The 41835-nt window shown below is 53.6% G+C and carries 36 protein-coding genes and 1 pseudogene (1 of these 37 cut by a window edge); 16 read left to right on the forward strand and 21 right to left on the reverse strand.

From position 1 onward, the window contains the following. A protein-coding gene (locus HFD97_RS18675; protein ID WP_167432321.1) for an SDR family oxidoreductase crosses the window boundary here: on the forward strand, positions 1-126 show its final stretch. It extends 738 nt beyond the left edge of the window; the window shows 126 of its 864 coding nt (coding positions 739-864); its start codon lies beyond the left edge, outside the window; it ends in the stop codon at positions 124-126. Positions 127-1352: 1226 nt separating this feature from the next. After that, positions 1353-2426, forward strand: a complete 1074-nt coding sequence (locus HFD97_RS18680) for a RepB family plasmid replication initiator protein (RefSeq protein ID WP_009093253.1) — start codon at positions 1353-1355, stop codon at positions 2424-2426. 1262 nt (positions 2427-3688) lie between these two features. Here HFD97_RS18680 and HFD97_RS18685 read toward each other — a convergent pair. The 3 genes from HFD97_RS18685 to HFD97_RS18695 form a co-directional block, all read right to left on the reverse strand. Beyond that, positions 3689-4876, reverse strand: a complete 1188-nt coding sequence (locus HFD97_RS18685; RefSeq protein WP_009093254.1) for a diguanylate phosphodiesterase — start codon at positions 4874-4876, stop codon at positions 3689-3691. A gap of 168 nt (positions 4877-5044) precedes the next feature. Continuing rightward, positions 5045-6829 carry an EAL domain-containing protein gene (locus tag HFD97_RS18690; protein WP_167432320.1) on the reverse strand — a complete coding sequence of 595 codons (1785 nt, stop codon included), beginning with the start codon at positions 6827-6829 and terminating at the stop codon, positions 5045-5047. Positions 6830-7347: 518 nt separating this feature from the next. Beyond that, positions 7348-7572 carry a DUF3606 domain-containing protein gene (locus HFD97_RS18695; RefSeq protein ID WP_009093256.1) on the reverse strand — a complete coding sequence of 75 codons (225 nt, stop codon included), beginning with the start codon at positions 7570-7572 and terminating at the stop codon, positions 7348-7350. 367 nt (positions 7573-7939) lie between these two features. Here HFD97_RS18695 and HFD97_RS18700 point away from each other — a divergent pair, with 367 nt between their 5' ends. Both HFD97_RS18700 and HFD97_RS18705 read left to right on the forward strand, forming a co-directional pair. Next, positions 7940-8179, forward strand: a complete 240-nt coding sequence (locus tag HFD97_RS18700) for a hypothetical protein (RefSeq protein WP_009093257.1) — start codon at positions 7940-7942, stop codon at positions 8177-8179. 171 nt (positions 8180-8350) lie between these two features. Next, positions 8351-8839 (forward strand): Hsp20 family protein, encoded by a 489-nt coding sequence (locus HFD97_RS18705; RefSeq protein WP_009093258.1) that lies wholly within the window; start codon positions 8351-8353, stop codon positions 8837-8839. A 72-nt stretch (positions 8840-8911) separates the two neighbouring features. Here HFD97_RS18705 and HFD97_RS18710 read toward each other — a convergent pair whose 3' ends face one another. From HFD97_RS18710 to HFD97_RS18720, 3 genes are all read right to left on the reverse strand, one after another. After that, the gene (locus HFD97_RS18710; protein ID WP_167432319.1) at positions 8912-9676 is read right to left on the reverse strand and encodes a MerR family transcriptional regulator; all 765 of its coding nucleotides are present in this window, start codon (positions 9674-9676) and stop codon (positions 8912-8914) included. A 187-nt stretch (positions 9677-9863) separates the two neighbouring features. Further along, positions 9864-10073, reverse strand: a complete 210-nt coding sequence (locus tag HFD97_RS18715) for a CsbD family protein (protein ID WP_009093260.1) — start codon at positions 10071-10073, stop codon at positions 9864-9866. Between the two features lie 169 nt (positions 10074-10242). Beyond that, positions 10243-11460, reverse strand: a complete 1218-nt coding sequence (locus HFD97_RS18720) for a diguanylate phosphodiesterase (RefSeq protein ID WP_167432318.1) — start codon at positions 11458-11460, stop codon at positions 10243-10245. 726 nt (positions 11461-12186) lie between these two features. Between HFD97_RS18720 and HFD97_RS18725 the strand changes: the two genes are divergently transcribed. After that, a complete protein-coding gene (locus tag HFD97_RS18725; RefSeq protein ID WP_009093263.1) occupies positions 12187-12420 on the forward strand; it encodes a hypothetical protein in 234 nt (77 codons plus the stop codon). A gap of 59 nt (positions 12421-12479) precedes the next feature. On the opposite strand, the gene HFD97_RS18730 is transcribed toward HFD97_RS18725, so the two are convergent. Continuing rightward, a complete protein-coding gene (locus HFD97_RS18730) occupies positions 12480-12809 on the reverse strand; it encodes a hypothetical protein (protein ID WP_046103071.1) in 330 nt (109 codons plus the stop codon). Positions 12810-13426: 617 nt separating this feature from the next. Here HFD97_RS18730 and HFD97_RS18735 point away from each other — a divergent pair. Next, entirely contained in the window at positions 13427-15091 is a 1665-nt protein-coding gene (locus tag HFD97_RS18735; protein ID WP_150030325.1) for a methyl-accepting chemotaxis protein, read from the forward strand. Between the two features lie 608 nt (positions 15092-15699). Further along, positions 15700-17625 carry a methyl-accepting chemotaxis protein gene (locus HFD97_RS18740; RefSeq protein WP_150030324.1) on the forward strand — a complete coding sequence of 642 codons (1926 nt, stop codon included), beginning with the start codon at positions 15700-15702 and terminating at the stop codon, positions 17623-17625. Between the two features lie 49 nt (positions 17626-17674). Here the strand turns inward: HFD97_RS18740 and HFD97_RS18745 are convergent, their stop codons facing one another. The 4 genes from HFD97_RS18745 to HFD97_RS18760 form a co-directional block, all read right to left on the reverse strand. Then, complete coding sequence (locus HFD97_RS18745) at positions 17675-18475, reverse strand: MBL fold metallo-hydrolase (protein ID WP_167432317.1); 801 nt, start codon at positions 18473-18475, stop codon at positions 17675-17677. Positions 18476-18531: 56 nt separating this feature from the next. Then, positions 18532-19647 (reverse strand): metallophosphoesterase, encoded by a 1116-nt coding sequence (locus tag HFD97_RS18750; RefSeq protein ID WP_167432316.1) that lies wholly within the window; start codon positions 19645-19647, stop codon positions 18532-18534. Between the two features lie 236 nt (positions 19648-19883). Beyond that, positions 19884-22211, reverse strand: a complete 2328-nt coding sequence (locus HFD97_RS18755; protein WP_167432315.1) for an FdhF/YdeP family oxidoreductase — start codon at positions 22209-22211, stop codon at positions 19884-19886. Positions 22212-22707: 496 nt separating this feature from the next. Beyond that, on the reverse strand, positions 22708-23046 hold the full coding sequence (locus HFD97_RS18760; RefSeq protein ID WP_167432314.1) for a cupin domain-containing protein: 339 nt from the start codon (positions 23044-23046) through the stop codon (positions 22708-22710). A 189-nt stretch (positions 23047-23235) separates the two neighbouring features. Between HFD97_RS18760 and HFD97_RS18765 the strand changes: the two genes are divergently transcribed. Then, complete coding sequence (locus tag HFD97_RS18765; protein ID WP_167432313.1) at positions 23236-23958, forward strand: 2-phosphosulfolactate phosphatase; 723 nt, start codon at positions 23236-23238, stop codon at positions 23956-23958. A 56-nt stretch (positions 23959-24014) separates the two neighbouring features. On the opposite strand, the gene yajD is transcribed toward HFD97_RS18765, so the two are convergent. The 3 genes from yajD to HFD97_RS18780 form a co-directional block, all read right to left on the reverse strand. Further along, positions 24015-24362: an HNH nuclease YajD gene (yajD, locus tag HFD97_RS18770; protein WP_009093119.1), complete on the reverse strand. Its 348-nt coding sequence runs from the start codon at positions 24360-24362 to the stop codon at positions 24015-24017. Between the two features lie 176 nt (positions 24363-24538). Beyond that, on the reverse strand, positions 24539-24706 hold the full coding sequence (locus HFD97_RS18775) for a hypothetical protein (RefSeq protein WP_162836542.1): 168 nt from the start codon (positions 24704-24706) through the stop codon (positions 24539-24541). A gap of 215 nt (positions 24707-24921) precedes the next feature. Then, positions 24922-25098 carry a general stress protein gene (locus tag HFD97_RS18780; RefSeq protein ID WP_009093122.1) on the reverse strand — a complete coding sequence of 59 codons (177 nt, stop codon included), beginning with the start codon at positions 25096-25098 and terminating at the stop codon, positions 24922-24924. A gap of 198 nt (positions 25099-25296) precedes the next feature. On the opposite strand from HFD97_RS18780, the gene HFD97_RS18785 reads away from it, so the two are divergent. From HFD97_RS18785 to HFD97_RS18795, 3 genes are all read left to right on the forward strand, one after another. After that, the gene (locus tag HFD97_RS18785; protein WP_167432312.1) at positions 25297-25593 is read left to right on the forward strand and encodes a hypothetical protein; all 297 of its coding nucleotides are present in this window, start codon (positions 25297-25299) and stop codon (positions 25591-25593) included. 349 nt (positions 25594-25942) lie between these two features. Next, positions 25943-27916, forward strand: coding sequence for a methyl-accepting chemotaxis protein (locus HFD97_RS18790; RefSeq protein ID WP_167432311.1), 1974 nt, complete (start codon positions 25943-25945; stop codon positions 27914-27916). Positions 27917-28020: 104 nt separating this feature from the next. Continuing rightward, entirely contained in the window at positions 28021-29037 is a 1017-nt protein-coding gene (locus tag HFD97_RS18795; RefSeq protein ID WP_009093125.1) for an NAD(P)-dependent alcohol dehydrogenase, read from the forward strand. Between the two features lie 52 nt (positions 29038-29089). Here the strand turns inward: HFD97_RS18795 and HFD97_RS18800 are convergent, their stop codons facing one another. Then, positions 29090-29545, reverse strand: coding sequence for a DUF2268 domain-containing putative Zn-dependent protease (locus HFD97_RS18800; protein ID WP_244319825.1), 456 nt, complete (start codon positions 29543-29545; stop codon positions 29090-29092). A 576-nt stretch (positions 29546-30121) separates the two neighbouring features. Next, entirely contained in the window at positions 30122-30523 is a 402-nt protein-coding gene (locus HFD97_RS18805; protein ID WP_140029906.1) for an H-NS family nucleoid-associated regulatory protein, read from the reverse strand. Positions 30524-30798: 275 nt separating this feature from the next. On the opposite strand from HFD97_RS18805, the gene HFD97_RS18810 reads away from it, so the two are divergent. Beyond that, positions 30799-32355: a sensor domain-containing diguanylate cyclase gene (locus HFD97_RS18810; protein ID WP_167432310.1), complete on the forward strand. Its 1557-nt coding sequence runs from the start codon at positions 30799-30801 to the stop codon at positions 32353-32355. Between the two features lie 153 nt (positions 32356-32508). Here the strand turns inward: HFD97_RS18810 and HFD97_RS18815 are convergent, their stop codons facing one another. Then, the gene (locus HFD97_RS18815) at positions 32509-32910 is read right to left on the reverse strand and encodes an H-NS family nucleoid-associated regulatory protein (RefSeq protein WP_009093130.1); all 402 of its coding nucleotides are present in this window, start codon (positions 32908-32910) and stop codon (positions 32509-32511) included. Positions 32911-34126: 1216 nt separating this feature from the next. Between HFD97_RS18815 and HFD97_RS18820 the strand changes: the two genes are divergently transcribed. After that, on the forward strand, positions 34127-34303 hold the full coding sequence (locus HFD97_RS18820; RefSeq protein WP_072215522.1) for a DUF2256 domain-containing protein: 177 nt from the start codon (positions 34127-34129) through the stop codon (positions 34301-34303). Positions 34304-34369: 66 nt separating this feature from the next. Here HFD97_RS18820 and HFD97_RS18825 read toward each other — a convergent pair whose 3' ends face one another. The 3 genes from HFD97_RS18825 to HFD97_RS18835 all read right to left on the reverse strand — a co-directional run bounded on the left by HFD97_RS18825 (position 34370) and on the right by HFD97_RS18835 (position 36460). After that, positions 34370-34675 (reverse strand): hypothetical protein, encoded by a 306-nt coding sequence (locus HFD97_RS18825; RefSeq protein WP_058958130.1) that lies wholly within the window; start codon positions 34673-34675, stop codon positions 34370-34372. A 353-nt stretch (positions 34676-35028) separates the two neighbouring features. Then, positions 35029-35265 (reverse strand): YgdI/YgdR family lipoprotein, encoded by a 237-nt coding sequence (locus HFD97_RS18830; protein ID WP_167432309.1) that lies wholly within the window; start codon positions 35263-35265, stop codon positions 35029-35031. Between the two features lie 913 nt (positions 35266-36178). Further along, positions 36179-36460, reverse strand: coding sequence for a hypothetical protein (locus tag HFD97_RS18835; protein WP_140029903.1), 282 nt, complete (start codon positions 36458-36460; stop codon positions 36179-36181). 354 nt (positions 36461-36814) lie between these two features. Here HFD97_RS18835 and HFD97_RS18840 point away from each other — a divergent pair. The 3 genes and pseudogenes from HFD97_RS18840 (at position 36815) to feoB (ending at position 40124) form a co-directional block, all read left to right on the forward strand. Further along, positions 36815-37407 (forward strand): annotated as a pseudogene (locus HFD97_RS18840) (Rpn family recombination-promoting nuclease/putative transposase). Between the two features lie 168 nt (positions 37408-37575). After that, positions 37576-37800: a FeoA domain-containing protein gene (locus HFD97_RS18845; RefSeq protein WP_058958133.1), complete on the forward strand. Its 225-nt coding sequence runs from the start codon at positions 37576-37578 to the stop codon at positions 37798-37800. Beyond that, positions 37800-40124 (forward strand): Fe(2+) transporter permease subunit FeoB, encoded by a 2325-nt coding sequence (gene feoB, locus HFD97_RS18850; RefSeq protein ID WP_167432308.1) that lies wholly within the window; start codon positions 37800-37802, stop codon positions 40122-40124. The genes HFD97_RS18845 and feoB overlap by 1 nt, the downstream gene beginning before the upstream one ends. A gap of 228 nt (positions 40125-40352) precedes the next feature. On the opposite strand, the gene HFD97_RS18855 is transcribed toward feoB, so the two are convergent. Next, positions 40353-41390, reverse strand: a complete 1038-nt coding sequence (locus tag HFD97_RS18855; protein ID WP_167432307.1) for a tyrosine-type recombinase/integrase — start codon at positions 41388-41390, stop codon at positions 40353-40355. Between the last annotated feature and the right edge of the window lie 445 nt (positions 41391-41835).

A 41835-nucleotide genomic window follows, 5' to 3' on the forward strand; every position in this document is an offset into this window, starting at 1 on the left:
ATTATGGCCGAACGTTACGTCAGCGACGGCATGATCCCTCAGGAGGGCGACCGCGAGCGTCTGGTTAAGATGCTAGGCCGTAATCTGCATTCTTACCGCGAAACGGCTTTGGCTCTGGCCGGATGAAAAGAGGGCGGAGTTTAACAGGAAGCCGGGATAAGTATCAGGGCGGTTAAAACCGCCCTCCTTAAGATCCCGGACTCCCCTTTATTCAGCTCTACATTTTCATTCGCAGATGATTACCAGATAAGTTCTCGCTTTCTCATCCAGATTCGAAAATTGACTACTGTGCTCTGAATCGGGTTCTTTTCTGGCAGGTCTGAATTTCTCTTCTTCTGCATATCACTCTGCTCTCGCATTCTGACTTTTGCTTTACTGGTGTGTAATTTTCCTTTACCGGCAAAAGTATTTCACTGGATGTCAGTTGAATATCGCAATGATTCACGGTGTTTTCATCATGAAAAATTCCAGATAAAAATATATAAATCAATTACTTAAGTTAACTTCCTTCAGGGTGAGTTTACGTTTTTTCTCTTCAGAAAAAGTTGATGGCTGATCTACAACTTAAGCGCAGTACTCACCCGGGAAACCCGCTGATGTTAATTTTTGTTTTTCAGTGAGCTTGTTTAAACCCTCCTGTGTCAGGCTTTGGATCTGGTCATGTTTGCTGAAACGGCTTAACGCTGAGTCACGGCAGAAAAGCAGTTTCATTTGAGACGGGAATAGCGTCTGGTTTGGGTCTTTTTATCCCCGTTATCCACAGGCCAGATCCAATTAGTCGATCCTCAATAGATCAAATTGAGATCCTAAACAGATCCCCGCAGCGGCCTGAGCCTTATGACACAAGGCCTGAGAGCGGATCAATAACCACTATAGCGAGAAAAACAACCACTGCGGAGAGTATAACAACCACTATGGCGAGAGAAGTAACCGCGCTGGTGAGTAGTGAACAACCACTGTAGCGAGTAGACGGCCCTGGTAACGGTGCATAAACAGCAGTGCTATCAGCTACAGCCTGTTTTCAGGCAGGCTCTGAAGATATGAGGCTGGTGGCTGGTCTGATTTTCTGAAAATGAACGTTTAACAGCCCGTTTTTACACGTTTATCCACCGATTCGATCCAGTAAGCGATCCTCATAAGATCATTAATAGTTCCTGAAAGATCCCTGTAGCAGGCCAGGCCCTGACAGCGCTGGCTTAAGGCCCTGTCAGCAACCACTGTAGCGAGTAAGATAACCACTGTGGTGAGAGAAATAACCACTGCGGTAAGTAGATTAACCGCTATAGTGAGTGATAGTATCCACTGTATCGAGTAACAGCGGCTGTTGCCTGTTCATAACACGGATCTGCCTGATGCCAAGAAAAGAACCCGATATCCTGAACATAGCGGATGCATTTAGCGAAACAGACAAACGCACTGGCGAGGTTGTTACTCTCACGCCTAACAGCAACAACACCGTTCAGCCGGTCGCGCTGATGCGACTTGGCTTGTTTGTTCCGACGCTGAAATCCACGGCGCGCAGTCAGAAAAACCAGATGAATGCCATGGATGTGACACAGGATCTTAAACAGTTATCCCTGGTCCGCTCGGAAGGGTATGACAACATCAAGATTCTGGGTGCCCGCCTGGATATGGACAACGATTTCAAAACCTGGGTAGGGATCATCCGTGCCTTCGCCACGCATGAGTGTCTGGGAGACACGGTAACGCTCTCTTTCGTTGAATTCGCCAAATTGTGTGGCATACCCTCTGTGCGTCTCTCCTCGAAGCTCAGAAGCCGTCTGGATGCTTCCCTGACCCGGATTGCCTCCAATACGCTGACATTTACCAGCAAGGGTGGCGAGAACTACACCACGCATCTGGTGCAGTCTGCCAAATACAGCATCAAAAAGGATACGGTCACCTTACAGGCCGATCCCAAAATCTTTGAGCTCTACCAGTTCGACAGGAAAGTCCTGCTGCAGCTGAAAGCCATCAATGAGCTGGCACGTAAAGAGTCGGCCCAGGCGCTCTACACCTTCATTGAGAGTCTTCCGCCTAAACCGGCGCCGATATCCATGGCCCGTCTGCGTGCCAGACTTAATCTGACTTCGCGTGTTATCACCCAGAACGCCACCGTCAGAAAGGCCATGGAGCAGCTGAAAGAGATTGGATACCTTGACTACACGGAAACCCGGCGCGGCTCATCGGTTTACTTCTGGGTCCATTACCGTCACCCCAAGCTGCGCCCGGCCGAGCTGCCGCTCAGCAAGTCTGGTCTGATCGATGACGAAATGGATGAGTTCGACGATCTCTATAACGATCCGACTGTTATTGATGTCGGCCAGCCTGAAGCCGTGATGGAAGAGGAGAGCAGCGAGCTGGTGATGGTGTCACGTGAGGAGAAAGAGCTGCTGAACAAAATCAGGAAGCAAAAAAAGCAATAACTTTCAGACGTTAGCACGCCTCGTTCCCTGTGATAGCCCTTTCCGCTCGCGGCCTGAGAGTAGGGATGTCAGGAAGGCCTGACCCAACCACTGTAGCGAGTTACGTTACTCTCTACAGTGGTTATCCACCCGCTGCCCGCTCAAAGATCCCGCTCAATCGCTGTGGCCTCCACCTAATCTGCCTTGTGTCGTTTTTAGCCGACGCAGCCAGTGTTAACTCGCTACAGTGGTTGCTCTTCTGTTAAAAGTGATGATGAGTACGGCTGACACAGAGATTTCTCTGCTTTACTCGCTACAGTGGTTATCCGGCTGAACGTCTTCCTGCCTCAGAAGAAGCGGGGCAGGGCAGGTATTTATCGCGCAGCGCGCGCTTCACTTACTCGCTATAGTGGTTACCCTTTCTGTTTTCGAAGCTAATCGTGCCATTCCCATGCTCTTCCTCTCCTGTGAGCTACTCGTTACAGTGGTTATCAGGTTGTTTTATCGCTAAAGCGGTGAGTTAATGATCAGATAATAGCGTTTTAAGGGGTAAACACACTCGCTACAGTGGTTGCCAAACGGAAACAGGCAGGTGAGGTTTACTCGCTATAGTGGTTGTTACTGTTTCTGACCGGCCACGCCTTAAGGGGGTTTACCTTATGTGTGAGTGCTTACTATTGTTATATCCCCTGTCAGATAAGACCTCAAGAAAAATACCAAGACGATGCTCTGCCTCAGTCATCACTCGCTATAGTGGTTCCCTTAAGACTGACCGCCACAGAACTGACCTGCATGACAGGCCCGATGCACCCGAAATGGCCTCAGAGAGTCCCTGCAACAGTAAACATGCCTCCTGCCAGACAAGTCTTCTCGCTATAGTGGTTGCTCGCCTGTTTCCCGTCGCTGAACCGCCTGAGCAGGGACTCTCACTGGCACCGATACTCGCTACAGTGGTTACTGACGCTGAGCTGAGCAGCGATTCACTCGCTATAGTGGATATGTGTCACATCACGTCTTTGCCGGTGTGTAAATATGCAACAAATTGCCTTTCCGCAGGCAGCAGGGAAGTAACATTACTCGCTATAGTGGTTATCCCTCATTCCTGTGCCTGTCTGGTCAGAAATACGCTGTCAAAACGGGAAGCTGTAAAAAGCTCATACAGCAGGTCAGGGGCAGGAGACGGGGCAGGGAAGTGAATCAGTGAACTGCGTGAGGATGGTCAGGAGTGAGGCAACAAAACGACCGGCGCGCCAGCCGCTCTGTTGCTGTTCAGGCAGGTTGCGTTACATCGCCTCCCGGTATTCCGGCCAGGCGACCGATTCAGCCTGGTAGCGGCCAGCGGCAGCAAACAGGGTGCCCTGGAAGTTGATCACACCAGCTGCCTCCAGCCACATCCACTCCTCGGCCTGAACGATACCGGCTGCGATTACGGTGATTTCCAGCGCAGAACAGCATTTGATAATTGCCTGAACCACCGCCTGTTTGGGGCCGCTGCGGTGAACGTCGCGGGTGATCCCGGCGTCGATACGAATACGGTCCGGCTGAATGTGGGTCAGCAGCGAAAGCCCGGCGGAGCCGTCTCCAAAATTGTCGATAGAGAGGCTGATCCCGGCGGCTTTCAACGCACGAACCGCTTCAGAGAAGGCGGCCAGCTGCGAGATAACTGCCGTTTCGCTCACGCCGATGACCACCTGCTCCGGCACCAGTCCCGCCTGCTGAATGGCGGCCACAATCTGCGTGACGGCATCGGGTATCACCACCAGCGTCATCGGCAGCAGGCTGACGTAGAGCGTCATGCCATCAGGGCAGACCTGACCTGCATGGGCGAAAGTCTTTTTCAGGGTCTCCAGATCGTCAGCGTGAAGCTGGGCGTCTGAGGCTGCATCGGAGGGCGCCGCTCTGACAATAGTGGCTTCAATCGCGGTGACTTTACGAGCCAGCGGATCGACGACCGGGCGGAAACTGACGCCTTCTGTTTCAGGGCGGGAATCCGGCACCTCGTTATGCTCTGAAATGAATTCCCAGTAACCGGGCGGAAGAACCTCGTAATAGTTCTCCTTCTCACGTGACTCAACAAAGGTCCGCAGGAATTGCAGTGCCCGATCATCATAGGTCAGTTGATATTTCGAGGTCCCTTTGTCCAGCACCGCCTGGAGCAGCGACGAGCGGTCATGTTCACGCAGGTCAAACAGCGACATACCCGCATTACCAAACCGGCGGGAAGGTGCGTAGTCGCGCATCAGCTCCACGACATTATGATGCCGGCGATCGGCACAGATGCGCTGATAGACTGCCTGAACGCCCGCTTCCGGCCCCTCAAGCAACTGAAAAAAGTGTGTGCCGTTGAATAACAGGATGCCTGTTACGTCGTGCGCAGTGTTGATTTCGCTGGCGTGATCGACCATCTCAGGCAGGGTTCTGACCGGAAAATCATCGGAAATATGGCTGCGATATATAATGGTAGTCAGCATGTGCAGCTCCGCTTTAGGTGAATATAGCGCACACGCTAACACTGTTTAAAAAATGTTTCATCTTTCCTTACTGACTGTAGCACGGCGTGCACACGGGCAGGCAGCACTAAGCGCAGCGGCTGTCGGGTGACGTTCCGGATCACAGCTCCGGTACGTGCAGACGGTCACTCAGCAGGGCTCTCCGCGCAGCTTCCAGTTGAGCCAGTGATCCAGTGCTTCTTCGTTCAGCGGTCTGGAATAGAAGTAGCCCTGTGCCTGGTCACAACCATACTCTGTCAGCGAGGTCACCGCATCGGGACACTCGACCCCCTCAGCCAGCACGGTGTAGTCCAGCTCTTTCAGCATGGCGATGATGCTGCGGGCAATGATGCGTGAGGCAGTATCGGAAGAGAGCTCGCTGATCAGGGAGCGATCCAGCTTGATAACATCCAGCGGCATCCGGCGCAGATAACTGATATTGCTGTAGCCGGAGCCAAAATCATCCAGTGAAATCGTAAATCCACACTCTCTGAGTCTCTCCAGCCCGCGCAGGGCATCAGGGCTTTCAAGGATACGTTCAGTTTCCAGACACTCAATGCCCAGCAGTGAGGTGGGGAGCTTAGCCCTGACCAGCTTGCTTTCCAGTGCAGAAGCAAAGCCTTCCTGCGAGAAGTCGTTCACGCTGACGTTAATCGTTAACGGCAGCTGGATGCAGCTATTCCTGAGCCGCCTCAGGCGGGCTACCGCCTGATCGATAATCCAGGCCGTCAGCACAGAGAGCAGTTCGGTCTGTTCAGCCTGCGGGATAAAGGCACCTGGCGAGAGTTCACCCCGGGTAGGATGCTGCCAGCGGATCAGCGCTTCCAGCCCCACCGGTCTGCCACTCTGCAGGCAGATTTTCGGCTGGTAAACCATATAGAGCCCGACGTTGTCGCGCAGCGCAGCTTTAAGATCGTTCATCAGCAGTAAATCGTCAGCATGCTGCGTCTGCGCCTCGGCGTCATAGCGCTGCGAGGGCAGCCCCAGTCCGACCGCATCGTTCAGGGCACTGACGGCGCGACGTAATACCTCAGGTGCCGACAGTTGACTGGCCACAAAGCCCGCTTCGCCGGTGTGCGGTGTCAGCGCGACTGACAGTCCATCATCCACATCTGCACTGATACCCTCCAGACGACCGGCCACCCAGGCGGCACTCAGGCGGCTGTCTGCCCGGGTCAGGATGGCAAACCGCCCGGTGGCCACGGTATAGAGCATTTCGCCCACCGCCGGACGCAGCCGCAGTGGCAGCAGGGTGGCCATATCTTTCAGCAGGCTTTCAACCGGCCCCATTCCCATCGTGCGGGCCAGTTCATAGGCTCGTGACATATCAATGCAATCAATCAGGACCAGGCGGCGGGGTGTGATATCGCCCGCCACAGCCAGATACTGCAAATCCCGGATCAGACGCTGGCGGTTAGGCAGTCCGGTTACGGGATCGACAAACCCGGCCGCATGCCAGGCTTCCAGAAAAGACATGACCAGCGTGGAGAGCAGGGTCAGCGTCATGACCTGATCGGAAGTGAAAATATGCGGCTCGGTGTCGGTCACACACAGCGTACCCAGAATAATGTTATCGCGCGTTTTCAGCGGCACGCCGGCATAGAAGCGGATAAAGGGTGCGCCGGTGATCAGGGGATGCCTGACAAAACGCGGGTCGTGCCAGGTGTCGGGCACGACCATAGGCGTGTTACTGTCGACCACGTGGCGACAGAGAGAATCCTCACGCGTGGAGCGCTGAAGATTGAATGTGTGTGAGGCCTGCACGGTCTGAAACTCATTATCCAGAACAGAGATAAAGCTGCCCGGAATGCCCAGTGCCTGACTCGCCAGACGGACAAATTTCCGCAGGACGTCATCGCGACTTTCATCAGGACTGCGCAACGCCTGTATAGCACGGCTTCTGCGTTCATCATCGCCGTTTAAATTCTTAAGCATGTGTGTATACCCCGCACCGGTTGATTACGGAGCGAAAAAGAAAACTGTCCGGTTTGAAATGTCGATCAGGCGGCAGTAAATATAGCGTGTTTTTTATTTTCCGCTGAATGATAGGTGACTCTGCGGCAGCTGTCTCTGAATATTTTCTTTAACGCATTAAAAGCGTGTTTACGATTCGAAAATTTAATCGAAGAGAGGCGTTAATATTTACATGTTGTTGTCATTTTCAGAAAACGTGTGATTTCAGACTTTTTAATATTTATTTCAGGGCAGCAGAACAATATGCATTCAGGCGCGTGAATGGTTTTGCTAAGTCAGTCTGAACCCTGCAGCCGCGACAGGCTGCGGAACCGCGTCGCTGAGCAGAGACGGGTGAGAAAGATAACCTGTTAATATAACTGGTAAAAGCAGAAAACCGGGTTACTCCGGCAGAGATAACCTGTCGCCATTGTGATGGCTGAGGCAGGCCAATCCGCCGCCGGGCTGCCACTGACGCAGCACGTCAGGCAGTAATCAGGTTAACGTTTGATGCCGTTGCGGGACTGTAACGGACGCCGGGGTGGCGGGTTTTGCTCCAGCCACGCACGCACCTGTTCGGTCAGCGATCCCTGTTCGCGAATCGCACGCGTCAGCCTCTCCTGAGTCGTCTTCAGCTCCTGGGTCCAGTAGGTGATTTGCCACTGTTCACGGATCTCTACACGTGACAGATCGTCGGGTGAGCGACGCTGGATAGGATTTTTCATTTATTATCCTCCTCGTATTTTTAATGGTGCCCGCTGAGCAGCAGCCTCAGGCTAAACAGCTATCGTGATGAAGAGTGAGGCATTGAGGTAGCGGATTAATCCCTGAATCGCGCTTAAGTCAAATATCAGGACTATTCCTGGCTGGCGCAATAAGGCACTCTAAAAAAATAGAAAAGTCGCCGGCGGGGCAGAATTATCCGTTTCGTTTACAAAGAAATCCTGCCGGAATGCAGAATCCGGAATTTGACATTTATTTAAAATGGTCAATTATTCTCAGGTCAATTCGCAGGGCCACTTCCGGGTCGCTTCGCTTTATACAGGCGAAGCGCTGCGCCTTTGCGGTTTCATCATGTTGAAGGAGTCCTTTTTGGTTAATCGTCCCCCTCAGCCGCCTGTGGCTGTACAGAGTAATGTGCGTGAACTTCGTCTGGCCGCCGGGCTGTCACAGCAGAGCGCCGCAGAGCGTTTCGACCTCAGTCTGCGCGTCTGGCAGACGAAAGAAGCTGCAGCCAATCCTGCGCTGCTGAGTCAGGGTGAATATGAGTTGCTGCTGCTGCTGGCCGGCCGTCATCCTCATTTCGTTCTTGCACCGCAGAATAAAAAATAGCGGCAGCCCGCTATCGTGATTTGATTCCCGGTGATAACAGGATCCGGGGAAGCGGAAAAAAATCTATTTCCCGGCTTGAAAATGTAGCGCTAATCCCTATTTTGAAGGTGATCGGGAATCTGAAACCGGTCAGATGAACTTTTGGATGAACCTGTTCAGGAGATTATCACGATGTCACTACAACCCTTTTCAGTTTTGCCTTCGCTGGCTGATTCCGTTTTTTCAGACCGCTTCAGCCGCATCGATAAATTGTTCAGTCAGCTGACGGGTGACAGCCCGGTCACCTCCGTTCCCGCTTATGATCTGCAGCGCGTGGAGGATAACCATTATGCGCTGACCGTCAGCACGCCTGGCTGGAAAGAGCATGAGCTGGAGATCGAGTTACGTGGCGGACGTCTTTCCATCGCCGGTCACAGGGAAAAAGCGTCGCAGGAATCGACAGGCGAGGCCCGGGAGGAGAGCGGCGGCTGGATCCATCGCGGGATAGCGCGCCACGACTTCCAGCTGAACTTTTCCATTCCGGAGCATATGAAGGTCACCGGAGCCAGTCTGGCTGAGGGATTACTTCGTATCGATCTGATTCAGGAGATACCGGAGAGCGAGAAACCGCGTCGTATTCCGATTGCTATCGGCGGTCCGCGTACGCTTGAGCATCACTGATAGCTGCAGGGCGGAAATGGCAAAGGCTGTTTCCGCCTTTTTGATGGCGGGCAGGTAAAAGAAGTCATGCAATCAGGCGCTGGCGGAGAGGGTGTTTTCAGGCAGTTTCACGCGGGTGTCTGTTCCGGTCAGCATGACGGGATCGCCTGCCTCAAGACTGGATTGAAAAATAGCCTTCCTGGATGGCGTAATTCCGTCGCCACACCACATCAGATGGTGCTCAAAGCGGTGATTCGCCACGGCAGGCACGCCTGACGCCTCGGCGGCCACTTCAACCCGGAATCCCTGTCCGTTGAGCCGTATCGCTTCCATCCAGATCTCTGTCTCATCCGTCACGCTGACCGCTTCAAGGAACAGCGGGATGGTGCTGCGTCGTCTGGCGGCCTGCGCCAGGCGTTCCCACTGACCCACCACGGCGGTGTGAAAACGCTCAAGACGCTGCGCTGCCCCTTCGCTGACGTCAGTACGCAGCCAGAGATTAAGCGGGCGCAGGTAGCAGTTCACATAATCATCGCCACAGTAGTCAATGTTCATCATCCGCAACTCGCGATGAATATCCTCGTCTGAGCTCTGAGAGAGCAGCTGCAGCATATCCTCTTCCCGGCAGGCCCAGCCGCCGGGCAGCGTAACACTGGGCCAGTTAAGCGCTGCATGGATATCGAAAAGCGTATGGCCGCCTGACGTCATATCCCGCACATAGAGGGCACGCGTAAGCTGATTATCTGAATAACCGCCAGCATCCGGTGGCGTAATCAACCCGGCGCGGCGCCAGCGTCTCAGCGTTTCAGGAAGAACACCGACAAGCGCACATATCGTGTCGGTAGAGTGTTGAGGCATGATTGGTATCCGTAAGGTTTTGGGCTCCCGTCACCAGGGAAGTCAGCGTAGTATGCGCGCCAGCGATGAATAAAGAAACAATCATTTCCATAATGTATCGGGTGTTGCACGGCGGGGCGGGGTCGTTAACATCCATGAAAGAAAAGGGCAGGCACCGGGCGCGTAAACGCCCGGCGGGAAAAGGGGATTACCAGTGATACTTGTTGGAATCTTCCCACTCTTTCACTTCCTGCTCGGCACGATCTTTCTCGTAGCCGTAACGTTCCTGAATTTTACCGACCAGCTGATCGCGCTTCCCTTCCACAACGGTCATATCGTCATCCGTGAGATCGCCCCATTTTTCCTTAACCTTACCTTTGAACTGCTTCCAGTTACCGCCAATGCGATCTTCGTTCATGGTGATTCTCCCAACTCGGTGATTATCCAGGGATCTGATGAATATCTGTTGGCCAGATGGCTGTCAGATGGATCAAGCATGGCACAGCTTTTGCTCTTTGCAGCGAAGCGGTGTGAGCCGCATCAAATTATGAGCAAAACGGCAGCGTGCAAGCGGAAGTCAGGCGGGATTACGCCAGACGTCGTGAGGGCCAGCTGACGGCAGGCAGGGCGTTGAGGGCAGGGCGCGCAAACAAAAAACCCTGGTAATAGCGAACCCCGGCACCTTCGAGCCAGAGCCACTCTTCGATTTTTTCAACGCCTTCTGCGATGACCGTAATTTCCAGCGCCTGACAGCATTTCAGGATGGCCAGCACAATCGCCTGACGCGGGCCGCTGCGGTGAATATCGGTGATCAGCTTGCGATCGATTTTAACTTTGTCGGGCTGAAAATCGGCTAACAGAGACAGACCAGCAAAACCGGCGCCAAAATCGTCGAGCGCCAGACTGATGCCGGCCGCTTTCAGCTGGCGCACCGCGGACTGAAAGGCGTCGAAGCGTGAGATGACCTCATCTTCAGTGACCTCAACCACGACCTGCTCCGGTCGCAATCCCTGCAGCCGGATTTGCTGAAGAAGATGATCGACCGCCCCCTCGATCATCACCAGTGACATCGGCAACAGGTTAACGGAGAGGGTCTGATCGCCCAGGCCAAGCTGTCCGGCCAGCCTGAAAGCATACGTCTTGGAGTGAAGATCGGCCTGATAACGCTGGCTTTCCGGTAGCTGAGAAAAATAGTCGGCGGGTGAAGCGCCATGCTGACCGCGGATCAGGGCTTCACAGGAAACAATCTGGCGATTTGTGGCATCCACAATCGGCTGCAGCGCAAACGCACAGCGCTGATCGGCGGCCGGCGGGCAGGAAAGCGGTACAGCGGAGGAGGAGGGAGTGGTCAGTGTCCACTGACTGGCTGGTTCAATCTCAATAAAGGTCTCTTTATCCCGTCCTTCAACAAACGAACGCAGGAATTTGACGACCCGATCATGCCGGATACGCTCCTCATTAAGCGTGACCCGGCCAAGCAGAGCCTCCACCACGGTATGCTTCTGATAGTCTCGCAAATCAAACAGGGCCATGCCGGCGTGACCAAATCGCCGTGCCGGGGCGTAGTCACGCATCAGCTCGATCAGGTTAAAATGCCGATCGTCCTGACTGATTCGCTGAAAAACCTTGTGGACATTCTCAACGCTCCCCTCCAGCACCTGAAAAAAGTGCTGCCCGTCATAAAGCAGGATCCCGGTGACCTCGGCCGCGGCGTTTTTAACACTGGCACGCTCCACCAGCGCCTGCAGTTTCTCCGGCGAGACAGAACCCGCAAGCTGGCTGCGGTAAATAAGGGTGGAGAGCATAAGCGGACTCGCATGGCAGTTGAGACTTATTAACCATATCACAGATATTTCGGGGGTTAAGGGCACAACTGAAATGATTATGCTGTTCTGCTTTCGGTATTAATATCGCTGTGAATCCCGCCCGGGGTTAAGAGGCATTAATCACCATTTTCCCGGGACAGCGATCAGGCAATTGTAATAAAGCAGAAAAGCCCCCCGTTAAAGCGGGGGCGAACAGAAGATATAGCGCATTATTATAACGACACAGCATCCCTGGTGAGGCGCTGGTTAATCGGATGTTCACAGGTTGCTTTCATCAGCCCTTTCATGCTGGCCGGTGAAACGTGATCTCTGCTGCTGCACTCTCTGAAAAAGTGCCCCCTGTTTAAGGGGGCAAGGGTAGGAGTCAGATCACTCTGTAAAGGAAGTGGATTTCGTTACAGAGCCATTTAAAGATAGGGCAAAAGCGGCCTGAATGCCGCTGCGGTTAACCGTTTTTTTAGTTTGATATCAGATGATTAGAATGATCACTTTAATGCATTTTTAGGTTAATCAATGTGTTAAACGCCAATGAAAACGTTTTCTAAGATTTGGATTAAAGTCCCGTTTCGCTGGCGGACACGGATAAAAATGGCAGGGCAGGGCGTCCTCCGCAGCCGAAAACCAGACAGGCTTGACCGACTCCGGGAATAATTATACTGTTTATATATACAGCTGATGGTAGTGAGACGTTACGGGGGCAATGCAATGCAACAGGATGATGCTGTCTGGATCGCATTCAGAGAGGCGATGAGGCGGGATAGCGAGGGGCTGTGTACGATCAGCACCCGGGACTTTGTCACGCAGCTGGACCTGCACAACACACCTCACACCATGCGAGCGGCGAATGTCTGGATAGAGATCCATATCACGACATTCCGTGATATCTCCACCGAACCGGGTGAGTGCCGGCTGTTTCAGGTTCCTGCGGCGCGCAATTAGCGCGCACCGCAGCACCATCAGGCACTCAGCCTGCCTGCAGAGACAGGCTGAGGCCGCAATCAGGCCCTGACGCTGCTTTGACGCAACCCGGCGCGGTCCTGGTAGTTAGGCCTGGCAGAATAGCTCTTCTCGCAGCCCGTGCGGGCCATATTCAGAGCCACTTTGCGTTTTTTCAGCTTAATTTTCGGTAACCACTCTTTAAACTGTGCCGTCAGCGAGGCCGCCTGCTGTTCGTTTGCAACGCGACAGATAAACAGCTTGCTCTTGGTCTGACGGGTGACATCAATGGCGTAGATCTCAACGCCACTGCTGCATGCTTCATATTCAACATCCGTAAACTGCATGTGTGGCCAAAGACCGGTTCTGGTTTCAAATGTGGCTAAATCCATGATGACTACCTTTTTTTATTGTAAGCGTTAGTGCTGTCCGGCAGGTTAAAACCTGGTCGGGCCAGTGAGCATAGACCAGAATCAGCATTCCGCCAGTCAATTCACTAATTTAATCTGGCCCTGCCACAAATGGCTAAAATCCGAGTTGCAGGTGCTCCCGCCACAACGAGGTTTGCCATGCCCTGAGGCTGCTGAGCGCGCTGACAGGGCAGGATTTCGCTGTCGCGTTCTGCCGCTGACAGCCGCCGTGTACCCTCTCCGGGAGAAGAGCAGGCTTAGCGTTGCCGATTACCTGAGCACTGCTGTTAAATCAGCCACGTTATTATCAGATCGCCACAAATGACATTCAGTGCTTATATCCGGCATTGTTGCTGCATATAACGATAAAGAGTTAAGGGAGGAAAGTGAGCATGGATGGCGGGATGTAAATAATATGTTAACTCTAAAAGAGAATAAGAATCAGCCTCTTTGCGTTGTTAGTTCACTCTGCGTCAGGCGCAAGAAAAAATAAAAAAATATATCTCCCGCGATCAAGTAAAGCCCCGCTGAAGAAAGCCGATAAGAACGATCCAGCATTAACATTTGTTCAAATTATTCTTTCGCCCCAGGGGTTCTTTATGACTATTACACAGCGTCTGGTAATGATTTTCTCACTGCTTGCAATGTCACTGATTGCACTGGTGATTATCTCGTTATCTGTGATTTCGGGTTTTCAGTCCCGTTTTGAATATGTGCAGGTGAACGCGATACCCAGTATTCGCGATCTGAATAAATCGATCAGCGTAACCAATCAGTTAGGCATTGCTCTTTATCGCTATCACAGCACCAGCGATGAGACAAAGTTCCCCGCTGCAGAAGAGCGCATTAATAATCTGCTGCAGCAGATTAAATCGCTGAACGATTATTACATGGCCAATGACATCTCCAGCGATGAAGACAAGGCGATGACAGAACAGGCCAACAGGAATCTGGATGCGGTGCGCAGTGCACTGCCGGCTTTCCTTGCCGCATCGCGCGCTCATGATGACGCAGTCACCCTGCCACTGTTGCAGAGTGAAAATGGTGTGGGCGCTGCAACCCGTAAAATGGAAGCGGACTTCACCCGTCAGATTCAGCTGAACATCGACATCGGCGAACAGCTGCGTGCTGAAAACAAACGCGTCTACACCCAGACCCTGTGGGCGATGTCAGTAGGATCATTACTGGTGATCCTGATTCTGGCTGCCTTCTCCGTTAAGGTGATCGTGGGCATCAAGAGAAGCCTCTCTGGCATCGTGAATACCATGACCCAGGTCAGCCACACGCTTGATCTGACGCATACTGCGGATGTCAGCCGTAAGGATGAGATTGGCCAGACGGCCATGGCGTTTAATCAGCTGCTGGCGCGCGTCTCTGGCACGCTGCTCTCGGTGAATCATGCTGCGCAATCAGTCAGTACGGGTTCAACGCAGATCGCAGCAGGTAACGAAGATCTCTCTGCCCGCACCGAGGAGCAGGCTGCTTCGCTGGAGCAGACCTCAGCGAGCATGGCCACGCTGAGTGAAACGGTGCGGCAGAACTCCGAAGGCGCGCATCAGGCCAGCAGTCTGGCGAATAACGCCAACCATATGTCGATCCAGAACGGAACGGCTGTGAAGCAGATGCTCACCACGATGGATGATATTCGCGCCAGCTCGGCCAAAATCTCGGAAATCACCGGGCTGATTGAAGGCATCGCCTTCCAGACGAATATTCTGGCGCTGAATGCGGCGGTGGAAGCAGCACGTGCCGGTGAACATGGTCGCGGTTTTGCCGTGGTTGCGTCGGAAGTGCGTAACCTGGCACAACGCTCCTCGTCGGCTGCCCGCGAAATCAAAGACCTTATTTCCACGTCCGTTTCGCAGGTTGAGCACGGCTTAGAGCAGGCCAACAGCGTCGGTTCAAACAGCGAAAACGTGCGTCACGCGATCCAGCAGGTCGCCGATCTGGTCAATGAGATTGCCGCGGCTACCTCTGAGCAGAGCAAAGGCATTGAGCAGGTTCATCAGGCGATTGGCCAGATGGACGAAGTGACGCAGCAGAACGCCGCGCTGGTGGAAGAAGCCTCTTCTGCCTCGAAATCACTTCAGGAACAGGCCGAAACGCTGTCGGCGCTGGTCTCGACCTTTACCGTTGAAAGCTCAGGCCGTGTTGCACCGCAGCTGCAGCCACAGACCGCTTCTGCCTTCCGTCCGGCTAAAAAGAGCCGTCAGCCTGAACCGCAGAGTGTTGACCTGAGCAAAGCAAACTGGGAAAGCTTTTAAGCTTTAAGCTGTTCCCGAAAAGCCTCCCCATTGTGGGGGCTTTTTTTTTGCCTTTATTTCATTTTTATTTCAACGCATCACGCTTCTTTAAATTAAATGAAAACGATTTCATTTATTATATTTTCAGGGCCTGCCCGGTAATAACGGTTTGAATATTAATTGCCCGGGAAGGATAAATTAATCTCTTATCCTTAATGATAATTATTCCTGAAAAAAGACGGCAGCTAGTATCGGCTGATTCCGGGCTAACTTTAATTTCTTTATTTTCCAGATGTTGATGCTGAAGTCTGGCTTAAGGCTTTACAGGTGATATTTATCAGGCAGCGTTCATAACATTGATATCTATCGTTATTTTGCAGTTTGGCTTAAGTGAAAGTGGCTGTAACTATCGTCTGTTTATTCACTGTAAAATAACCTGGTGCAATCTATACTCTCTCTTGCTGTTATCCAGCCCTTATTTAACTAAGTAAATTTCATTGCCTTCAGGCGGCTTCGTGCTACGCATAAACCGCTATGGGCTGCATATGAAAAATTCGTAAAAATAAAATTACATTACCCATTTTGGGTATGACATCACCTGTATGCTTAACACATCAGAGCGGAAAAGAATGAAAAAAGTACTCGACCGGATTAATTTGCCAGCAAAATTCCTTTTACTGGGAGCCTTTGCACTGGTGCTATTTGTTTTACCCACTTTTCTCTTTATTCAGACGGGCAATCAGCTCATTGACACAAAGAAAGTTGAACTCACCGGTATTCCGGTTGAGAAAAAAGTCCTGCAGCTGCTGAGCCTGCTGCAGCGTCATCGGGCAGAAAGCGCCATCGCCATTGGCCAGAACAGAATGGATAACCCACCGCGTCTGGCTTTAGTGACCCAGATCAACAGCGTATCTGAAAGCATTGCTGCCGATCTGCGTCAAAGCAGTGAGCAGGCGCAGCCATTAACGCGTCTGGACCAGGTTAATCAGGAGTGGCGTCAGCTGCAGGAGGATCTGGTGGGCGGACGACTGACGCTGGCGACCAGCCTGGCACGGCACACGCATCTGATCCAGGTTCTGCTGGAAACGAATCAGGATGTACTGGATTACTACCAGCTCTCACTGGATGCTGATTTGAATACCTACCAGCTGATAGTCAGTGTTTATAGCCGACTGCCGCTGCTGACCGAGACGCTGGGTCAGATCCGTGGCGGGGGGGCCTCACTGATCGCCAGCGGTAACATCTCTGATGCCGATCGCAGTCGCCTGGCCTTCCAGATCGATAATGGCAAAACGGCACTGTCACAGTTCAGCAGTAACATGGATAAGGTGTTCACTATTGAACCGGATCTCAAAGCGATGTTCGGCGAGCTGGCGCAGAATGCCAGACAGCAGGCTCTGAATGCCCTGCAGCAGGCTGAAGGGGCGATTGTGACCGGGAATGTCACTATTACGCCGGTTGAATATGTCCGCATCTTAACCGAAGCGATTAATCGCTATGGCATGCTGGGCAGTCAGAGCAGCAACCAGCTGCAGATACTCCTGCAGTCACAAATCGATGAGCGCCGACATGCACAATATCTGTTGCTGTCCGGCCTTCTGGCGATTGCCCTGCTGGCGATCCTGCTGGCCGTGATGATCACCCGTTCGGTCACCCGGCCGGTCAGAGAGGCCGTGGAAGTCGCCAGTCGCGTCGCCGCCGGTGATCTGACGGCAGAGCTGACCGTGTCCGGCAGCAACGAAATGGCTGAGCTGCTGAATGCCCTGATGCAGATGCAGCAGCGTCTTGCCCAGCTGGTCTCCGATATCAAAGGCAACGCCGCGACTATCGCCAGCTCGTCGGAAGAGATTGCCCGCGGCAATGGCGACCTCTCATCACGTACCGAAGAGCAGGCGGCGTCCCTGGCGGAAACGGCTGCCAGCATGGAGCAACTGGCGTCCATCATGCAGCAGAATGCCGAGAACACCCGCTTTGCCTCTGAACGCGCGGATTCTGCGACGCAGGCGGCCCTCTCCAGTGGCTCGGCCATGGATTCGGTGATGGAAACCATGCACAAAATCCGCGGCAGTTCGGGACAAATTGAAGAGATCACGTCGGTAATCGACAGCATTGCTTTCCAGACCAACATTCTGGCACTGAATGCGGCGGTTGAAGCGGCGCGTGCCGGAGAGCAGGGTAAAGGCTTTGCCGTTGTTGCCTCAGAGGTGCGGGCGCTGGCACAGCGTTCAGCGACAGCAGCCAAAGAGATCAAGAGTCTGATTGAGCAGTCGGTGCTTCATGCGCAGGAAGGGATCACGATGGCCCGGAACGCAGGCGACAGAGTGAAGCAGAGCGTCAGCGCGATTGAACAGACTTCTCAGCTGATGCGCGATATCTCCTCCTCTACGGAAGAGCAGACCAGCGGCATTTCGCAGGTCAATATTGCGGTCAATCAGATGGATCAGGTCACCCAGCAGAACGCCGTGCTGGTTGAAGAGTCCGCTTCTTCTGCGGATGAGCTTGCCGGGCGGGCCGTGCAGTTGCGTACCCTGGTCGCGCTGTTTAAAACGGCCTGATAAGACCGGAACAGCCGTCGCCTGAAGGGGCGGCTGTTCGGTTACTGTGTCACGCCTGATGATCCTGCAGACAGGCGAGATACTTCTCTCCCGATCGCATCACCTTCTCTTTCGCCTGCTGAAGAATATCCTGACCTTCAAAGGCGCCATAAAGCTGTCCGAATGTCACACCCGAGAGCCGCTGCAGAATGTCGCCAACCGTCGCCGCAGAGAGCGGCAGCATGTTCGGATAGCTCCACATAAACGACACGCCATGCGCACCCGGCGTAACCTGCAGAATATCACCCGCCAGAATGATCCCGTCGCCTTCGTCCCGGTGCAGCACGCAGCCACCCGGGAAATGCCCCCCCAGCCGTAACAGCGTCACACCCTGCATCAGCGTCAGCGAGTCGCCCTGCCAGAGCCGGATATGCGGGCTCTCCCGGACGATCCACTGCCGATCACGGGCATGCAGATGAATGGGCGCGTTAAACGCCTCTGCCCACTCCTGCATCGTGGTGTAGTAGTGCGGATGTGAAATCGCGATGGCATCAATGCCGCCCAGCGCCGCGATCAGCGTAAAGGTGGCATCATCAAGGTTGGCAAGGCAGTCCCACAGCACGTTGCCCTGCGGCGTCCGCAGCAGAAAAGCGCGCTGGCCGATGGCAAAAGCGGGCACGGTTTTAAAACTTAACAGCGCCTCACTGTGTGCCGTCCATTTATTGGCATGGCTGGCGCGCAGCTGGTCGAACGGGATCCAGCCCTGACCCGAAGCCGGGATATACTGACGTTCATCCTCACAGATTTTACAGTGCTGATGAGTGGCCGAAACAGGATAGGCGGTGCCACAGGCGGTACATAACAGGGTCATGATGTTCTCCTTTGTCTCGATCGGGATGATGCGCACCCGGCGGCGCCTTTATCGTCTCAGGGCTGACGGCGCAGGGTAATCCGGGTCAGCTCCGAGGGGCGGCCCAGTCTTATCGCCATGCCAGGCCAGAGCGCCGTGCCGTTGTTGACATAGAGCTGCATTCCGCCGACCTGATAAAGCCCGGAAACAAAACCGGCGTTGGGTTTTGCAAACAGGCGATCCAGCCCGATGATCAGACCTCCGTGCGTATGGCCGGAGAGCTGCACATCGACACCCTGTGCGGCGTTCTCGCGGGCATGACGTGGCTGGTGGTCCAGCAGAATAATCGGGGCGTTTTCGGGAACCTGCTCCAGCGCCCGGGCCAGATCGGGGCCGGTCGCCTTTCGGCGCGGCGCGGAGGCGTCGGGCAGACCCGCAATGACCAGGCTGGCTTCACCGCGCTGAATCACCGTATGGCTGTTAAGCAGCGGCTGCAGCCCCAGCGAAGCCAGATGCGCCGTCCAGATCGCCTGATGAAAGAAATATTCGTGATTGCCGGTGATGGCCCAGACGCCATCGGGCGCAGCCAGACCGCGCAGTGGCGCAACATCATGCCGCCGGTGTTCCAGGCTGCCATCGATCACATCCCCCGTCACCACAATAAGGTCGGGCCGGAGGGACATCGCCCGCTCCACCATGGCGCGGGTCCAGGCAGCATTAAACAGTCGCGTGATATGCAGGTCGGTCAGTTGCAGAAGCTGATAGCCATCAAACTCAGCAGGCAGATTCGGCAGGAACAGCGTCACCTCTTTGACGGGAGGCACCCGTATTGCCTGCTGAACCCCGAAAGCCGCCAGCCCCATTGCCAGCATGACGGTCAGATAGCGCGCACCGGGCGACAGCGGCAGCGGATGTCGCAGCAGCAGGGCAAGCAGCATGACAGCATCCAGCACGATCTGAAACACGGCCAGTAACAGCACGGTGCCGTAAGCCCAGTTAAACAGAATGATGATGGCGCGGGGCATCTCTGCTGAGAAGATCCCGCCGGATGTGAAGCGACTCACCAGCAGATATTGAGAGGCCAGCAGCGCCAGTGCAGAGAGCAGGATTTTTACGGACAGGGGCAGGGACAAAGGAATAATGACGCGAGCAATGACATACCAGCTGGGTAAGCTGAAAATCAGGTGAAACATGGCAATCTTCCGGTGAGGCGCTGACGGTCAGCGCAGGCAGTTAAGAGAGGATAGCGAATGAAACCGTTTTAGCACGGTAAGGTATAGGATGAGTTTGCCGGGTCTGCTTCACGGCAGGTGCTCTGGCCGTGTTCAATCCGGCGCAGCGGGCCGCCTGGCCGGGACAAAAAAACCCGCGTGACCGGCACGCCGGCCACGCGGGTAACATCAGGTCTCACCCTTTGCGACACACGGGATCAGCGCAGAACACCCGACGTTGTCTGCGTCTCATCCGTCACGCGCGTCATGGCGATCGGAATGCTTTTGTAAGCCGGAATGCCGCTCTGCGTGTCGTGGCTGTCGAGCGGCACCATCACGTTGGCTTCCGGATAGTAGGCCCCGACCGATCCGGGTGCCATATCGATAATCACAATCGTCAGGTTTTTCATCTGGCGGGAGGTAGGATTGCCCTCCGGGTCCAGCGCCATCAGATCGACACGGTCGCCCACCCGCAACTGGCGTTTCTCCGCCTCTTCGGCATTAATAAACAGCACATCACGACGGCCCGTGACGCCACGATAGCGGTCGTTCAGCCCATAAAGGGTCGTGTTGTACTGGTCGTGACTGCGCAGGGTGGTCAGCACCAGGTCATGGCATTTCAGCGAGCGGGGATCTTCATTGATGCCCTGCATCACTTTGAACTGCGCCTTACCGGAAGGCGTATGCCAGACGCGTTCTGATGCGGCGTTATAGAGCCGGAATCCACCCGGGTGCTTAATCCGCTCGTTGAAGTTTTCGAACGCCGGAAAGACCGCTTCGATGGCGTCACGGATGCGGCTGTAATCGGCTGCCATCGCGGACCAGTCCACCACGCTGTCTGGCAGGGTCGCTTTAGCCAGCGCGGCCACCAGTGCCGGTTCCGATTTGAGATGCGGCGATGCCGGATCGAGCGAGCCGCGCGAGGCATGCACCATGGACATCGAATCTTCCACCGTCACACTCTGCGCGCCCGTTGCCTGCACATCCGTCTCCGTGCGGCCCAGCACCGGCAGCAGATAGTTATGCCTGCCGAGCAGCAGGTGTGAGCGATTCAGCTTGGTCGCCATATGCACAACCAGATCGAGATTGCGCATCGCCGGGAAGGTGACCTGGGGATCGGAGATCGCTTCTGCCAGGTTACCACCCAGACAGAGCAGCGCTTTGGCTTTGCCATCGCGCATCGCCTTAATCGCCTCAACGGCACCATGACCATGCTTCTGCGGTGGCCGGAAGCCAAACACTTTCTCAATACTGTCCAGCAGCGATTGCGGTGGGATCTCCGTAATGCCCACCGTGCGGTCGCCCTGAACGTTGGAGTGACCGCGTAACGGACAGATACCTGCACCGGGTTTACCGATGTTGCCGCGCATCAGCAGCAGGTTGGCAATCTGCTGCACATTCTGGGTGCCGTACTGGTGCTGAGTGATCCCCATGCCGTAGCAGATAATCGTGCGTTCAGCGCTGGCATAGAGCCGGGCAACGTGCTGGATCTCTTCACGCGTCATCCCCGAGACCTTCAGGATATGATCCCAGTCGGTGCTCTCCAGGTCGGCTTTCAGCGCGTCGAAGCCTTCGGTGTGCTGAGTGATAAACGCCTCATCAATGACGCCCGGTTTGCCTTGACTCAGCGCTTCTTCATGCAGGGCCAGCAGGATTTTCATCACCCCTTTCAGCATCGCTGCATCGCCGCCCACCCGTACTTTGTAATAGGTTGAGGCCAGCTCAGTCGAGCTGAGCGACAGCATCTCTATCGGGCTTTGCGGTGAGGTAAAGCGCTCCAGACCGCGCTCCCGCAGGGGGTTGATCGCCACAATCGTGCCACCACGCTTGGCGACTTCGCGCAGCGTCCCCAGCATGCGTGGGTGATTCGTACCGGGATTGTGACCAATGCATAACACCAGGTCGCAGTGGTCGAAATCCTCCAGCTCCACGGTGCCTTTGCCGACGCCGATAGACTCCGGCAGCCCGACGCTGGTGGGTTCATGACACATGTTTGAGCAGTCGGGGAAATTATTGGTGCCATATTCGCGGGCGAAGAGCTGCCACAGAAACGCGGCTTCATTTGAGGCCCGGCCGGAGGTGTAAAACTCCACGCTGTCCGGGTCTTCGTAACTGCGCAGGTGTTCACCAATCTCACGAAACGCGGTCTCCCATTCGATGGGCTGATAGGTATCAGATGCGGCATCGTACTTCATCGGATGCGTCAGGCGGCCTTCGCCCTCAAGGTGCAGTGCGCTTCGCTCCCATAGCTCTGTCACCGTATGGGCGGCAAAGAAGGCGGGTGTGGTGCGTTTGCTGGTCGCTTCCCATGAAACGGCTTTTGCCCCGTTTTCGCAGAACTCAAAGGACGAGGCATGTTGCGGATCCGGCCAGGCACATCCCGGGCAGTCAAAGCCCTGCGGCTGGTTAACTTTGAACAGGGCGATAACATCCTGTTTTACCGACATCTGGCCGCGGATAGCATCGGCAACCGCCTTTAATGCACCCCAGCCACCGGCCGCGCCACCATAAGGGGCAATGCCATTTGTGCGATTTTGCTCTTTCATAATGCTCCACATTGTCTCTATTGTTATCGGCTAAGTCTGGTACAGAAAATCGTTAACCGCGTGGATTCTGGCTAATATGTCGCGAAATTCTTTCTCAAAATGTTTCGGTGGGTGCTGCGCCATCCTTTTCAGCGCGAAAATAAGCAGAGCGCCGCGCTGTTTTTGTCGGGAAATAAGCGAGGCGGACTGTCATGACTTAACAGGAATATCGTGCGTAATTTAAGCCTGGTAAGGGTTGATATCGCTTTTGAATTTTTAACTGACTGTTTTTATGTATTTTAATAAAAATGAATGGCGCGGAAAGTACCCGGAAATTAATTAGTTTCTGATGGGGAAAGTTGTGTCGATAAATTTCCTGACCTCTATTAAAGCGGCAATAATATTCACAGCCGCAGAAGGGCAATATCAACAGAGGGTGCAGCGTGCCTGTTCAGCGTAAATATGACGGCAGCGTATTCTTGTGTTGCGCGCCTGCCGTAATGACAGAGGCGGTTGCTCAGGCTATATCTTCACGATCCCCGCGCGTCGTGGGATGCGAAATAACCAGAAATTCGACCGCGCCATCACCGTTATTCTGCGCCTGATGTGCAGATTGCGGGGGGATTTCGATACCCTGTTGCGCGCTGATATCCTGCACGGTGCCGTCAAGCTCCATCGTCAGCACTCCGCTAAGGACAAAGAAAAACTGTCTGGACGCCGCATGATAGTGCCGTTTCTCACGTGTGCCGGGCGGCATTTTTTCATGAATGATTAACATATCCTGGCGGTTGACCAGGTACCAGCCGTCGCATCTGTCATCCCACTGATAATGTTCCGCATTCTCTTTTGAAATCATCGTTCTGCTCCGGCGTCGTCGCTCATCTTCTCTGGCTGACTATAGCTGGCCAGGAAAGTGATTCTCAAACATTTATTTCAGCCATCGTTTTCTTCCTGCGCAGCCTGATATTCTGACTGACGAGCGCCCGTTGGCAATCTGGCGCATGATCGCTGGCGATGAGTGGCAGGCTGCCACGGAGGATAAGAGATGCAGTGGTGTAATCAGGCGCAGTCTGACATCCGTCTTGAGTGGGGGCCCGCGGCCGTCGGTTACGTTGCTCAGGATGTGGACTGTATTGTCATCGTTGACGTCATGTCATTTTCCACCTGTGTCAGTCTGGCGGTCGACCAGGGCGCACAGGTTTATCCGTACCCCTGGAAAGATGCCTCTGCGTTGACGTATGCAGACAGCATTGGAGCAAGGGCAGCCAGCCCTGACAGGCTGAGTGGTTCAGGCGGTTTCAGTCTCTCTCCGGCGTCGATGCTAAAACTGGCCGCGGGCGAAAAACTGGTGCTTCCCTCTCCCAATGGTTCAGCGATTTCGTTCCTGGCGCGGGAGAGTGGCGTGACGGTATTCAGCGGCTGTTTCCGGAATCTCTCACTCACTGCCAGAGCCTGTCGTGACTTCCGGCGCGTCCTGGTTATCCCCTGCGGCGAGCGGTGGCCTGACGGCACGCTTCGCCCTGCGATCGAAGACTATCTGGCCGCAGGCGGCATTATTGCCGCTATCGGACGTGACCGCTGTTCCCCGGAAGCGCAGGGGGCGGTCGCTGCCTGGCAGCAGATGAATCCGTTATCCCTTCGCGAGTGCTCTTCAGCCCGGGAACTTCAGCAGCGCGGGTTTGGTGAGGATGTCGATCTCTGTCTGGAGGTGGACAGCGGGCAACAGGCGTGTCAGTTGCAGGGTGATTTTTATACCGCCCGGCAGTGAAGGATCTGAGCCTGTCAGTGCGCGTTCAGCGACCCGACAGGCGGGAAGGGCAGAGGTTACTTCTTCTTATTCATCATCGATTTCAGGTCAGCAAAAGGATTGTAGGTGGCTTCACCGACATCCTTTTGTGCATCCTCGCCTGCCACGACGCGGGTGCCGTACTGGTCAGCCTCGGTATACTTCGAGTGCTCATGGTCATGACAATAGAGACACAACAGTTCCCAGTTACTGCCATCTTCCGGATTGTTGGTGTGGTCATGGTCAATATGGTGAACCGTCAGTTCACGCAGGTTTGAATAAACAAACTCGCGCGAACAGCGACCACACACCCAGGGATAGAGTTTGAGTGCTTTTTCACGGTAGCCGCTTTCAAGCCGCGCATAGTTTTTAGGGATTAAAGCCATTGCCGAAAGTACCTGTTATGCAGAGAGGTTCACGAGAGTGCTGTCAATATATCCCACAATCGGACAGAAGAAGAGATCATCCTCTCCTGTTGTGAAGAAGTGGGTTAAAACAGCCATTTATTTCAATCGCATAGCCGGAATAAATGGCTGTTTCCCGCTTTGCTTACGGCGTTCCACTAAATGTAATGCAGAACACCATAAACGGCCCAGAAAATGGCGTTAGCACCAAGATAAGTCCAGCATCCCCAGTAGGCAATGGGTTCGCGGCGAGTGCGGAGTTTAGGCAGAAAGGCCAGTAAATAGAGTGCAGAGGCAATAAGCGAAACGAAATAGAAAAATTTCATCGTTCTCTCCTGATTAATATCCTTTATTTCAGGATAGTCAGGACTGACTATTTTGCGCGGTGCTTCATCACAGGCGTGCTTACCCCTCCCTCTGCCAGCCTGTATCAGTGACGTTCAGAAGGAAACAGAGCGAAAAGTCGGAGTGAGAACACCGGACGTTGTCGGCAGAGATGCCACTCCATGGCGTACAAATTCCTAAAGCGCTTTATTCAGAACTACTTAGAAGGACGGCGACTAATCTTGCCTCCTTTCCGACCCGCTTCCCTGGCTTTTTCATGATCATTTTTGAAATTGCCCCCACTGACCTTGCCTCCTGCACTGCCAGCTTCACTCGCGCGTTCTGGATCGTTGGCAAAATTACCGGCACCACCTCTGTATTTCTGTTGTGTCATAGAAAGACCTCCTATCAGTGTTCCGTGAGATAAAAAGGACTAGCTAGTCACAGCAGGAAGGATAGTCGTCCGCTTCGTTTAAGCAAAGGCTGACGATGAATTCCTTGATAAGCGGAGGGGTAATGAATGAATTTTTAGCCCCGGCAGGGTCATGGCAGTTGAACTACGCTTAAAAGCCTGACGAAAAAGGAGAACGCAATGCGTAATGACACCTTAATCGACACGCTGGAGCTGGGTTCCGGTGGACAGAAACAGAAATATGAAATTTATGGTGATGATGACCAGACGCCCACTTATGCCGTGATCTACCGGCAGCAGGGCGAGAGATGGCAGGCCCTGGAAGAGAAACTTACTTTCGCTGCGCAGGATGAACAGCAGGAGGCAACAGGATCAATGGGCTACGGCTCCGGCGATACATTGCCAGATTTGCGCGATCTGCCCGCTGAAGCGCGGGCGCGGTGCGAAGAACACTGGCAGGAGCAGAACGAAGGGTAGCGGGAAAGTGTGCCGCTCAGTTCCTGAAACCGTGCGGCCACGTAATTTATCCGGATGCGGCGGAAGAGAAGCCCACGCAGCTTTATATCTTCCTGGCCTGCCGCTGTCCGGGGTTACATTATGCTAATAAAATGTAACAAATTCATTGATTAAACCACCTGCAGCAATCGTTAAAGGTTTTCCCACTACGGGCGATAACCCATAGGCGTTGAGCCCGCCGATCATTGACGAAACCGGTACTCAGCGCCGAGTTCTGAACGCGAACGGACCTGCATTTAGCCCTCCTTTTACACACCAGTAAACGCAAAATTTTTGCGTAAGTTAATCTTATAAAAGCGAAAATAATAATATGTCGATCATCAAGACGATCAAAAGTCGCCTGCCTGCTGCGCGTCTCCGGCGTAGCAGCCAGCCAGCAAATGGCACTTACGATTGCCGTGCAATGCCTGATTCACTCTCTTCCATCGGCCTGAGCGCACGCGCGGGCGGGATCCTGATGACCTTTGTTCCGCCTGAGGCGGATTTCCGGCGCGTCAGTCAGGCCTGGCAACGCTTTACGTCTGCCGATCTGACGGTGCTGACACTCTCCTCGAATGGCGCGCTGAGCAGCAGCCGTCCACAGAGCACTTACTGTGAGGGGAATGGTCCGGAAGGGAGCTATCTCTGGCTGCCGGACACGCTGATCGCCCGTCATGAGACGCACATTGTCGATCTTCACGTCGCCGATACGCAGACCGCCAGCCAGCGCATCAGCGCCATTCAGCAGGAGCTGGCGCGGTTGCCGGTGCGGATGCCGCTCTCTGCCGACCGTACTTTCGCCATGATTTACTGTGACGGGCTTTCCGCATCAGAAGGTTTTCTGATGCAGGCCTGGTACAACAGCGGCCGCTTTCCCTGCCTGGCCATTGGCGGTTCAGCGGGCGGCCGGATTACCTTTGATGGCACCTGGATCGGTGTCGGTGGCAAGGTGCTGCAGGGCAAAGCGGTGATCGTTTTCTGCCAGATGGCGCCAGGAAAATCCTTTGCGCCGTTTAAAAGCCAGAACTTTACGCCACGCGATCAGAGCTGGCTGATTGCTGAAGCTGACCCGGTCGCGCGTACCGTCACCTCGGTATTTAACCGTCACGGTCAACAGCAGCCCTTTGTTCCGGCGCTGTGTGAGCACCTCAACTGCAGTGAAGCACAACTGGCCGAGCGGCTGAAAGGGTTAACCTTTGGCGTTAAAGTCGGGGATGAGTTTTTTATCCGCTCCATTGCCAAAATCGAATCCAGCGGCGTGCAGTTTTTCTGCGACCTGGAGTTTGGCGACCGGCTGTTCCTGATGCAGGAAAAAGATTTCCAGCAGACGACGCAGCAGGAGTGGCAGGCGTTTACCGCTCAGCATGGTAAACCGGCGGCGATTCTGATGAATGACTGTATCCTGCGCCGCGTCGGCAATGCCGACAAGCTGCACAATGCCCATTTCTTTAAAGGGATTGCCGCTGCCGGTTTTTCCAGCTTCGGCGAAATTCTGGGCGTGCCGATCAACCAGACGCTTTCGGCGCTGGTCTTCTTCAATCGCGATGTGAAAGCCATGAGCCAGTTCCCGGTGGAGTATGCCGGTTATGCCGCGCATTACGCGCAACGCGGTCTGCGTCGCTGGGAAGCGCTGAACAGCATCCAGACGCGGGTGCTTGATCGGGTCATCACCTATCAGCAGGCATTGACTCCGCTGATGGAAGCGCTGCCGGTTCTGGAACTGGCGACCCAGAGCCAGGGCGAAACCCTGAGCCTGGCGGAGAGCAGTATCCGTAACATCAGTAACATCGCGACGGAAAGTCAGCAGGCACAGGGCCGGCTGGATGAGGGGCTGGACGATCTGGAGAAAATTTCTAACGGCATCAACGACATTACGCACGGCATCAGCAACATTGCTTTCCAGACCAATATTCTGGCCCTGAATGCGGCAGTCGAAGCGGCGCGCGCAGGCGAGGCGGGACGCGGCTTTGCCGTGGTGGCGGGCGAGGTTCGTCGGCTGGCGCACTCGTCGAAAGAGCAGGCTGAAGCGACCGCGAGTAACATCAGTGAGGCCGTAAGCACCATCTCACGTATCCGGCTGGTGGCCAGTGATTCAGCGCAGACCGCCGCGCAGATGGCAGAGCGCAGCATCAGCGCAGCCGACACGCTGGCTGCCATGAATCAGCAGACGCGACATGAGCGCGCCGATATTGCGAAGCACCTCGGCAGCCTGCGTGAACTCACGCAGGGCATGGACGCGATGCAGGAGGCAGTAGCCCAGCTCAAGGTGCTGCAGACGCTCTCCGGCGCACAGGTTAAAGGCTGATTTATCTCGATAAAATGTAAGAAATTGCGATATAAGCGCATCGGCCAGGCAAGCCGCGCCCGCAGTTGTTACACTTGTCGGTGATTAACCACGCAGAGGTATAAATGAAAATCAAAAGTTATGCAGCCATGCAGGCTGGCCAGGCCCTGGAACTCTATGAGTACGATGCCGCCGAGCTGGCAGCCGAAGAAGTTGAAGTCGAGGTCGAGTATTGTGGCGTCTGCCACTCAGACCTGTCGATGATCGACAACGAATGGGGCATCTCTCAGTTTCCGGTGATCGCCGGACACGAAGTCATCGGCCGGGTCTCTGCCCTGGGTGATGCGGCTAAAAACAAAGGACTCTCTGTCGGTCAGCGAGTGGGCATTGGCTGGACGGCAAAAAGCTGTCAGCACTGTGATGCCTGTATCAACGGCGAACAGGTTAACTGCCAGCAGGGCAGTATCCCGACCATCATGAATAAAGGTGGTTTTGCCGAGAAGCTGCGCGCTGACTGGCAGTGGGTGATCCCGCTGCCGGAGAAGCTGGATGCAGCGACCGCGGGTCCCCTGCTGTGTGGCGGGATTACCGTCTTTAAACCGCTGCTGATGAGCAACATTACTGCCACCAGCCGCGTCGGCGTGATTGGTATCGGCGGTCTGGGCCACATTGCGATCAAGATCCTGCACGCGATGGGCGCCGAAGTTGTGGCCTTCAGTTCAACGCCGGATAAGAAGCAGTCAATCCTGGATATGGGTGCTGACGAAGTGGTTAACAGCCGCGACGCTGAAGCCCTGAAGAAACAGGCGGGTCGTTTTGATCTGATCCTGAGCACCGTCGCTGTCGACCTCGACTGGAAGCCCTATTTCGCTGCGCTGGCTCCTCAGGGCAAATTCCACACCGTGGGTGCTGTGATGAAGCCGATTGAAGTGAGTGCTTTCGAACTGATCATGGGTGACAAGGCGGTGACGGGGTCGTCCACCGGTTCGCCAGGCCAGCTGCGTTCCCTGCTGCGCCTCGCTTCCCGGGCTGACATTGCCCCTCAGGTTGAGTATTTCCCGATGTCTGACATCAATAAGGCGCTGGACCACGTTCGTGCCGGTAAAGCCAATTACCGTGTGGTACTGAAAGCCGATTTCTGATGGAAGCCTGAATAGTCATGCCGCAGCAGCCTGCTGCGGCATTTTTTTATCTTCACTGTGTGACTAATCCCTCTTCCAGAGCCGCGGCAATGACGTCATCTGCTGTGACGCCGAACCATTTTTCTGTCGGACATGCCCGATGACGACGATGCCAGGCGGCAACCATCTGATAGCCCAGCGTATACCCATACCAGCGACGATATGCACCGGTGCCGAAGAACCAGGCTGAATGGTCGTACCGGGCGCTTTGCAGCGTCGTCAGGGGGACCGGGTTAGCCTGTAATTCACTGCGCTCGATGGCACACTCCCAGGGTTCTGCCGCTGTTTCCAGCAGCCAGCAGACAAACTGACCGGCCAGGCCTTCGCTGACTAATGCTTCCCCCAGCGTCCAGCCATAACCGGGCCCGCGCATGCGCAGACAGTGATGGACCTCGTGCACGATCTGCCGCATCAGCCTGCCATTTTCCAGCTCCCGGGACAGGTTCGGGTTTGCCGGATCAATGGCCATGCCGAACAATGTCGAACTGTAAGCCCTGCCTGCAAAACCTGTTTCAGGTATCACAGCCTCGGGTACACACTGAATTAATATATCCAGAAGTGGAACGTCTGTTACGCACGAGAGATGGTGGAAGGCGGTTTCAGCGGCCCTGACGATAACCGATTCGTACTGCCTGACCTGACCTGATGCCTCCAGCCAGTGCAGTTTCCAAAGATGGTTCACAGGGAACTCCTTTCAGGGGGATAGTCATTTCTCTATCAGGCAGTCTGGCCTAATCCTGTCGAATCTGAAAACGATGCCTTTTATCACTGACAGGAGGGGCTGAAAACATCGACGGGTATCGCATCAGGTATCGACTGCTGTCCCGATATTCTCGCCAGCACGATGACATTGCCATCGTGCTGGCGCATGGTGGTGCCGACTTATGGGGAAGGTAGTCAGGCACAGTTTCTTGATTGACCGGTGTTTAATAACATACGCGGCGGGATGGGGCATGACCAGGGTAAGGATCAGGGCCTGGTCATGCCTGAATACCGCGATCGGCTGCAGCGGGCAACCAGCGTAACGGCAGTACGTTCACCCTGATCAGATCAGGAAATCATCCAGCGACTGACCCTTATCAATGGCTGTTTTGATCACGCTGGGCGTCCGGCCCTGACCTGTCCAGAAGTGAACCTGGCCCTGATCATCGCTGTAACGGTATTTCGCCGGACGCTTCGCCCGTTTCTTTTTACCGGGAGCCGGGGTCGGGGTGCTGTTGACCAGCTCCGCCGGATCAATGCCTTCTTCCTGCAACAGCTCCTGGTAGAAGGCCAGTTTCTCCGCCTTCTCACGCGCCTCTGCTGCCCGCGCATTTTCCTCTTCGCGACGCTCGTTCACCACGGCCTCTAATTTCTGATGTAACTCTTCCAGCGTGGCCACAGTCAGATGGCGTGCCTCGGCGCGAAGCGTGCGGATATTATTCAGGCTGTTCAGGTTCTTATTCATACAAAATTCTCAAATACTCAAGTTAATCAATAAAGTGCAAATTTTTCAGCGGGCAAGGGTAACACTGACCCGCATGCCATTTGAAGTCTCTCTGTAGATTTATGCACTGCTTTTCCGGTTTTGGGTGTGTTCCCTGAGTTGACCCGACGTAATATAAAAGCGAAATCTGCTGATAAAATAGCGATTATCGCTATCGAAAGGGGATTGCGGGATTTACATTTTTGCCGGGGGATAACTGTGCTTAAATCAGTCAACAGGTTTTATTAAGGACAGGCATGAAGTTTCGCCGTAAAAATGATGAGACAGCGTCAGGGATTTCCCCCCTTCTCAGAAGCATTACGCTGTCAGGCGTATTGCTTGCTGTCCTGGTGATTGGATCCGATCTCTGGACGTTGCGTGAAGACTGGAACAACACCGTCAGGAAAGTTGAAGATACGGCGGTCAACCTGTCGCTGTCGCAGGCGCGCCAGGCGGACGATACGTTTTTACAGACCGAACTCTCTTTGCGTGAATTACAGCGCGAGCTCGAAAAGCAGATTGCGACGAACGGGGTAGATGGCCGGGGGCTGAGCGAGACAATGCGCCTGCTGCAGAGCCGTCTGCCTCAGCTTCATGGCCTGTTTTACTATGATGCACACGGTAAGTGGATAGCAACTTCCATGAACCGTATCCCGCCTGATATCAATAACGCCGATCGCGAATATTTTGCTTATCACCGCTCCAGTCTGCGAAACACTCTGCATGTTGGCCCGGTATTGCGCAGTCGCACCACACATGAACTGGTGATTCCGGTGACGCTGCGCGTTAATGATGCCTATAACGGGTTTCGCGGCGTTTTACTGGCTACCATCAAGGTGGACTATTTCCGCCGTTTTTACAGCTACTACGAACTCAGTGAAGGGGATGTCCTGGTGCTGATGCTGGCAGACAGTACGGTGCTCTACGCCCGGCCAATGCCGGATAGCTACATCGGCAAAAACCTCTCAGTGAGTCCGCTTTTCCTGCAGATGCTGGCGAATGCCGACAAAGGCAGCGGTCAGTGGACTGCCGCGCTGGATGGTAAACAGCGCATCTTTGGTTTTGTCCGATCGCAGCGCTATCCGCTGGTGGTTGCCGCCGGGTATGACAAACGCGCCCTGTTTCAGCACTGGCTCAGAGGCTGGGTACAGGATCTGATACTGAGCCTCATCCTGCTGGCCGTTATCATCTTACTGGGTAACTTTGTACTGCGTCAGGCACGGCATACGCTGCGGTATCAGCGTGAGCTGACCCGACTGCGCGATGAGCTGACTGCTGCTAACCGCTCCCTGGAAAATCTGGCACACAGTGATGGCCTGACAGGCGTCGCCAACCGGCGCTATTTTGATCAAATGCTGATGCAGAGCCTGCAGAAGGCGGCGCTCAGCGGCGAGCCCGTATCACTGATTCTGTTTGATATCGACTATTTCAAACGTTACAACGATACCTATGGCCATGTGGCCGGTGATGACTGTCTGAAAAAAGTCGCTGCCGTGCTGGCAGAGAAGACGCGGCGCAAAAACGAACTCACGGCACGCTACGGCGGAGAAGAGTTTGCGATTATTCTGCCGGATCAGCCGCTGTCAGCCGCGCTCCATCTCGCTGAAACCCTCATCGAAGCCGTTAATCAGCTTGATATTCCGCACCTCAATTCTGAACTGCCGCAAAAGCATGTCACGCTGAGTGCTGGCTGTGCTGTAAGCCTGGCGGCTGACTCTCCGTCAGCGCCTCAGGCGTTGATAGCGCGCGCGGACGAGGCTCTGTATCGTGCAAAACGGGCAGGGCGAAACAAGGTCATGGGTGAAGAGCAGTAACGCGGAAGATCAGCCATTGAGGGAGCTAATGTGATGTCAGGAGGGTATGACAGACATGCATGACGGGGTTAGTTTCATCGCGTTTCGCTAAACAACAGGATGCAGAAAACCCGCCGGGCAACGCCTGGCGGGTTTTGATAAACGCCTGCCGGATTAAATCAGGAAATCGTCCAGCGATTTACCTTCATCAATGGCAGCTTTAATCGCAGAAGGGGTACGGCCCTGACCGGTCCACTGCTTAACTTCGCCATTTTCATCGGTGTACTGATATTTGGCAGGGCGGGGCGCACGCTTTTTCTTCTCTGTCGGCGCAGTCTGCATACCATTTAACAGCTCGTTAGGATCGATACCTTCCTGCAGCAGTAATTCGCGGTATTTTGCCAGTTTTTCTGCTTTTTCACGATTAGCCGCTTCTGAAGCCTGCGCTTCTTCACGACGCTCGCTAACGACAACGGAGAGTTTTTCCAGCATTTCTTCTAAAGCAGCAAGATCAAGTTCGCGAGCGTTAGCGCGAAGGGTACGGATATTATTCAAGCTATTGAGAGTGTCACTCATCAAAGTCACCATAGTCATGTTCAGATAATAAAATACAGAGCGGGTTCACGCTGATGCTTTTCGTCAGACCTGCTTTTTTAGGATGCTTGCCTTCGAAGAATCAAATACAGAACCTGGAGTTCAACACAGCCATATTAATCGCTTTCTGAGAGAGTTGAAACTCTATTTAGCGCATCAGCGTTAAACAAAAGTAAATTTATGCATTTTTACCCTTTTCTCACGTACGCTGTCAAAAAAAACCTGTCAGCCCTCATCGGATAATTCAGTCTGTTACCAGACTTGTTCGCCATTTTTCAAGCGAAGCCGTGTGCTCTCAGATTAGGTACATGAGCAGAAAAAGATAAAATTATTTACACCGGGCGTCAGATAAACGGCGAATGCTTATCCTGTCAGGAAGGGATAAGCTGTGAAAACCCTTATTAAATAACGCCAGAGCGGTTAATTCCAGGCCGACTGGTTAGCCCGGAATTATTTTTAACACACTGTATTTGATTGATTTTTATTTGGAGTGGCCTGGTGCTGTTAACATAATCAGGATGCGGATAGTTTACTAAACGTTGTGCCGTTTGGCTTTAATACGTTACGCGAATACGTGCTTAAACCGATGGACATAACTTAAGCGGAATCATGCGACGCTAATCCGTTCTTCAGAGAGTATTTACGGTTCTAATTACTCTGCGTACAGGCACAGACTGGACAACTAAGTGCATCAGGGGGCGCTAATGTCATCGTGCGTAATATTATCTGACGGTATTATTGCACAGGATGCATTAAACGTGGCACATCATTGCTGTCTGAGGTGGGTGAGGATCTTATGATCAGCATCGTAAAAACATTGCAAAGCGCACAGGTATCGACAGCCTGTTGCATGACACCCTGCAAAATAGCGCCCCTGACTATCCGCTAACCTTGGCGGGCATTAACAGAGTCCGATGGTTGCCTGATGTAATTAATTTGCCTTTAAGAAGCGTACAGTTTAACGCTGTATATAACAGCCAGAGTACAGATGTCGATACCGGCTCAGGCTTTGATATGCCCGTCTCGCCAGATAATATGGTCAGATTTTACACGGTTATAAACAGCTGAGACCGTTCTGAGCCTGAAAATGGCATCATGGATCAGGTGATCCGGAAAACGTTGCGCTGTCGGGTTGAGCTACACTCAGAGAACAGAGGGGTTAACAGCAGCGTCAGGATTGATTAGGCGGGGGAGTAACGTGTTTAAGGGGAATAAAAAGTCATTACCGGTTCGTTACTGTCAAATGTGCAAAAAACCGATGAGCTGGCGGAAAAAATGGGAAAGATGCTGGGAGGAAGTGAAATATTGTTCTGAACGCTGCCGACGCGCGGCGCATGCACAGCGCAGGGATCAGGCAGAGAACGATCCTCTGTAAAACGTTATAACGGTGAAACAGAACGGGCCAGAAGGCGTTCTCCCGGCCACGCCTGTCATCAGATCATCACTGCTGAACCTCAATCTGTTGCCAGCCCTGTCTGAACATACAATCTTTCACCAGGATTTCGCGCTGACTTTCGTTCGCGTCACTGGTGGAGTAGTCGGTATCCGTTGTTTTATGCTTGTCGTCGTGAGATGTGTATTTGCCACTGACAATGTTATCAGGCGGCAACTCACGCAGCGCCTGAGCCTGACACGCGGTTTCTGCCATCATCTCCTGCTGATCAGAGGCATCAGGTTTAACCCATTTGTACTGAACGCATCCGGTCAGACAGAGAGTGAAGAAAAGTAACAGGAAAGGTTTCATCATCTGTTTCTCAGCGATTATTAAAAAGTCATACCGCTAACGACATACGTGGTTTTAACGCCGGCGGCTATAATTACTGGCCCAGTCTCCAGGCTATAGCCCGTTCCTGTCTGAGCAACCTCAACGTCATCTATCGTCTTTTTATCCACTGACTGTCCGGATAGATACCGCTGGAGGAGTGGCCCGTCTCTGCCTCAAGGGTAGTGAAGTGTTTACCCTGTTCTGCGTTGAGGCCTGTCGCCATTGCAGAGGAAGAGGCACACAGTGCTAAGCCAGGACCGCTCAAACGACATTCCATCGAATCTGTTTTCCGCGAAGTCAGAGGATGAGGTAACTCTGCTCAGTGCAGAAAAGGCCTATTTTTGTACAATTTCCTTAACATCATGCTGCTGGAGCTGATGCATATTTCCATCTGTATCTTTATAGGCAATCATGCCGGTCTCTTTGTCTTTAGCCGGCTTGCCTTTGGTGGTAATCATGTGCCCATCCGTGGTTGAGATGATGTAACTCCCGGAGCAGGCAGCCAGTGACATGGCTGAGAGCATCATGGCAAGGATAATGGCACTTTTGTGGATAAAGGCAGAGGATTTCATAACCGTTCCCGTATATTCCTGTTTAAGACGATGCCGTATTATGTTTTCGCATTCTTAAACGACGTGATAACGGTAGGGCGTTCTAAAAATTTACGTGAATTAAATTGATCTGGATCATTTATAACAAGCTGAGCTCCCTCTCTTAACGGCAGCCTTATCCAGCCACTAAAAGCCGCTTTAACTTCTGGCAGAACAATGACGCCGAAGAGTACACACGCTTATCTTTGGCGGTATCCATAGATGTCGCATCGGGATAAAGCCTCAATGTAATTACAGGTTACTATTGGATTTCAAATTAACCCTACATTTGCCACTCATCTGAGTGGATCTTCTTTACATAAATCGCTGAGTCATTAAGGCGTTATAGCCGACGCCAGGGGAGGGTGTTTGCCGGATCAGGACGAATTGAATGATGTTACTTGCTTAACAGCCCGCGAGGAATTACGTTTTGAAAGACAATTCAGAGAGCAGGATATAGCATCCATAACAGCATCCTGGCACTTATACCGGATAATGGAAGCTACGACAGTCTGCGCCATAATGTGCAGGCGGAAAAGAAAGAGCAGATTATTTGTCATCAATCTTTATATTAGTTACAACAACCAATAAGAGCTGTCAGTATTATCCGAGCGAGCCTGTGCCCCGCTGCCCCTCTCTGGCAATTATCATCGAGCTGTTCTGAAACTCCGAGTGCCCTTTGACAAGCCGCCCCGCACGGCCCGGAGGGCCGTAACAGCTGTTTCTGTAGCATATGTATGATGTAACTAAACCCACGGTGGATGTCAGATCAGATATCGCGGCAGATCAGTTAACCCACTGCTTAACTTAAATAAAAGGCTCCTGAGGTATCAGAAACCTTTTCCGGTATCAGGCGGTCAGATAATGCAAAGATTCGCCTATTGCGCAGGCCGAATCAACTGACCTGAAAAGCAATAAAAAGACCGTTATTGAACCAGGTCACTTTCTCGCCCGCCTCGTTGAGCATCCATCCGGCTTCGCCCATAGACGAGTTGTTCCAGCTTTTGTATTCAGTCGCGCTGGCCAGACCGATAGCATTAATACTTTTAGCGGCACGATTATAATTGAAGCAGCAATCTGAATTCAGGCCAGCGTCATTCCACATCCCAAGTAACTCTGCGTAGCCGATATCAGCACCGCTGACGCTTTTCGCTTCTGATATATTTAATAAGCGCATATTAACTTCCTTTACATTTAAGATACATTAAATAGGTATTGCGGCGTCATTTTATCAAAAAGTCTTTTTTCACGCTGCTGGTCCAGCAGATTATCAGGCCAGAATAACGATTAATTTTTTTCAAAGAGAATAGCTAATCGAACTGCTTCGATTGACATTTTTGCAGGCACACAATACCCCTTTAAAAAAGGGAACCAGGTTTATTGCAGGTTAAAAAGGTGAACAGAACGTGAGTAATAAGAGCATGACGCGTTGAGCCTTGTGCCCTGTGTTTAAATAACGCCTGTTGTAACTCTGCATCGTTGCTCATGCGCCTGTGGTAGTGAACATGTCCCTATTTCGGAGTCAGGGCAGATGAAGACAAACTATACCCCTACACCTCATGACGCTATGTTCCGTCAATTTCTGACCCAGCCAGATGTTGCCCGTGATTTTATGGAAAACCATCTTCCGGCAGAGCTTCGTGAAATATGCGATCTCAGCACACTCACGCTGGAATCCGGTTCGTTTGTCGAGGATGACCTTCGGCAATATTTCAGCGACGTGCTTTACAGCCTTAAAACACGCGCTGGCGACGGTTACATTCATGTTCTGATTGAGCATCAGTCTACGTCCGACAAACATATGGCCTTCCGTCTGATGCGCTATGCGGTGGCGGCCATGCAGCGTCATCTGGAGGCGAAACATCCGACGCCCAATCCTTTGTTCGCGAACTGGCACAGCGTGTGCCGCAACACGGAGACGCACTCATGACCATCGCACAACAACTTGAGCAAAAAGGCATTGAGAAAGGGATTCAGATTGGCAGAGAGAAGGGCCATTCTGAAGGTGAACGCGACGCAACCCTGAAAATTGCGCGGACGATGCTGCAGAATGGCCTCGACCGCGATACCGTCATGAAGATGACCGGCCTGACCGACGAGGAACTGTCAAAAATCCGCCACTGAGTTCGCCTCATCCTCCCGTTGATCCCGCTGAATTATCCCTCTTAACAGCCTGTTGAACTGCCGTTGACCCTGACGGCCATTTTCCCCTGCCTGTCCGACGTCAGATCAAAAATCGAAACGCTTATCATTTGTAGAATAAGTGCTTCTTACTCAGAGGCAGAACAGGGTATGGCAATTAACACAGGCTGCTCCTACCGGATAGTGGGCTATCAGCCCTCGGTCAATTCCACCTGGCGTCAGAAATTACTGACGATGGGCATGCTGCCGGGCGCAGTGATTGAAATTATTCGTGTCGCCCCCCTGGGTGACCCGGTACAGATCTCAACCCGTCGTGTCACTCTGGCGGTGCGGCAGGGTGACCTGGACGCAATTATTCTGGAGGAAATCGTCTGATGAAAAAGATAACCATCGGGCTGATTGGTAATCCTAACACCGGCAAAACAACGCTGTTTAATCAGCTCACCGGCGCCCGTCAGCGGGTGGGGAACTGGGCGGGCGTCACAGTCGAGCGTAAAGAGGGACAGTTTTTCACCGCTCAGTCAGATGTCCGGCTCGTCGATTTACCGGGAACCCGCTCGCTGACAACGCTGTCCGCTGAAAGCTCCATCGATGAGAGCATCGCCTGCCAGTACCTTTATCAGGAACATGCCGATGTCGTAATCAACGTCGTGGATGCCTCCCGTCTTGAAAGCAATCTGTTCCTGACGCTTCAGCTGCTGGAACTCGGGCTACCCTGCATTATTGCCCTCAATATGCAGGATATCGCTGCCAGCCAGAATATCACTATCGATACCGGGGCGCTGTCGGCCCGCCTGGGCTGTCCGGTCGTTTCACTGACCTCAACCCGGGGTGACGGCATTGCACAGCTTAAAGCGTTAATCGATGAACCGCAGGTTTATCGCGCACCGGAGCAGGTGTGCTACCCGGCAGCGATTGAATCGGCCATCGGGCAGCTATGTCAGCAGATGTCCGCCACAACAGCGCCACAGAAACGCCGCTGGCTGGCCTTACAGTTGCTGGAGGGGGATATCAACAGTCTGAAGCTTTGTCCGGAACTAGAAGCCCACTTACCTGAAATCAGGCAGCAGGCGGGTGAAGAGGCGGGCGTACAGATTGCCGACTATCGTTATCGCGCCATTAATGCAATCTGTGCGGCCGTCATGCATAGCGATCAGGTTGCGCCCGCGAATCTGACCAGCCGGATTGATCAGGTTGTGCTGAACCGCTGGCTGGGCATTCCGATTTTTCTGGCGGTGATGTATGTGATGTTCGTGCTCTCTATCAATATCGGCGCCGCCTTGCAGCCGCTATTCGACAGCAGTTCGGTGGCGATATTCATTCATGGTGCACAATGGCTGGGTGCGGTCTGTCACTTCCCGGCCTGGCTGACGGTGTTTCTGGCGCAGGGGATCGGGGCTGGCATCAACACCGTGCTGCCGATTATTCCGCAGATTGGCCTGATGTTCCTGTTCCTCGCTTTTCTGGAAGACTCGGGCTATATGGCTCGCGCCGCCTTTGTGATGGATCGGTTGATGCAGTCACTGGGCCTGCCGGGCAAATCATTTGTGCCATTGATTGTCGGCTTTGGCTGTAACGTGCCGTCAGTGATGGGGACACGCGCGCTGGACACGCCGCGTGAGCGTCTGCTGACCGTGCTGATTGCACCCTTTATGTCGTGCGGTGCGCGGCTGGCGATCTTTGCGGTTTTCGCTGCGGCGTTTTTTCATGCGCACAGCTCCAGTCTGGTTTTTTCCCTCTATCTGCTGGGTATTGTCGTCGCGGTCGTGACCGGACTGATACTCAAGCATACCCTGCTGGGAGGTGAAGCCTCACCGTTTATCATGGAGCTGCCGGTCTATCACCGGCCCCATCTCAAAAGTCTGCTGCTGCAGACGTGGCAACGGCTGAAAATGTTTGTGGTGCGGGCCGGGCAGGTCATCATCCTGGTGAGCATGCTGATTGGCGTACTGAGCAGTTTTGCATTCAATGGCCAGCTGGTGAATGACATTAACCACTCCGCACTGGCTGCGACCAGTAAAGCGATTACGCCGGCGCTGCTACCGATAGGTGTCACACAGGATAACTGGCAGGCAACCGTGGGACTGGTGAGTGGCATTATGGCGAAAGAGGTGGTGGTGGGCACACTCAACAGTCTTTACACCACCGAGGCGATTCAGAGCAGCCCGTTCGATCCGCAGGCTTTTGACCTGGGAGGTGAGTTAAAAGAGGCGCTGACTGAAACCAGGACTGGCTTAAAGGCTGCGTTCAGGATCGATGCACTGGCGCATCCCATTGAAGCCAGTAAAGGTGATGGTGAGATGGCCTCCGGCCCGATGAGTGTAATGTCAGATAAATTTGGCAGCGGGTTTGCCGCCTATAGCTACCTGATTTTCGTCCTGCTCTACGTTCCCTGTGTCTCCGTCATGGGAGCGATTGCACGCGAAGCAGGCAAAAAATGGATGATGTTCTCCTTTTTCTGGGGACTGAACATCGCCTACACCACGGCGACGCTCTTTTATCAGGCGGTCACGTTTGCCCGTCATCCCGCATTCAGCGCGATCTGCATCTTATGTGTCGTGGTGCTGAATGTCATCATCCTGCTGGCACTGCGCAAAGCAGGGAACCGTGTGCAGAACATCCCCATCATGTTCAGGGAGGAGAGAGGGCGTTGTCAGGGCTGCCACGGCAATTGTGATAAGCAGGGCGGATATGCCTGACCCGATCACCCGGTGATAGCGTCAGTTAATGACCAGGGGCAAGGCCGGAGATCTGAATACAATGGCGGCGACGCGTCAGGAAACGGCGAAACCGCCTGTTAATCAGTGAGATGGTTCAGGAATAAAGCCCGAAAAGTGTTGTCCCGTACCGGTTTACTCACAGGCTGTCCACTTTTTCTGTGGATAACTTCATCCGCCGAAGACGCTGAGCGCGCTTTTATGTCAGCGTTAATCAGGCAATGCGCCGTCAGCATGCTGTTCCATAAACTCCACCATGGCCCCTTTATGGGCTTCGACATGACGAATATAGCGCATCAGCGTCTCCGGCTTTTTCCAGGTGCCTTCCTGCATGATTCTGGCTATGGGGTAGCCTTTGTCTGCCATATCCTGTGCTGCGCCAACCCTTGCGCTGTGACCACTCCAGCCGGTATAACGATTTTTATTGGCCTTCACGCCTCCGGTTTTTCCGGCGCAGCGCCAGGCGCGTTCGAAAATCTGCTCCAGAGCCCGGGTGCTCATAGGTTTTTCGGCTGGGAGGGAACGCCCCGAGCGGTGGACAGCGGTAAACAGATAGGCATCGGGCTGGCCGGAAAGCCCGGATGCCTCCAGCCACTCCTCCAGCCGCTGGGTGGAACGCGTACTGAGGGCTTTAATTAATCCACCGGTCTGTACGACGGTTTTGGTCCAGGCCACGTCCAGAATGATACGTCCATCACCGGCACGCATCACATCACGCACCCGTAACCGCGACAGTTCACTGATACGCAGCAGCGTTGCGTATGCGACGTGCAGAAAGGCCAGATCGCGGCGCGCCTGGAGGCTGTCAGCACCTGACCACTGCCTGTCCAGCGCCAGCAGATCGCTCAGCCTGAAGGGCACAGCCTGTCCCGCCCGCTCGCCACTCATCACCGCCACCCGGTTGATCTTCTTCATCGCACGAAAAACCTGCGGCGAGGTGTTGGGCACGGGCAGATCTGCGTTACGGTGTAACATCGAAATCAGAGCCGCATGTGATGTAACGGTGGAGGAAGCCCGCCCGCTTTCAGCCAGGAAAGTAAGATAGTCGCGCAAATCGTCAGCGCTCATCGGCAGGAAGCTGCGCTGATTTTCTTCCGACCACTGATTGCAGATCCGCATCACGCTCAGAAGCTGTCGCCACGTGTTAGGCGAAAAGGCCTCTTTGTCCTGCACAAATTGTCTGAGGCGTTCAGCGATATCCCCGCTCCGGTTCATCTGCAGTTCAGTTAACGGCACTAACTCTGTCATTTTTGCTCACTGATTGACCGAAAACGGCGTTGATCGCGCTACGTGAATTCTGAGAAAAAAGCAGGGGGTCAACCGGCCAGAATTTGCGTAGCGCTGCCATTTTATAAAGTGGTTTTGACTGTCTGTCATCATAACCCGGCGCATCCATACTGTCATGGCTTCGTATAAGAATAATTATACGAAGCCAGCCAGATGAGCCACTTTTTCATCAGGAGGCAACGACGGCCGCAAGGCATCCGCTAACGTTCGCGAAGATACCGACACCGGATGGAAAGTGACAGGAAAGAGGATCAGGAATGAAGGTCAGACATCACGCTACAGGATTATCCGAATTTAAGCGGGAAGGCAGCGAAGCTGATGGTTTATGTTTAACTGAGATCCGTCAATGTCCGGTCGTGAAGTAATTAGCCATCTGGCGCTGATTAAAAAACTGCGACGCTATATT

The sequence above is a fragment of the Pantoea sp. EKM103V genome (genome assembly GCF_011800365.1).
Lineage (GTDB): Bacteria > Pseudomonadota > Gammaproteobacteria > Enterobacterales > Enterobacteriaceae > Pantoea > Pantoea anthophila.

Bases quoted from the DNA above. Each gene is read 5' to 3' on its own strand.
- HFD97_RS18785 (WP_167432312.1), top strand. From the start codon at position 25,297: ATGCGTAATGACACCTTAATCGACACGCTGGAGCTGGGTTCCGGTGGA.
- HFD97_RS18690 (WP_167432320.1), bottom strand. From the start codon at position 6,829: ATGCTTAAGAATTTAAACGGCGATGATGAACGCAGAAGCCGTGCTATA.
- HFD97_RS18795 (WP_009093125.1), top strand. From the start codon at position 28,021: ATGAAAATCAAAAGTTATGCAGCCATGCAGGCTGGCCAGGCCCTGGAA.
- HFD97_RS18790 (WP_167432311.1), top strand. From the start codon at position 25,943: ATGTCGATCATCAAGACGATCAAAAGTCGCCTGCCTGCTGCGCGTCTC.
- HFD97_RS18695 (WP_009093256.1), bottom strand. From the start codon at position 7,572: ATGAAAAATCCTATCCAGCGTCGCTCACCCGACGATCTGTCACGTGTA.
- HFD97_RS18725 (WP_009093263.1), top strand. From the start codon at position 12,187: ATGCAACAGGATGATGCTGTCTGGATCGCATTCAGAGAGGCGATGAGG.
- HFD97_RS18740 (WP_150030324.1), top strand. From the start codon at position 15,700: ATGAAAAAAGTACTCGACCGGATTAATTTGCCAGCAAAATTCCTTTTA.
- HFD97_RS18805 (WP_140029906.1), bottom strand. From the start codon at position 30,523: ATGAATAAGAACCTGAACAGCCTGAATAATATCCGCACGCTTCGCGCC.
- HFD97_RS18680 (WP_009093253.1), top strand. From the start codon at position 1,353: ATGCCAAGAAAAGAACCCGATATCCTGAACATAGCGGATGCATTTAGC.
- feoB (WP_167432308.1), top strand. From the start codon at position 37,800: ATGAAAAAGATAACCATCGGGCTGATTGGTAATCCTAACACCGGCAAA.
- HFD97_RS18765 (WP_167432313.1), top strand. From the start codon at position 23,236: ATGCAGTGGTGTAATCAGGCGCAGTCTGACATCCGTCTTGAGTGGGGG.
- HFD97_RS18705 (WP_009093258.1), top strand. From the start codon at position 8,351: ATGTCACTACAACCCTTTTCAGTTTTGCCTTCGCTGGCTGATTCCGTT.
- HFD97_RS18760 (WP_167432314.1), bottom strand. From the start codon at position 23,046: ATGATTTCAAAAGAGAATGCGGAACATTATCAGTGGGATGACAGATGC.
- HFD97_RS18750 (WP_167432316.1), bottom strand. From the start codon at position 19,647: ATGTTTCACCTGATTTTCAGCTTACCCAGCTGGTATGTCATTGCTCGC.
- HFD97_RS18815 (WP_009093130.1), bottom strand. From the start codon at position 32,910: ATGAGTGACACTCTCAATAGCTTGAATAATATCCGTACCCTTCGCGCT.
- HFD97_RS18855 (WP_167432307.1), bottom strand. From the start codon at position 41,390: ATGACAGAGTTAGTGCCGTTAACTGAACTGCAGATGAACCGGAGCGGG.
- HFD97_RS18685 (WP_009093254.1), bottom strand. From the start codon at position 4,876: ATGCTGACTACCATTATATATCGCAGCCATATTTCCGATGATTTTCCG.
- HFD97_RS18720 (WP_167432318.1), bottom strand. From the start codon at position 11,460: ATGCTCTCCACCCTTATTTACCGCAGCCAGCTTGCGGGTTCTGTCTCG.
- HFD97_RS18780 (WP_009093122.1), bottom strand. From the start codon at position 25,098: ATGACACAACAGAAATACAGAGGTGGTGCCGGTAATTTTGCCAACGAT.
- HFD97_RS18835 (WP_140029903.1), bottom strand. From the start codon at position 36,460: ATGCGCTTATTAAATATATCAGAAGCGAAAAGCGTCAGCGGTGCTGAT.
- HFD97_RS18745 (WP_167432317.1), bottom strand. From the start codon at position 18,475: ATGACCCTGTTATGTACCGCCTGTGGCACCGCCTATCCTGTTTCGGCC.
- HFD97_RS18845 (WP_058958133.1), top strand. From the start codon at position 37,576: ATGGCAATTAACACAGGCTGCTCCTACCGGATAGTGGGCTATCAGCCC.
- HFD97_RS18715 (WP_009093260.1), bottom strand. From the start codon at position 10,073: ATGAACGAAGATCGCATTGGCGGTAACTGGAAGCAGTTCAAAGGTAAG.
- HFD97_RS18755 (WP_167432315.1), bottom strand. From the start codon at position 22,211: ATGAAAGAGCAAAATCGCACAAATGGCATTGCCCCTTATGGTGGCGCG.
- HFD97_RS18730 (WP_046103071.1), bottom strand. From the start codon at position 12,809: ATGGATTTAGCCACATTTGAAACCAGAACCGGTCTTTGGCCACACATG.
- HFD97_RS18710 (WP_167432319.1), bottom strand. From the start codon at position 9,676: ATGCCTCAACACTCTACCGACACGATATGTGCGCTTGTCGGTGTTCTT.
- yajD (WP_009093119.1), bottom strand. From the start codon at position 24,362: ATGGCTTTAATCCCTAAAAACTATGCGCGGCTTGAAAGCGGCTACCGT.
- HFD97_RS18800 (WP_244319825.1), bottom strand. From the start codon at position 29,545: ATGGCCATTGATCCGGCAAACCCGAACCTGTCCCGGGAGCTGGAAAAT.
- HFD97_RS18830 (WP_167432309.1), bottom strand. From the start codon at position 35,265: ATGAAATCCTCTGCCTTTATCCACAAAAGTGCCATTATCCTTGCCATG.
- HFD97_RS18825 (WP_058958130.1), bottom strand. From the start codon at position 34,675: ATGATGAAACCTTTCCTGTTACTTTTCTTCACTCTCTGTCTGACCGGA.
- HFD97_RS18810 (WP_167432310.1), top strand. From the start codon at position 30,799: ATGAAGTTTCGCCGTAAAAATGATGAGACAGCGTCAGGGATTTCCCCC.
- HFD97_RS18775 (WP_162836542.1), bottom strand. From the start codon at position 24,706: ATGAAATTTTTCTATTTCGTTTCGCTTATTGCCTCTGCACTCTATTTA.
- HFD97_RS18735 (WP_150030325.1), top strand. From the start codon at position 13,427: ATGACTATTACACAGCGTCTGGTAATGATTTTCTCACTGCTTGCAATG.